General features: G+C 56.1%; 60 protein-coding genes and 1 riboswitch (2 of these 61 only partly in view). Of the genes, 35 read left to right on the top strand and 25 right to left on the bottom strand.

The window, feature by feature from the left end:
• The 7 genes from obgE to VEI50_10635 form a co-directional block, all read left to right on the top strand.
• Nucleotides 1-916: the 3' portion of a GTPase ObgE gene (gene obgE / locus VEI50_10665; GenBank protein HXX75580.1), read on the top strand. The gene continues 110 nt to the left of window position 1, outside the view; the window shows 916 of its 1026 coding nt (coding positions 111-1026); its start codon lies beyond the left edge, outside the window; its stop codon occupies nucleotides 914-916.
• Nucleotides 898-2019: a glutamate 5-kinase gene (gene proB / locus VEI50_10660; GenBank protein ID HXX75579.1), complete on the top strand. Its 1122-nt coding sequence runs from the start codon at nucleotides 898-900 to the stop codon at nucleotides 2017-2019. The genes obgE and proB overlap by 19 nt, the downstream gene beginning before the upstream one ends.
• A 9-nt stretch (nucleotides 2020-2028) precedes the next feature.
• Nucleotides 2029-2745 carry a nicotinate-nucleotide adenylyltransferase gene (nadD, locus tag VEI50_10655; GenBank protein ID HXX75578.1) on the top strand — a complete coding sequence of 239 codons (717 nt, stop codon included), beginning with the start codon at nucleotides 2029-2031 and terminating at the stop codon, nucleotides 2743-2745.
• Nucleotides 2732-3178 (top strand): ribosome silencing factor, encoded by a 447-nt coding sequence (gene rsfS, locus VEI50_10650; protein ID HXX75577.1) that lies wholly within the window; start codon nucleotides 2732-2734, stop codon nucleotides 3176-3178. Before nadD ends, rsfS begins: the two co-directional genes overlap by 14 nt.
• 4 nt (nucleotides 3179-3182) lie before the next feature.
• A complete protein-coding gene (locus VEI50_10645; protein ID HXX75576.1) occupies nucleotides 3183-4583 on the top strand; it encodes a tetratricopeptide repeat protein in 1401 nt (466 codons plus the stop codon).
• Between the two features lie 70 nt (nucleotides 4584-4653).
• Nucleotides 4654-5649 (top strand): biotin synthase BioB, encoded by a 996-nt coding sequence (gene bioB / locus VEI50_10640; protein HXX75575.1) that lies wholly within the window; start codon nucleotides 4654-4656, stop codon nucleotides 5647-5649.
• Nucleotides 5650-5729: 80 nt separating this feature from the next.
• Complete coding sequence (locus VEI50_10635) at nucleotides 5730-6233, top strand: hypothetical protein (GenBank protein ID HXX75574.1); 504 nt, start codon at nucleotides 5730-5732, stop codon at nucleotides 6231-6233.
• A 7-nt stretch (nucleotides 6234-6240) separates the two neighbouring features.
• On the opposite strand, the gene VEI50_10630 is transcribed toward VEI50_10635, so the two are convergent.
• The gene (locus VEI50_10630) at nucleotides 6241-8859 is read right to left on the bottom strand and encodes an FtsX-like permease family protein (GenBank protein HXX75573.1); all 2619 of its coding nucleotides are present in this window, start codon (nucleotides 8857-8859) and stop codon (nucleotides 6241-6243) included.
• A gap of 171 nt (nucleotides 8860-9030) precedes the next feature.
• On the opposite strand from VEI50_10630, the gene VEI50_10625 reads away from it, so the two are divergent.
• Complete coding sequence (locus VEI50_10625) at nucleotides 9031-9303, top strand: response regulator transcription factor (protein ID HXX75572.1); 273 nt, start codon at nucleotides 9031-9033, stop codon at nucleotides 9301-9303.
• A 2-nt stretch (nucleotides 9304-9305) separates the two neighbouring features.
• Here VEI50_10625 and VEI50_10620 read toward each other — a convergent pair whose 3' ends face one another.
• Both VEI50_10620 and VEI50_10615 read right to left on the bottom strand, forming a co-directional pair.
• Nucleotides 9306-10232, bottom strand: coding sequence for a dihydroorotate oxidase (locus tag VEI50_10620; GenBank protein ID HXX75571.1), 927 nt, complete (start codon nucleotides 10230-10232; stop codon nucleotides 9306-9308).
• A complete protein-coding gene (locus tag VEI50_10615) occupies nucleotides 10232-10930 on the bottom strand; it encodes an ABC transporter ATP-binding protein (GenBank protein HXX75570.1) in 699 nt (232 codons plus the stop codon). Before VEI50_10615 ends, VEI50_10620 begins: the two co-directional genes overlap by 1 nt.
• 113 nt (nucleotides 10931-11043) lie before the next feature.
• Here VEI50_10615 and VEI50_10610 point away from each other — a divergent pair, with 113 nt between their 5' ends.
• The 5 genes from VEI50_10610 to VEI50_10590 all read left to right on the top strand — a co-directional run bounded on the left by VEI50_10610 (nucleotide 11044) and on the right by VEI50_10590 (nucleotide 13566).
• Nucleotides 11044-11865: a ComF family protein gene (locus tag VEI50_10610; protein ID HXX75569.1), complete on the top strand. Its 822-nt coding sequence runs from the start codon at nucleotides 11044-11046 to the stop codon at nucleotides 11863-11865.
• Between the two features lie 3 nt (nucleotides 11866-11868).
• Nucleotides 11869-12213, top strand: coding sequence for a zinc ribbon domain-containing protein (locus tag VEI50_10605; protein HXX75568.1), 345 nt, complete (start codon nucleotides 11869-11871; stop codon nucleotides 12211-12213).
• 112 nt (nucleotides 12214-12325) lie between these two features.
• Nucleotides 12326-12523 carry a helix-turn-helix domain-containing protein gene (locus VEI50_10600; protein ID HXX75567.1) on the top strand — a complete coding sequence of 66 codons (198 nt, stop codon included), beginning with the start codon at nucleotides 12326-12328 and terminating at the stop codon, nucleotides 12521-12523.
• A 16-nt stretch (nucleotides 12524-12539) separates the two neighbouring features.
• Nucleotides 12540-12980 (top strand): division/cell wall cluster transcriptional repressor MraZ, encoded by a 441-nt coding sequence (gene mraZ / locus VEI50_10595; protein HXX75566.1) that lies wholly within the window; start codon nucleotides 12540-12542, stop codon nucleotides 12978-12980.
• A gap of 190 nt (nucleotides 12981-13170) precedes the next feature.
• Complete coding sequence (locus VEI50_10590) at nucleotides 13171-13566, top strand: RusA family crossover junction endodeoxyribonuclease (protein HXX75565.1); 396 nt, start codon at nucleotides 13171-13173, stop codon at nucleotides 13564-13566.
• A gap of 52 nt (nucleotides 13567-13618) precedes the next feature.
• On the opposite strand, the gene VEI50_10585 is transcribed toward VEI50_10590, so the two are convergent.
• The 4 genes from VEI50_10585 to VEI50_10570 form a co-directional block, all read right to left on the bottom strand.
• Nucleotides 13619-14854: an ABC transporter permease gene (locus VEI50_10585; GenBank protein HXX75564.1), complete on the bottom strand. Its 1236-nt coding sequence runs from the start codon at nucleotides 14852-14854 to the stop codon at nucleotides 13619-13621.
• Nucleotides 14855-14861: 7 nt separating this feature from the next.
• Entirely contained in the window at nucleotides 14862-15575 is a 714-nt protein-coding gene (locus tag VEI50_10580; protein HXX75563.1) for an ABC transporter ATP-binding protein, read from the bottom strand.
• Between the two features lie 149 nt (nucleotides 15576-15724).
• Nucleotides 15725-16990 (bottom strand): efflux RND transporter periplasmic adaptor subunit, encoded by a 1266-nt coding sequence (locus VEI50_10575; protein HXX75562.1) that lies wholly within the window; start codon nucleotides 16988-16990, stop codon nucleotides 15725-15727.
• Between the two features lie 159 nt (nucleotides 16991-17149).
• A complete protein-coding gene (locus VEI50_10570; GenBank protein HXX75561.1) occupies nucleotides 17150-17848 on the bottom strand; it encodes a helix-hairpin-helix domain-containing protein in 699 nt (232 codons plus the stop codon).
• A 274-nt stretch (nucleotides 17849-18122) separates the two neighbouring features.
• Here VEI50_10570 and VEI50_10565 point away from each other — a divergent pair, with 274 nt between their 5' ends.
• Nucleotides 18123-19004, top strand: coding sequence for an undecaprenyl-diphosphate phosphatase (locus VEI50_10565; GenBank protein HXX75560.1), 882 nt, complete (start codon nucleotides 18123-18125; stop codon nucleotides 19002-19004).
• A gap of 14 nt (nucleotides 19005-19018) precedes the next feature.
• Nucleotides 19019-19288 (top strand): DUF2024 family protein, encoded by a 270-nt coding sequence (locus VEI50_10560; GenBank protein HXX75559.1) that lies wholly within the window; start codon nucleotides 19019-19021, stop codon nucleotides 19286-19288.
• Nucleotides 19289-19487: 199 nt separating this feature from the next.
• On the opposite strand, the gene lspA is transcribed toward VEI50_10560, so the two are convergent.
• The 3 genes from lspA to nadA form a co-directional block, all read right to left on the bottom strand.
• On the bottom strand, nucleotides 19488-20018 hold the full coding sequence (gene lspA, locus VEI50_10555; protein ID HXX75558.1) for a signal peptidase II: 531 nt from the start codon (nucleotides 20016-20018) through the stop codon (nucleotides 19488-19490).
• Nucleotides 20015-22822, bottom strand: coding sequence for an isoleucine--tRNA ligase (ileS, locus tag VEI50_10550; protein ID HXX75557.1), 2808 nt, complete (start codon nucleotides 22820-22822; stop codon nucleotides 20015-20017). The genes lspA and ileS overlap by 4 nt, the downstream gene beginning before the upstream one ends.
• A 154-nt stretch (nucleotides 22823-22976) precedes the next feature.
• Nucleotides 22977-24080 carry a quinolinate synthase NadA gene (gene nadA / locus VEI50_10545; protein ID HXX75556.1) on the bottom strand — a complete coding sequence of 368 codons (1104 nt, stop codon included), beginning with the start codon at nucleotides 24078-24080 and terminating at the stop codon, nucleotides 22977-22979.
• A 167-nt stretch (nucleotides 24081-24247) separates the two neighbouring features.
• Nucleotides 24248-24402: riboswitch (TPP riboswitch) on the top strand.
• Nucleotides 24403-24495: 93 nt separating this feature from the next.
• On the opposite strand from nadA, the gene thiC reads away from it, so the two are divergent.
• The 5 genes from thiC to VEI50_10520 all read left to right on the top strand — a co-directional run bounded on the left by thiC (nucleotide 24496) and on the right by VEI50_10520 (nucleotide 29566).
• Nucleotides 24496-26397: a phosphomethylpyrimidine synthase ThiC gene (thiC, locus tag VEI50_10540; protein HXX75555.1), complete on the top strand. Its 1902-nt coding sequence runs from the start codon at nucleotides 24496-24498 to the stop codon at nucleotides 26395-26397.
• A gap of 77 nt (nucleotides 26398-26474) precedes the next feature.
• On the top strand, nucleotides 26475-27275 hold the full coding sequence (locus VEI50_10535) for a sulfide-dependent adenosine diphosphate thiazole synthase (protein ID HXX75554.1): 801 nt from the start codon (nucleotides 26475-26477) through the stop codon (nucleotides 27273-27275).
• Nucleotides 27276-27353: 78 nt separating this feature from the next.
• Entirely contained in the window at nucleotides 27354-27869 is a 516-nt protein-coding gene (locus VEI50_10530) for a tetratricopeptide repeat protein (protein ID HXX75553.1), read from the top strand.
• 129 nt (nucleotides 27870-27998) lie between these two features.
• Entirely contained in the window at nucleotides 27999-28418 is a 420-nt protein-coding gene (locus tag VEI50_10525) for a histidine kinase (GenBank protein HXX75552.1), read from the top strand.
• Between the two features lie 56 nt (nucleotides 28419-28474).
• Nucleotides 28475-29566: an aminomethyltransferase family protein gene (locus tag VEI50_10520; GenBank protein ID HXX75551.1), complete on the top strand. Its 1092-nt coding sequence runs from the start codon at nucleotides 28475-28477 to the stop codon at nucleotides 29564-29566.
• A gap of 5 nt (nucleotides 29567-29571) precedes the next feature.
• On the opposite strand, the gene VEI50_10515 is transcribed toward VEI50_10520, so the two are convergent.
• From VEI50_10515 to VEI50_10505, 3 genes are all read right to left on the bottom strand, one after another.
• The gene (locus VEI50_10515) at nucleotides 29572-30054 is read right to left on the bottom strand and encodes a hypothetical protein (protein HXX75550.1); all 483 of its coding nucleotides are present in this window, start codon (nucleotides 30052-30054) and stop codon (nucleotides 29572-29574) included.
• Between the two features lie 12 nt (nucleotides 30055-30066).
• The gene (locus VEI50_10510) at nucleotides 30067-30351 is read right to left on the bottom strand and encodes a hypothetical protein (protein HXX75549.1); all 285 of its coding nucleotides are present in this window, start codon (nucleotides 30349-30351) and stop codon (nucleotides 30067-30069) included.
• Between the two features lie 139 nt (nucleotides 30352-30490).
• On the bottom strand, nucleotides 30491-31951 hold the full coding sequence (locus VEI50_10505) for an alkaline phosphatase D family protein (protein HXX75548.1): 1461 nt from the start codon (nucleotides 31949-31951) through the stop codon (nucleotides 30491-30493).
• A 143-nt stretch (nucleotides 31952-32094) separates the two neighbouring features.
• On the opposite strand from VEI50_10505, the gene VEI50_10500 reads away from it, so the two are divergent.
• Complete coding sequence (locus VEI50_10500) at nucleotides 32095-32334, top strand: hypothetical protein (protein ID HXX75547.1); 240 nt, start codon at nucleotides 32095-32097, stop codon at nucleotides 32332-32334.
• A 64-nt stretch (nucleotides 32335-32398) separates the two neighbouring features.
• Here the strand turns inward: VEI50_10500 and VEI50_10495 are convergent, their stop codons facing one another.
• The 6 genes from VEI50_10495 to VEI50_10470 form a co-directional block, all read right to left on the bottom strand.
• Nucleotides 32399-32968 (bottom strand): hypothetical protein, encoded by a 570-nt coding sequence (locus VEI50_10495; protein ID HXX75546.1) that lies wholly within the window; start codon nucleotides 32966-32968, stop codon nucleotides 32399-32401.
• Between the two features lie 24 nt (nucleotides 32969-32992).
• A complete protein-coding gene (locus VEI50_10490; protein HXX75545.1) occupies nucleotides 32993-33919 on the bottom strand; it encodes a cobalamin-binding protein in 927 nt (308 codons plus the stop codon).
• A gap of 74 nt (nucleotides 33920-33993) precedes the next feature.
• A complete protein-coding gene (locus VEI50_10485) occupies nucleotides 33994-34758 on the bottom strand; it encodes a hypothetical protein (GenBank protein HXX75544.1) in 765 nt (254 codons plus the stop codon).
• 197 nt (nucleotides 34759-34955) lie between these two features.
• Nucleotides 34956-35351 (bottom strand): nuclear transport factor 2 family protein, encoded by a 396-nt coding sequence (locus tag VEI50_10480; protein ID HXX75543.1) that lies wholly within the window; start codon nucleotides 35349-35351, stop codon nucleotides 34956-34958.
• Between the two features lie 69 nt (nucleotides 35352-35420).
• Complete coding sequence (locus tag VEI50_10475) at nucleotides 35421-36329, bottom strand: DMT family transporter (protein ID HXX75542.1); 909 nt, start codon at nucleotides 36327-36329, stop codon at nucleotides 35421-35423.
• Complete coding sequence (locus VEI50_10470; GenBank protein HXX75541.1) at nucleotides 36326-36979, bottom strand: class I SAM-dependent methyltransferase; 654 nt, start codon at nucleotides 36977-36979, stop codon at nucleotides 36326-36328. The genes VEI50_10475 and VEI50_10470 overlap by 4 nt, the downstream gene beginning before the upstream one ends.
• Before the next feature lie 156 nt (nucleotides 36980-37135).
• Between VEI50_10470 and VEI50_10465 the strand changes: the two genes are divergently transcribed.
• Entirely contained in the window at nucleotides 37136-38668 is a 1533-nt protein-coding gene (locus VEI50_10465) for a carboxypeptidase M32 (protein HXX75540.1), read from the top strand.
• A gap of 103 nt (nucleotides 38669-38771) precedes the next feature.
• Here VEI50_10465 and VEI50_10460 read toward each other — a convergent pair whose 3' ends face one another.
• On the bottom strand, nucleotides 38772-39335 hold the full coding sequence (locus VEI50_10460) for a hypothetical protein (GenBank protein HXX75539.1): 564 nt from the start codon (nucleotides 39333-39335) through the stop codon (nucleotides 38772-38774).
• A 161-nt stretch (nucleotides 39336-39496) separates the two neighbouring features.
• On the opposite strand from VEI50_10460, the gene VEI50_10455 reads away from it, so the two are divergent.
• From VEI50_10455 to VEI50_10430, 6 genes are all read left to right on the top strand, one after another.
• Nucleotides 39497-39934 carry a Fur family transcriptional regulator gene (locus VEI50_10455; protein ID HXX75538.1) on the top strand — a complete coding sequence of 146 codons (438 nt, stop codon included), beginning with the start codon at nucleotides 39497-39499 and terminating at the stop codon, nucleotides 39932-39934.
• 69 nt (nucleotides 39935-40003) lie between these two features.
• Complete coding sequence (locus VEI50_10450; GenBank protein HXX75537.1) at nucleotides 40004-41059, top strand: extracellular solute-binding protein; 1056 nt, start codon at nucleotides 40004-40006, stop codon at nucleotides 41057-41059.
• Nucleotides 41060-41074: 15 nt separating this feature from the next.
• On the top strand, nucleotides 41075-42658 hold the full coding sequence (locus tag VEI50_10445; GenBank protein HXX75536.1) for an iron ABC transporter permease: 1584 nt from the start codon (nucleotides 41075-41077) through the stop codon (nucleotides 42656-42658).
• A gap of 17 nt (nucleotides 42659-42675) precedes the next feature.
• The gene (locus VEI50_10440; protein HXX75535.1) at nucleotides 42676-43800 is read left to right on the top strand and encodes an ABC transporter ATP-binding protein; all 1125 of its coding nucleotides are present in this window, start codon (nucleotides 42676-42678) and stop codon (nucleotides 43798-43800) included.
• A 149-nt stretch (nucleotides 43801-43949) separates the two neighbouring features.
• The gene (gene exbB / locus VEI50_10435) at nucleotides 43950-44381 is read left to right on the top strand and encodes a TonB-system energizer ExbB (protein ID HXX75534.1); all 432 of its coding nucleotides are present in this window, start codon (nucleotides 43950-43952) and stop codon (nucleotides 44379-44381) included.
• Nucleotides 44365-44739, top strand: a complete 375-nt coding sequence (locus tag VEI50_10430) for a biopolymer transporter ExbD (GenBank protein HXX75533.1) — start codon at nucleotides 44365-44367, stop codon at nucleotides 44737-44739. The genes exbB and VEI50_10430 overlap by 17 nt, the downstream gene beginning before the upstream one ends.
• A 225-nt stretch (nucleotides 44740-44964) precedes the next feature.
• On the opposite strand, the gene VEI50_10425 is transcribed toward VEI50_10430, so the two are convergent.
• Complete coding sequence (locus tag VEI50_10425) at nucleotides 44965-45222, bottom strand: hypothetical protein (GenBank protein HXX75532.1); 258 nt, start codon at nucleotides 45220-45222, stop codon at nucleotides 44965-44967.
• 164 nt (nucleotides 45223-45386) lie between these two features.
• Between VEI50_10425 and VEI50_10420 the strand changes: the two genes are divergently transcribed.
• Nucleotides 45387-45818 carry an energy transducer TonB gene (locus tag VEI50_10420; protein HXX75531.1) on the top strand — a complete coding sequence of 144 codons (432 nt, stop codon included), beginning with the start codon at nucleotides 45387-45389 and terminating at the stop codon, nucleotides 45816-45818.
• Nucleotides 45819-45915: 97 nt separating this feature from the next.
• Here the strand turns inward: VEI50_10420 and VEI50_10415 are convergent, their stop codons facing one another.
• Both VEI50_10415 and VEI50_10410 read right to left on the bottom strand, forming a co-directional pair.
• Nucleotides 45916-46947 (bottom strand): FAD:protein FMN transferase, encoded by a 1032-nt coding sequence (locus VEI50_10415; protein ID HXX75530.1) that lies wholly within the window; start codon nucleotides 46945-46947, stop codon nucleotides 45916-45918.
• 8 nt (nucleotides 46948-46955) lie between these two features.
• Entirely contained in the window at nucleotides 46956-47579 is a 624-nt protein-coding gene (locus VEI50_10410; GenBank protein HXX75529.1) for a hypothetical protein, read from the bottom strand.
• A 446-nt stretch (nucleotides 47580-48025) separates the two neighbouring features.
• Here VEI50_10410 and VEI50_10405 point away from each other — a divergent pair, with 446 nt between their 5' ends.
• The 6 genes from VEI50_10405 to VEI50_10380 all read left to right on the top strand — a co-directional run bounded on the left by VEI50_10405 (nucleotide 48026) and on the right by VEI50_10380 (nucleotide 53855).
• Nucleotides 48026-49522, top strand: a complete 1497-nt coding sequence (locus tag VEI50_10405; protein HXX75528.1) for a TonB-dependent receptor — start codon at nucleotides 48026-48028, stop codon at nucleotides 49520-49522.
• 186 nt (nucleotides 49523-49708) lie between these two features.
• On the top strand, nucleotides 49709-50050 hold the full coding sequence (locus VEI50_10400) for a hypothetical protein (GenBank protein HXX75527.1): 342 nt from the start codon (nucleotides 49709-49711) through the stop codon (nucleotides 50048-50050).
• Complete coding sequence (locus tag VEI50_10395; GenBank protein ID HXX75526.1) at nucleotides 50047-50724, top strand: FMN-binding protein; 678 nt, start codon at nucleotides 50047-50049, stop codon at nucleotides 50722-50724. Before VEI50_10400 ends, VEI50_10395 begins: the two co-directional genes overlap by 4 nt.
• Before the next feature lie 23 nt (nucleotides 50725-50747).
• Nucleotides 50748-51266, top strand: coding sequence for a hypothetical protein (locus VEI50_10390; GenBank protein ID HXX75525.1), 519 nt, complete (start codon nucleotides 50748-50750; stop codon nucleotides 51264-51266).
• A gap of 106 nt (nucleotides 51267-51372) precedes the next feature.
• The gene (locus VEI50_10385) at nucleotides 51373-52113 is read left to right on the top strand and encodes an HD domain-containing phosphohydrolase (protein HXX75524.1); all 741 of its coding nucleotides are present in this window, start codon (nucleotides 51373-51375) and stop codon (nucleotides 52111-52113) included.
• Entirely contained in the window at nucleotides 52110-53855 is a 1746-nt protein-coding gene (locus tag VEI50_10380) for a hypothetical protein (GenBank protein ID HXX75523.1), read from the top strand. The genes VEI50_10385 and VEI50_10380 overlap by 4 nt, the downstream gene beginning before the upstream one ends.
• A gap of 281 nt (nucleotides 53856-54136) precedes the next feature.
• Here the strand turns inward: VEI50_10380 and bfr are convergent, their stop codons facing one another.
• Both bfr and topA read right to left on the bottom strand, forming a co-directional pair.
• Nucleotides 54137-54616 (bottom strand): bacterioferritin, encoded by a 480-nt coding sequence (gene bfr, locus VEI50_10375; protein ID HXX75522.1) that lies wholly within the window; start codon nucleotides 54614-54616, stop codon nucleotides 54137-54139.
• Nucleotides 54617-54866: 250 nt separating this feature from the next.
• On the bottom strand, nucleotides 54867-56872 hold the 3' portion of the coding sequence (gene topA, locus VEI50_10370; protein ID HXX75521.1) for a type I DNA topoisomerase. It continues 334 nt past the right edge of the window; only the last 2006 of its 2340 coding nucleotides appear in the window; its start codon lies beyond the right edge, outside the window; the stop codon is at nucleotides 54867-54869.

Raw genomic sequence — 56872 nt, 5'->3', positions numbered from 1 at the left:
TGGGGGCCATGGAGGAGATGTCGTGTTGATGGCTTCAGCCAGATTGACGACGCTCCTGGACCTGCGCTACCAACAGCAGTATGAAGCTCAGGATGGTGAACCGGGCGGCGGCTCGAACTGCTCCGGGAGGAGAGGGGAAAACATCGCCCTCGCAGTCCCGATCGGCACGGTGGTGTATGACGATAGCACAAACGAGGCGGTCGCGGATTTGGTCGCACCCGGTGATGCTTTCGTGGGAGCACACGGCGGACGAGGCGGCCGTGGGAACAGCCATTTTGCAACCTCGACGAATCGCGTCCCCACCCATTTTGAAACGGGAACGGATGGAGAAGAACGCTGGCTCCGACTCGAGCTGAAACTGCTTGCCGATGTGGGGCTCGTCGGTTTTCCCAACGCCGGCAAGTCCACTTTGATCGCTGCGATTTCTGCGGCGCGCCCGAAGATCGCCGACTATCCGTTCACGACGTTGACCCCGAACCTCGGCGTAGTCCGCTGGGGGAATGATCGCTCATTTGTCGTGGCGGATATTCCAGGCCTTATCGAGGGGGCTCATGAAGGCAAAGGTCTGGGATTTCAATTTCTCCGCCACATCGAACGCACTTCCTTTCTGCTTCACCTGATCGATGTCTCGGAATGGGCTCCCGATGATCCCGTCACGAGCTTCGAGGTCATGCGCAAGGAACTCCTTGCCTATGACGAAACACTGGCCGAGCGCCCGTTCGCCGTGGTGGGGACCAAGATCGACATCACGGGTGATGGCACACGTCTCCATCAATTGCAGACCTTCTGCAAACGCCATCGGTACAAGTATTTCCCCATCTCAGCCGCGACAAGAGATGGGCTGACGGAATTAGTGACATACGTTGGACAACAGGTCGAGAGCCTGAGAAATGCCCCATGCGAGACGAACTCCTGAGCCACGCCAAGCGGATCGTCATCAAACTCGGGAGCAGCCTCGTAGCCTCTCGAGAGTCAGGACTACGCCCTGACCAAATCGACCGACTTGCCGATGATATCGCGACCCTTCGGAGTGGAGGGCGAGAGATTCTCCTCGTCTCATCCGGTGCCATTGTCTCCGGCATCAAGAAGCTGGGCTTGAAGGAGTATCCGAAGAGTCTTCCCGTGAAACAGGCCGCAGCAGCTGTTGGACAAAGCCGGCTGATGTGGGCCTACGAAAAATCCTTCGAGCGATGCGGAGTCAAAGTGGCGCAGATTCTGCTCACTCATCATGATCTGACCGACCGGCGCCGTTTTCTGAATGCCCGGCACACGTTGACAGCGCTGATCGGCTTCGGCGTCATTCCTATCATCAATGAAAACGACACCGTGGCGGTGGACGAAATTCGGGTAGGTGATAACGATACGCTGGCGGCTGACGTCGCCCACTTAGTGGACGCCGATCTGCTCGTCATTTTGTCCGATGTGGAGGGATTCTTTACGGACGATCCTCGCAAAAATCCGGCGGCGACATTGATCTCGGTGGTCCCGGAGATTACCAGCGACATCGAGCAGCGAGCGGGAATGTCGAGCACGTTCGAAGGCACTGGCGGAATGGCCACAAAGATCCGAGCCGCAAAAAAAGTCGGTGAGTACGGTGTTGCCACTCTGATCCTCAACGGAGAGAAACCGGGGCTCCTGCCCATGGCCTTGTCCGGTGGAGCAGGCGGTACACTCTTTTCCGCAAAAGAACGTCGCCTGACCAGTCGCAAACATTGGATCGCGTTTACCTTGCGCGCCCGTGGACACCTCACTCTTGACGAAGGAGCGGTCGAAGCCCTAACCCGTCGGGGAAAGAGCCTTTTGGCATCCGGCATTCTCGGTGTTACTGGCTCCTTCGACGCCGGCGATCCAGTCAGTTGTACTGATCGCGATGGCAAGGAGTTTGCTAAAGGGTTGGTGAATTTCTCCTCCGATACGCTCGCGCAAATCAAAGGGCTGAAGACGGCTGAGATTCACTCGCGGATCGGTCCCCAAGAGTATGAGGAAGTGATCCACCGCGATAATCTTGTGATTCTCTAGTGCTGAGCGATGATTTCTGATGATTCTGAACCTCCCTCCGTCGCGCCCGGCACTGAACTCTTGGGTCTCACACGTGTTGGGCTACTGGGAGGCAGCTTCAACCCCGTCCACAACGGCCATTTGGCCATTGCGCGACAGACGCAGGACCTGCTCGGCTTCGACCAAATTCTCTTCATTCCCACCGGAGATCCTCCACATAAGCCTGTAGGGACATTGGCTTCGGCCAAGGACCGATATGAAATGGTCCGTCTGGCTATTGCCTCCGATCCCACCTTCGCTGTCTCAACCGTAGAAATCAATCGTCCCGGCAAGTCCTACACGCTCGACACCATTCGAGCATTGCGACAGCAATACGGCCCAGGGACGAGCCTGTTTTTCCTTATCGGTCTCGACGCGTTCTTGGACTTTCCGAGTTGGAGGGAACCAGCAACACTCCTGACCCTCTGTTCGTTCGTGGTGATTTCACGACCAGGCATCTCCTTCCAATCTTTGACACGCATAACCCTGCTTCCAGCGATTCCGAAAGAACCGCTCGGTGACTTGGATGAAGGGCGGAGGTCGAGGCTCGACGTCCCGCTCCCACATCAACAGCTCATCTGTGTCCATCTTCCTCCAACCCCTGTCTCTGCTTCGGATATCAGGAACAGAGTACGACAGAGCCAGCCGGTGACGAATCTGTTGCCGCCATCCGTAGAATCTTATATAATTCAGCATCATCTTTACTGAGGGGACACCGATCGCACGAACATCGAAGGCCACTGCCCTCGCCGTCGCAAGGGCAATGCTCGACAAAAAGGCCACGGATGTCGTTGTCCTCCATGTTGCGAAACTGACCTCTGTCACCGACTACTTGGTCCTGGGTTCAGCGGAATCTGACCGGCAGACTCGTGCCATTGCCGATCATGTGGATGGTATCTTGTCCTCATCCGGTTCCGCTCCGTTGAGCATTGAAGGGACCGCCTCTTCACCGTGGGTTCTGATCGATTTCGGCGATGTCGTCGCTCACATTTTTCGTCACGATATTCGCCAGCATTACTCGTTGGAACGGCTGTGGGCCGACGCCAAGCGTGTTCGTGTGCCGGACGAATCGGTCTCACGGCCGATGACGACACCATGGGTTCGACAAGTACGGAAAACGCGCGCGACGAAGCAGGTCTGATGACATGCTGCGACTTCTCGTCACTATTTTCCTGATCAGCACAGGCATCTTTGTCTACAGCTATTTCCGAGAACTTAATCCCGGAACCCTTACGATTCGGACAGGGCCGTCAATTCAATTCGAACTCAGCCCTGTGACCTTGGTCGTCTTTTCCATGGCCGTCGGAGCCGTCCTTGTGGCGTTCGCCGTCGGCATGCGTCAAACCGTGCATGTGATCGGGAATTGGCGTAACACAAGAATACTTCGGCGCAGAGAAAAACTTGACGCCCTCCATCGCGAGGGAACTCACGCCTTTATGTCAAAACGTACAGCCGATGCCATCGGGTTGTTCGAGAAAGCGCTGGCCATGGACCCGAATCGGACCGACTCGCTGCTTTGGCTCGGCAATATTTATCGTTCAGAGAACAACTTCGCCGAGGCGATCCGCTTGCACCAGCACGCCAATCGAATCGACGACCGGAATATCGAGGTCCTGCTGGAATTGGCGAAGGATTTGGAAGGCGCCAAACGTTATGAGGATGCGCTCCAAGCCTATTACCGAATCCTCAAGATCGAGCCGGACAACCTGACGGCTCTGATTCGAAAGCGCGATCTTCTCATCAGATTGGAGAAATGGAGCGACGCGCTTGAGATCCAGCACCGACTGGTGAAGGCGCCTCTACCCGAATCGGAGCGACGAACCGAAACTCATCTCCTGACCGGGTGCATGTACGAAGTCGGACGCCAGTTGCTCGAACGAGGACATCCGGACAAGGCCCGGCGCTATTTCCGCGGCGCCATCAAAAAGGATCGCACCTTTCTTCCGGCGTACATCGGGCTCGGCGAGATCCTAATCCGCGAAGGTAAAACGAAGGACGCAGTCGAAATTCTCAAGAAGGTCTATGCCAAAACCCGCAGCATCATCATCCTGCATCGGCTCGAAGAGTTTTTTCTCGAGCAGGGTGAGCCCAGTGAAATAATCCGGATCTACCAAGAGGCCCTTCAGCAGGATCCTCATAACACCGCCTTGCAATTCTACCTGGGCAAACTCTACTACCGGCTCGAAATGATCGACGAAGCGTTCGATCTACTCTCAACGATTGAGGGTCCGCAGGATCAGATGATGGACTACCATAAAATCATGGCCAACCTGTTCTTGCGAAAGCAGCACATGGAACAGGCCGTCATCGAACTGAAAAAAGCCCTCCATTTCAAGAAGCGCGTCGTCGTCCCCTACGTGTGCACCGCGTGCCAGCAGGAATCGGTCGAATGGGCCGGCCGGTGCCGGCGCTGCGGGAACTGGAATACCTTCGTCTCGCTGCCCGGACCTGAGAGCGCCCAAGCGACCGGGGGGCCAGACGACCGTCCAACACCGGTGCGCACAGTCCCCTACCAAGGCATTGCTTCTCCCTTCGAAACCGTGTAGGTTCCCCACGTCCCGTCCGTTATCCAAGAATCGCAGTTCCGTCATTCCATAGCGTGCGAAGGAGCCGTTGATGGTCGACTATCAACAGTTAGCAAACAAAGCCCTCCTCGACGAACGGCTCAGTCGTTCGGAATGTCAGGCCGTTTTGGATACGCCGGACGACGAATTGCTCACGCTTCTCCAGGCCGCTTTCACCGTCCGTTCCCGCTACTTTGGGAAGACCGTTCGTCTTCAAATGTTGATGAACGCGAAGAGCGGGGCTTGCCAGGAAGACTGCCACTACTGTTCGCAGTCGGCTGTCTCCACCGCACCCATCGAACGCTACAATCTATTGCCCCAGGAACAGATGATCGCAGGAGCGCGACAGGCTGCCGCCTCGAAGGCCCAGCGGTATTGCATTGTCATCAGCGGCAGGAGTCCTTTAGACCGCGAGATCGATGAAATCGCCGGAGCCGTGCGATCCATCAAGCAAGACCTTCCCATTCAGATTTGTTGTTCTCTCGGTCTCATGAATGAAGCTCAGGCCAGGCGGCTGAAGGCCGCCGGTGTGGATCGCGTGAACCACAACCTGAACACCAGCGAAGCCTATCACGCTTCAATTTGCACGACACATACGTTTCAGGATCGGCTCAGCACGATCCGAAACGCCCGAGCCGCTGGTCTCGAAATCTGCTCTGGCGGCATCGTCGGGATGGGCGAGAAAGATGAGGATCTCATTGACCTGGCAATGGCCCTGCGGGACGTGAGGCCCGATTCGATTCCGGTGAATACCCTTCATCCTGTCGCGGGGACACCCTTGGAACATTGCCGTCATCTTACTCCGCAACGATGCCTTAAAGTTCTATGCTTGTTCCGGTTCCTCCACCCACGAACTGAAATCCGCATCGCCGGCGGACGGGAGCATAATCTCCGCAGCCTTCAGCCGCTGGCGCTCTACCCGGCTGACTCCGTTTTTGTGAATGGCTACCTGACGACGCCCGGCCAGCCGGCTCCAGAAGTCTGGAGCATGATTGAGGACTTGGGTTTTGCAATCGAGGTCGATTACCGGCATCCGGTGGCGGGCTGAAACATCCCCGGGATTTTCTTCTGTCTGATGCGAAGTGCTTCGTACCTTCGAAGGGTATTCACCTCCTAGGAGAAGTTCCGTTGCGACGCACCATCCAGCGAATGTTCACATGCCTGGCTCTCGTCGGATTCTCGCTGCTACACCTGAACCTTGGCCATCCTCGCGCCGCTGGAAAGGACCCGTTGAGACACGATGAACTCCTTGCTCAATGCGTCGATCGACTTGAAAAGTGGTTTGCGCTTATCACGATCAAATCGCAGGAACTTGACCTGGATCACGCCAGAATCGCTCTCGTAGGGCCTACCGTTCATATTCCTCTCAAGACTGCCCATGATCATGTGAAGGCCATACGGTGGCGCTCAGAGGATGTCTCACAAGCAATCAGCGCGATCCGGTTTCTTCGGGAAGGGAAGATCGGCGCTGTTGGTGTGCTGCCTTTCGCTCACGATCCCGCTAACTTGTATGAGATGCGCACAAATCTTTTAGATGAACTCAAGGGATGCGATCAAAAGGAGCAGATCCAGGCGGTTCTCGGGCAATGCACGGAATGCAACGTGCGGGAATGGTTGGACATCAAGCCGTAAGGTTTTGTTATTCCTCTCGTAGCCCCTCCACGACTGGTTGATGAGCAGCCCAGTGGGCTGGCCAGTACCCTGCTATGAGTGCCGCTCCAAGCGCTAAGAGGACGGCCTGTGCCAGAACGTCGATCGGGACTGTCATCTGAATCGTCCAGCCAAAGGATTGTCTATTGATGACCTTGATGAGCACGACCGCCAGCAGCACTCCCCCTATTACCCCGAGCACCGCTCCAAGCAGGCCGAGATATGCCGCTTCCCACAGCACCAATTGTTTGACCTGAGCGGGACTTGCGCCGATCGCTTGCAATGTGGCTAACTCCCGCCGCCGTTCCAACACCGCGGTGACCAGCGTATTCACGATCCCCAACACGGCAATCAAGACCGCGATGGCTTCGAGCACATACGTCAGCACGAAGGTTCGGTCGAAGATGTCGAGAATCTCGCGACGCAACTCGGCGTTGCTGATAACAAGCGGCGAGAAGCTCTCTCGTTCGTCCACCGCCAGTCGTTGTGTAAGCGACCGGCGAATCGCATCCCCATCGGCCCCTGTGCGCAAATAGATCGGGAAGACGGTCACGCGGTCGTCATGCCAGAGGGTCTGATACAGAGCCCGATCCATGACCATCTTTCCACCATCAGTCGCGTAATCATAGAACCTTGCCACGATCGGCACGTTCTTGACGCCAGAAGGCGTCGTGACGGCAACGGACAATCCCTCCCGGACACCGAGTCGGTTGGCGAGCACCTCCGACACCAAGACCCCGCCAGTCTCGGCGGCACGTCGTAGCACAGTAGCTGAATCGCCCTCGATCACGAGATAGCGACTGCGCTCGGCATGAAGCCGAAGGTCTCTCGAGATGAGTGCAACCGACTGGCCCTGCACATCCACGTGCACATCGCGATAGGTATCGACTGCCGCTACCCCGTCGATCGATGCCAGCTTGGCAGCCCAGGCTCCCGGTAGTGCCCGGGATGCCTGACCCGCATGTCGACCGTGCAACCAAGCCGGCGGAGCCACGACCATATCCGCGATCACGGTTTCACTGACCCAGATTTGCACTGTCTGGCGAAAGCTCCGTACCATCACCACAACACCAATCATGATCGCCAACCCGACCATCAAGGCCGAGACTGTTACACCATTGCGGCCGGGGTGACGCGCCGCATGGTCGATGGCGATCAGCCTCAGGCTGCCCCCAAGCCCAAGTAAGACTGCTTGGTTACGTCGACGACGAAATCCAAGCGCTTGAATACAGACCGGTGCAGCGCAGGCGAGCCCCGCCAACAGACACAACGTCGCGAGATATCCAAATACCGGAAGTCCGCCAACAGGATTCAGCAACGACAAGACCCCCGCGAAACAAGCGAGGATGACGGCGGTCCATGCGAATCGTGAGAGCCGCAATTGCTGCGTCACTTCGTAATCCCCCGGAGCCAAGGCTCGAACCGTAATGGTCCGGCTCGCATCCAGGCTCGGTCCCCACGCCCCGATCATCGAAACGATCATACCCAGGAGAATCCCCTGGGTGAGCGACCACCATTGGTGGTGATCGAAGACCAGCGCTGAAGTGCTCGGTGAGACCGGCGCATAGAGATCCGAGATCGTCCGGCTGACCAGAGAAATCAGACTCCGGCTCAGCAGGACCCCACAGATTCCTCCGGTGACTCCGCCAACCATCCCTAGAAATCCGGCCTCGGCGAGAAATAGTGAAGCGACTCGTCGTTCCGTCATGCCGAGCGCGCGGTAGATCCCGATCTCACGCCGTCGTCGAGCCACCATAAAGGCCGTCGTGTTGTAAATGAGGAAGGTGCCCACGAGCAGCCCCACCCAACTCAACACGCGCACGTTGAGCTGGAACGACCGTACCATCTGTTCGACCTGCTTCGTTCGTTGGGTCGGTCGTTGGACGATCAGGTGTGGGGACAACACGGCTCGCAAGGCAGCTTGAACGTCTTCGACGGGGCGGTCCTGTGTTGTAATCACATCGATTCGGTCCAACTGCCCGATCGATCCGAACAGTACCTGCGCAGCAGCGATATCCATAAGCATTGCCCGATCCCAGACGGAAGAGCGAGTTGTTTCGCCGTGAAGCAGCCCCCCCACTTGCAACCGCACGAGCCGGCCGCCAGCCATCACTTCGAACGGGCTTCCGACGGTAAGGTGCCAGTCTTCAGCCAGTTTTGGTCCGAGATAGGCCGTATTGGAAGCCAGCAGTTGCTCTAACGCCTCTTGATTTCCCGCTGTGTGAAGCCGAAAGCCGCGCGTACCGACCTCTGCAATCAAGTCCAACCCAAACAGCTGCGCCGCTTCACCCCGACGCGCCCCCTGCACCATCACGACACTGTCCTCGATCACCGGGACGGCAGTCACCACTCCTGGAACTGCCCGCACCGTTGTGATCACTGTTTCATCGACTCCGAGATCTCCCCCAAGCACTTCCAACGTCGCCGGCCCAGCGACCGCGGTGACCGCCTCTTCGAACGAACGAAGGACGTCGACGTTCGCCGTCGTGATGGCCACTGACGCCATAACTCCCAACGACACTCCCACGAGGCTGAGCACGACCCGAAAGGGGCGCTGCGCGAAATGGGTACGGAACAGTATCCAAAAAAGACTGGTTGAAAGGATCATAAGATACCGGAAATCAGCATCGATGGCGGGAAGCGAGCAAACATCCGCACGACACGGAGCAAACTAATTTCGCCTTAATACGTGGCCCTGCACAAATTAGTAGTTTCGTTTACAGAGTTACCCACCTTTGCTAGACTGCCTTCCAGCCATTGAATTCGGAGGAACAGCCCTGTGGGAGCCAGTGCCGCCGCCCAACACAAACACCAGCCCATGCCAGAAGACGCTGCGATCGAACAGCTGACACCCCGTCAACGGGACATTCTCCGCCTTGTTGCACTCGGCCATACCAACCGCGAGATCGCAACTTTGCTGGAGATCAGCGTTCGAACGGTCGAAGTTCACCGCTTCAACCTGATGCGACGGTTGGAAGTCCGCAACGTGGCGCAATTGCTCAGACGAGCCCTGCAGATGGGCTTGCTTTCGAAGAACTTCGGGGCCAAATAGTTTTAAAGCTCCCTCAACTTCCCGCGACAGTCCGCTGGTGCCCGATATCCCCTTTTGGTGAGTTGAGCAGTCAACTCCATTTCAAGGCGGCCAAACACCTCGATCCCTTCCTCTACCAGCACTGTTCCAATCTGAACGGCAGACGCCCCGCACAAGAAATGTTCGAACGCATCCACTCCATCCATAACGCCGCCAGTACCGATGATCGGCATGCGTCCCTCGAAAATCCTCCAAAAGGCCCGGACATTTGCGAGCGCGACCGGTTTAATCATGGCCCCGCCGAGTCCACCGAACCCGCCTTTGGGTTTGATCACTGCCGCTTCGCGCTCCGGATCGACGACGAGACCGTTCCCGACGGAGTTGATCAGATTCAGGAAATCAACGCTACACCGACCGATCACATCTCCCATTATCTTGTGATGTGCGGGATCAAAGTAGGGCGGGAGCTTGACGCCCATCGGGACGGTAATGATTTTCCGCAGACGCTTGAGGAGCCGTTCGGAAGCCTCGGCATCGTAACCGATCTGCGGTTTGCCAGGAATGTTCGGGCAGGAAAGGTTTACCTCGATCAGATCAGGCCCGCTCGCATTGATCACCTGGGCAATCGTCGGGAAGTCTTCTTCGCAGAGTCCTGCCACGCTGGCTATCACGGGTTTCCCACACCGCTTGAGTTCAGGAATTAATGCGGCATAGGCTTTGTACCCAAGATTGGGGAGCCCCATGGAATTGATCGATCCACCGGGAAACCCGTAATAGCGCGGAGAAGGATTCCCCTCCCTGGCCTCGGCGGTCATCGATTTCGTCACGATCGCACCGGCACGTGATCGACCCAAGGCCAAAAGTTCGTCTCGCGTCACGCACAAGGCACCCGACGCATTCATGAAGCAGCTGGGGAATTTCACACCGGCGATCGTTGTCGACAGATCCATCAGGCTTCCACCGGCACAGGTCGTTGGGATGTTTTGGTGATAAGGCGCCCGTCCCGCATCGTCCAGGTGTAATCGGCGGCCTCCGCGGCGGCGGCACTGTGGGTGACAAGTAGCACGGTCAGTCGAAAGTGCGTCACTAAGGTGCGTAGCAACGTGACAATTTCCCCTCCATGCTGAGAATCCAAATTCCCGGTCGGCTCGTCCGCGAGAATCACGCGGGGGCGATGGACCATAGCTCTGGCGACCGCCACCCGCTGCTGCTCGCCACCCGAGAGTTCACCGGGACGATGGTTCTGGCGATGAGTCATGCCGACCAGTTCCAGTACCTCATCAACCCGTGTCCGCACTGCCGCGCCACGTTCTCCGCGCAAGAGGAGGGGGAACGCCACATTTTCTGCCGCGGTCAGCCCGGGGACGAGGTGGAACGCCTGAAAAACGAGGCCCAGCCACTCACGCCGCACGTGAGTCCATTCGTTGCTCGAAAACCGGTCGGTTGGCCTGCCATTGAGGATGATCGCTCCGGAGGTCGGATGATCCAACCCTGCGACCAGATTCAGCAATGTGCTTTTCCCACACCCGCTGGGACCGATGAAAGCACAGAAGTCACCCGCGGAGACTTCAACCGTCACACGATCCAATGCCGTGACCGTCACCCCGCCACGGTCGAAGGTTTTTGACACCTGATCAAGCTTGACCATATCGAACTGTCCTCGTATATCACAACCATTTACGGAGCCACAACCTTGACAGCACCGACGTCTTCTCTTAGAAGATTCCCTCGACCGCATCATCCGCTTGGGAGTCGTTCATCATGGATTATGTCGGTATGGCAGGCCGAATATTCGGGCTCTACCGCGAAGCTCTACGATTCCTGTTACCGGTCGAATGCGCCGCCTGTGGACGTCCACTCAGCACCGACCCAATTCCTTTCTTTTGTCAAGCTTGCTGGTACCGCATTGCCCCGTTTCGCCAGCCCTCTTGTGCGCGTTGTGATCAACCGTTCGTCTCGGAATCCGCAACCTCTTATACGCCGGATCGCCACTGCCAAGATTGTGAGAAGCACCCTCCGGCGTACGAACGGGCCTGGACGCTATACCCTTATGTTCCGCCGCTGCAACATGCCATTCGCCTATTTAAATATCGAGGGAAAGTCGCGCTGGCTCGGCCACTGGCTGATCTGATGATTGCAGCTTTGCCGAAGAATCTCGACTTTGACATCATGCTCCCCGTGCCGTTGCACCAAGGCAGGCTCCGCGCTCGCGAATTCAATCAATCGCTGTTACTGGCTGATCACATCGCGCGGCACCTGACCTGGCGGGTTTCCGCTGACAATCTGGTGCGTATGGTCGCGACAGAGCCTCAAACCACACTGTCTCGTCGGGCCCGTTTGCGAAATCTGCGCAAGACATTTGCTGTCCGCGAGCCTCGCGGAATCATCGATCAACGCATTCTCCTGATCGACGATGTCTATACGACGGGAACAACCGTCAACGAATGTGCCAAGGCACTCAAAAAAGTAGGAGTCGCCTCGGTGACAGTCCTGACGTTAGCCCGGACGGTCGATGCCAGCCTGGTTCCCGATCATATTTTCGCTGAACACGCGCCGTCTTCGTTAACGGCTTTCGGAGTGTGAGACATGCCGATTTACGAATATCGCTGCCTCGCCTGCCAGAAACGGAACACGATTCTGGTCCTGAGCCTCGCGAAGCAATCAGCACTGTCTTGCAAACACTGTGGCAGCGTTAAACTCGAACGTCTGATGTCCAGGTTTGCGGCGCCGAAGTCCGAGGAAGCCCGCATCGAGGCGCTTGCCGATCCCAGCAATCTCGGTGATCTTGACGAAAGCGACCCACAAAGCATGGAACGGTTCATGCGAAAGATGGGACGAGAAATGGGCGAAGACTTCGGCGACGATTTGTCAAGAGGTATGGAGCCTGATCAAACCGATCTGTCGGAATCAGGTGATACTGACAGTCTCTGACAGAGATTGTCATCTATTTTCACTTGACAGATCCGCTGTTTTCCCCTACCCTCCGCACAAAGCGCGGGGAGTCTTGTGAGGCCCATGAGCAATTTACAACTGTGGTTCTACCATGGCCAAAGAGCCCAAGAGCGAAATCATGACGGCGGAAGAGACGTGCCGCTATTTGAAGATCACCCAGCGGACACTCTACCGCTACTTGCGCAGCCGCCAGATTCCTGCCTTCAAGCTCGGGAAAGAATGGCGATTTGTGCGCTCGGATCTGGAACAATGGATTCGCGATCGAATCAGGAGCCCGCTCGCCTCGTGAAGGAGACGACCCACTGATGTTCGCCGGTGAATACCTCTGCAAAGTCGATGAGAAGGGCCGGTTCATCGTCCCATCACCCATTCGCGAGCAAGTCGAGTCGGATGGACAGGCGGTGGTCTTTCTCAAAGGGCCCGAAGAATCGATTCTCATTTACTCGATGAAGGAGTGGGAGAAGGTTCTCGAACGAACGAAGACCACGCTGGACGAGGACCAGAGTCGACTCTTCATGCACTTTGTCGTATCCGAAGCCGGCACGTCAGAAATCGACAAGGCCGGCCGCATACTGATACCCGGACGGCTCAGGAAACTCGTCCCGCTGGACGAAGACCAGGAGATTATCCTCGTCGGCCTGTACCATCGCATGGAGATCTGGAACCCGAGCGAATGGCGCCGCTACATCGCACGCTCCGAAGATCGATACGAGCAAAACATGGCCAAGATTCTCAATCTCCTCTGACCTGTCGCGCATGCCCACCTTTCGGCAACCGATCCGAATTTCTGCATCAAGACTTCCCGCCTCCCTCGTTTCCCTTCAGAATCCACGATCGAGACCCGCGCGCGCGCGCGCGAAGTTCGTGCAGAAATCCTCCAGATCAATCTCCTTCTCCCCTCAGAGTACGGCCTCACTGACCAATCCCCATGCCGTCATGCTGACATTACCAGTGCCTCCTAGCGTGAATCACCAATATGCCACCGTCAATGGACGCCGGCTGCTTTCCTCCGCAGGTCGTGCCTACAAAGCCCATGTGGGACAATTGGTCTGGCTGGCCTTGACGCAATCAACACTCCGATCTAGTTTGCTGTCGCGGCTCAAGTCGGAATCGCTGGCGCTCTCGATTCGATTCTATTTCACCTCGGCACTGCGTCGGGATGTCGATGGCGGGCTCAAGATCGCACAGGATGCGCTCTGCGAAGGGCTGGGGATTAACGACAACCGCATCGTCGAAACTCATCTCTATAAAAATGTCGATAAAGCCAATCCGCGCATCGAAGTCCTGCTCTCGACGATGCGCAACACATCACATAGTCTCGTGACCGAGTAGAGCGATCCTGCCGCGCTGCCATTCTGCGGATGGCCCGGGAGAGGGAGATGTATTATTCGTAGCGTAAGGCTTCGATGGGGTTCAGCCGAGCAGCTTTATTGGCAGGGTAAAGGCCGAAGAAGAGCCCGACAACGAGAGAGAAGAAAAACGCGGTCGTCACCACATTGACGGAAATAATCGTCGGCCAGCCCGCCACCACCGTTGTGAGCTTAGCACCGACGATCCCAACCAGGATACCAACGATCCCGCCCACCAGGCTCAGGGTCATCGCTTCAATCAGAAATTGCATCACGATGTGCCGGCGTTTCGCGCCCACTGCCATTCGAACACCGATCTCCTTGGTTCGCTCCGTCACCGACACCAATAGGATATTCATGATACCAATGCCGCCGACCAGCAGGGAGACTGAGGCGATTGCAAACAACATCATCGTCAATGTTTGACTCGTGCCTTCCTGCACCTTCCCAATATCGACTTGTGTCCGGACCGTGAAATCGTCGCCCTGGTCCAGCTGGAGCCGATGCCGGGCTCGGATCACCTCTCGAATCTGCTCGACAGCCTCCGGCAGGTCTTCGGTTCGGTCCGTCGATGCGAACAGCGACCCCACGGAGCCGATGAACCATGTCCCAAAGACCTTGCGCTCCGCCGTACTGAAGGGAATGAAAATCACATCATCTTGATCCGATCCCTGCGCGGACTGGCCCTTGGGAGCAAGCACACCAATAATCCGGAACGGCACGTTTTTGATTCGGATGACTGCCCCAACCGGCTCCTCACCCGGATCGAAGAGGTTCTCTGCGACCGTCTGGCCGATCAGCGCGACACGTGCCGCACTGTCCAAGTCTGCCTGCGTGAAGGGCCCGCCACTGGTGAAGGACCAATCGCGGATGGTCAGATAGCTCGGTGAAACCCCGTTGATCGTCCCGTTCCAATTCCGATTCCCATTCACGATTTGCATCACATCACGTTTGGCCCAGCCCGTGTCGACCAGCAACGGAATCCGTTTCTTCAATTCGATCGCATCAGATACCGTCAGGGTCACTGCGCTCCCCTGGGCCCCTCGAACCCCACTCGCTGTCGTTGCGCCGGGCCACATGATGATCACGTTGGTCCCCATCGTCGCAATCTGCGCCTGGACCGCACGCTTGGCCCCTTCTCCGATGCTCACCATCGCAATCACCGCAGCAACCCCGATGACGATACCGAGCATCGTCAGTCCGGCGCGCAAGCGATTGCGCCCAAGGATCCTGATCGCGGTGACCACGGTGAGCCATACGAACGCCGGCATCTATGCCTCAAACGACACTCGAAGGGGGACGCGCTTTCGTCATCCGGTCGCTCAACACCTGTCCGTCCTTGATCGTAACTTCTCGCGAGGCATAAGCGGCGATTTCCGGTTCATGTGTGACCAGGATGATCGTCAGACCTTCCTCCCGATTCAGTTTGTCCAAAATTCCCATGATTTCCTGACTCGACTGCGTATCCAGGTTTCCGGTCGGCTCATCAGCAAGGAGTATGGAAGGTGAAGTCACCAACGCTCGCGCGATTGCGACTCGTTGTTGCTGTCCACCAGACAACTGTGTCGGATAATGGTGTTCTCTCCCCCGCAGCCCGACCCGCTCTAAGGCCGCCGCGGCCTGTCCTCGCTGTTCCTTGAGCGACAGCTTGCGATAGAACAACGGAAGCTGGGCATTCTCAAGCGCACTCGTCCGAGGAATCAGATTGAAGCTCTGAAACACAAATCCGATCTGCCGATTTCGAATGTCGGCCAACTGATCGGGTCGTAGATGACTCACGTCGGCTCCGTTCAACCAATAGTGCCCTCTCGTCGGTTGGTCGAGGCAGCCGATGATGTTCATGAGCGTCGATTTGCCGGACCCGGATGACCCCATGATCGCGACGAACTCTTCCTGGTCGATCATGAGACTCAGACCGCGCAGTGCGTGAACTTCGACGTCTCCGACGGAATAAATCTTCCAGATGTTGTCGCACGCGATCAGGGGAGGCATCGTTACTTCACCGTCAGAACTCTCTCGACTATTAGTTCATACGAGGTCTGCAGGCTGGGATGGTGTAGCCATCCCCCGATCCGGCGATGTTTCATCTGGCTGTGAAAGTCGGTGAGTACGGGCCGGAATGATCCGCTTCCATGGTTCCGTTACATGCCCCGGTCACGAGACCGTCGCTGCCCTCCACTCCCGAACCCTGGAGGTAAATCGCTTGCTTTTCGTTCCCCTCGAAGCTGCTCGATCCCGACGATGACTTCATCCCCTTCAGATAAGGAGCCTGAGACAAGTTCTGTTGCAGTTCCATCGGAAATCCCGGTCTGCACCTGAATGGATTCCAGCTCTCCGTCTGGTCCCTGTTTCCAGACCGAGCGATTCGTCGATAGAAGACTCCCACTAGGTGACGAACCAGGCTGGTTCGAGGAGGTTCGTACTGGTTTGCCTTCATGACCGACCTGGTCAGCTCGCGGGGGTACGAACCGCAATGCCGCATTCGGTATCTTGAGCACGTCTTCCTTCTGGGCGACCACGATCGAAACGTTCGCCGTCATTCCCGGCTTCAGCCTCAGATCTTGATTATCAACCTTGACCACGACGTTGTACGTCACGACGTTTTGCACGTTAATGGGAGCCAGCCGAACTTGTCGAATGGTCCCGAAAAACCGTTGGCCCGGATAGGCATCAACCGTGAACGTAGCTTCTTTGCCTTCCGTCATCCCACCGATGTCCGATTCGCTGACATTCGTATCAACCTGCATCTTTGTCAGGTCCAACGCGATTAGAAAGAGATTTGGCGTCGCAAAACTCGCTGCGACAGTCTGGCCGACTTCGACATTTCTGGCAACCACGATGCCATTGACCGGTGAACGAATAACCGTATACTTGAGGTCCAATTCCGCCGCATTCAGCGCCGCTTCGGCGTGCTTCACCTGCGCCACGACGAGGTTGACCTGCGCCTCAGCGCCCTGAAAATTCGTCAAGGCAATGTCCACGTCATTTTCTGAGACAAACTGTTGGGCTACGAGTGACTTAGCCCGGTCCAGTTCGCGTTTGCGCTGCGAGAGGTCCGTCCTCGCTCGAGCCGCATTCGCCTTAACCATTTCCAGATTACTGGCGGCCTGATCCCTGCGAGCCTTGAACGGCTCCGGATCGATCACAGCCACGACATCGCCCGCCTTCACCACAGAATTGAAATCGGCGTGTAGACTCTTGACCATTCCCGACACCTGAGTGCCGACTTGAACTGAGACGACAGGATTGATCATGCCAGTGGCCGTCACTAATGACACGACTGTTCCCCGTTCGATTGAGGCGAATCGATAACGAATAGGGGCTTTCCGTTCCCCGTTGAAGAAAACATAGCCTCCGATGACCAATCCGATCGTCAGGACGCCGACAATAAGCACCAGCCGCCGCATATCTCAGGCCTCTCGCCAACCACGTAAACCGCGTGCATTGTACCAAGAACTGAAGGCGGAATCATTCAACGCCGATCGCACTTGGCCGCCCCAAAAACAGACAGGCCGCCCGCCACTCGGCGGACGGCCTGTCTCACTCATTCGTTCATCGATCGTTCGTTAGGGATTGACGCTGATCCGATCTTTGATCATGTCGAAGGTCTCTTTCGGCACAACATTCTTCGCCACCAATTCGCCCTTGACCCGGTATGGGCGGTTGGCAACGATACGATCCGCCATATCTTTTGATAGCCCCAGAGCGAGGACCATATCACTCGCGGTCGCTCGATTGAGGTTCACGGAAGACGACGCAGCTGCAGGTGCGTTCATTGCTGAGGGAGCGACCATCGGCGGCGATGGTGGATTGGCTGTCGTCGGAGGCAACGTCCCTGTGACAGGCTGGGAACGCTCTTTGAGTTCCTTCTGATAGCGCGCCACCAAGGACTTCAGCGTTTCGTTGTGTCGCTTGACGTCTTCATACTCGGCGCGAACCGCACGATTCTGAGCGGCCAACTGCTTGACCCTGTCTTCCAGTTCCTTGGTTCGGGTTTCAATGCCACTGCGTTCCTTGTCTCGTCCATGCTGTATGCGTTCCAACTCATCATGGGCGGCTTGCGCATCATTGCTGAACTTGACGTTGAGTTCTTTCAGCGTCTTGACCTGCTGTTCCAAAGCACTTTTCTGCGCCCGAGTGGTGGCCAATTCAGTCTTAGCCACATCAGCTTCACTCAGGGCTTCTTGGTACTTCCGGTCGCTGACGCACCCCACCGCTGCAACTGCGCCGACTACAGCGACCGCCGCCATCCACACACGTGCCATGCGAACCTCCCTCCCACCATTCGTGGCCTCTCAAGATTCCAATGTATCTCTCAGTATTGATGAACGCAATCAAGAATGCTGCTACCGGTAATAATACTGTTGTGTGTATGCCAAGCGCTCGGATTTGTCAATACATTTAAGGGCTTGGTTGCATGCGATCGCCATATGCACAATGCCACCGAAAGAATTTTTCTGGTTTGCTTGACGGACCGGTTCCTGTCTGTGAATATGCGCGAGTCATGCCAACCATAAGAGCTTTTGCCTTCTGGAACACATGATGAACGAGTGGGGCCCAGGGCTTGCGACCATCCTCGGCATTGTGGAAGGGTTGACGGAATTTCTTCCGGTTTCCTCCACCGGCCATCTCATCCTCGCTGGACATGCGCTCGGCTTCGACGGCGAGATCGCCGCCAGCGCCGAGATTTCGATCCAGCTGGGCGCCATCCTTGCTGTCATCGCCTACGAACGACGGAAACTGGCATCCATGTTTGGACAGGCCTTGAGGGAGCAACAAGATGCCTCTGCGATGTTCCGCAATCGCGGGACAACGTCATGGTCGGCTCTTGTACAGAAGTCGTGGTCGATTCACCGCAATCTCTGGTTCATTCTCGGCCTCGGACTTGCCTTTTTGCCGGCGGCAGCAATCGGATTTTTCACCCACGCTTGGATCAAGGGCCATTTGTTTACAGCTCAAACCGTGGCAATCTCCTCTATTATCGGTGGATTCATCATTCTCGCTGTCGAGGCGCGCCACAATCAGGCTCGGGTCCTGCAGCTTGAACAGGTGAACTTGGCCTCGGCGTTTTGGATCGGCGTGGCCCAATGCGCCTCATTGATCCCGGGCATGTCCCGTTCCGGCTCGACGATTGTTGGTGGTCTTTTGGTGGGACTCGATCGCAAGATCGCGACCGAATATTCATTCTTGTTGGCCCTACCCACCCTGATCGTCGCGACATGTTATCAAATGTGGAAATCGCGGGATCTTTTCCGACAGGAGGACTATCTGGCGCTCGTCATCGGGATGGTAGTCTCGTTCGTCGTTGCGTGGGTCATCATCGCGGCATTCCTCTCATTCGTCAAACACCATACGCTTCGACCCTTCGCGTACTATCGCATCGTGATGGGTATCGTGGTGTTCTACATTTTCGGATTGTAGAGGAAGAGCGGATCATGGCCGATGCTCGCTCCGATACCGTTCACGTGTACGACACCTGGGTGAAAGGGAAGAAGGGACTTTTGCATTTCGATGTGATGACCACTGACGAAGCAACGGCGCTAACGCTGGCCAAGCAATACCTGGCAAGTATCGGGGAGGCCGACGTTCCGGTGACACTCAAGGAGTGCCAATTCTGCCACAGCGAGCCGCTTGTGATGTTTTCAGCCGAACAGCAACGACAATTCCGTGAGCAAGGTGGGTTTATCGTGAGCTTGCCGGCCTAGGAGGTTGCTGACAAACTATGGTGATACTCGAGATAAGGAAACGCGAGCGATCACATACCGAGCCCGCAAACCCCTCAGGCTGATCACAATGGCCGTCCAGCAAGGCCGCAGCGAGCGAAGAGGCGACGCGTACTCTGTGCCCTACGTTGAGCCTCTGACCGCTGAGAGAACGCCGCTGGCGGACTTTTTCAACAGCCTGCTAGCTATTGGCCGACGACGGACTCTCAGACGAGACTTGCCGCGCCTCTTTCTTTTCAAACGCGAAGTGAACGATGAGGAAAACCACTCCCACGCTGATCGCCGAATCGGCAACGTTGAAGGCCGGCCAGTGATAGGCATCGATATAGACATCCAGAAAGTCGATTACCTCGCCGTACTGTAGCCGATCCACCAAATTTCCGATCGCGCCCCCCAGAATCCCCGCGATACTCAATTGCCCGGTCCAATCACGTGCGGGAAGCCGCACCAGGATCGTTCCCAGTAAGGCCAGGGCAAACAGTGATGTGACTCCAAAAAACAACGTGCGAAACGCATTGCTGCTCCCAGCGAGCAAGCCGAACGCCGCTCCAGGATTCCGGATGTACGTGAGGCTGAACAAATTGGGAATGATGGGAATCGATTCATGCAACCGCATGTTCTGCATAATCGAAAGCTTCGTCAGCTGATCGACGACGATAACCGTACCGGCCACCAGCGCAAGAAGGAGATAGCGGAAGGTCGGTTTTGTCACCGAATAGCCTCCACGCAACGATCGCAGAGGGTCGGATGGGTGGCATCCTTGCCGACGGCCTCGCGATAATTCCAGCAGCGCTCGCACTTGGCGAATAGGGATTTGGTTACTGTGACGGCTAAATCTTGTTCCGTCCGGGACTGCTGGGTCAGGGTAACTTGTGACACAATAAAGACGGTGCTCAAATCCGCGGCCATGGGTTTGAGAAACTCGTAGGTCTTTGCATCTGCGAGCAGGGTCACATGGGCCTCAAGTGACGAGCCAATCAGCTTTTCCCGTCGACTCGTTTCAAGGACACCCTGCACACGTTCTCGCACCGACAAGAGTTTCTCCCAGCGTTGCGCTAACTGACCATCGGCCCACGTACGATCTGCTTCAGGGAAGGCGGAAAGGTGAACGCTCATATTGTTTCCCTCGGGCTGGGGATGCAACGCACGCCAGATTTCATCGGCCGTAAAGCTCAACACCGGCGCCATCAGTTTTGTCAATGCGGTCACAATTTCCAAGAACACGGTCTGGGATCCGCGTCGCAACGGCGAATCTGCGCGGAAGGTATAAAGCCGGTCTTTCAAGATGTCCAGGTAGACTGCGCTCAGGTCGACCGAGCAGAAATTATTCAGTGCGTGGAAGATCGTATGGAACTCGAAGGTCTCATACGACTGCTTTACTCGTGGAATGAGCTCAGCCAATCGTGTCAGCGCCCAGCGGTCCAGCTCAGGTAGCTGCTCATAGGCGACCCGATGGGTCGTCGGGTCGAAGTCATAAAGATTGCTCAAGAGAAACCGGCAGGTGTTCCGAATCTTGCGGTAGGCTTCGATGAGGTGATTGAGAATTTCTGGTGAGATCCGGAGGTCATCGCGATAATCCTGCGCCGCCACCCACAGGCGCAAGATTTCCGCTCCGGATTGTTTGATCACATCCTGCGGCGCGACCACGTTCCCCGCCGACTTCGACATCTTCTTCCCCTGCCCATCGAGGACAAATCCATGGGTCAAGACCGCTCGATAGGGAGCACGTCGATCCGTCACTACTCCAGCCAGCAAGGCACTGTGAAACCACCCGCGATGCTGGTCGGACCCTTCAAGGTACAAATCGGCCGGCCACCATTTCCTCTCCTTGAGGACCGCCGCATAGCTGACCCCTGACTCAAACCACACATCCAGGATATCTCGCTCCTTTTCAAAGTCGGTCTTCCCACACTTCGGACATGTGGTGCCGGTCGGCAAGAGGCCTGACGCCGATCGTTCGAACCAGACGTCGGCTCCGTGCTTCTCAACCAAAGTTGCGATGTGTTCGATAACTCGAACATCGGCAAGCACGTGGCGACAGGCAATACAGGTGAAGCCGGGGATCGGCACTCCCCAGACACGCTGACGTGATAAACACCAATCCGGCCTGTTGGCGATCATGCCGTTGATGCGATCCTTGCCCCATGGAGGAATCCATTGTACGCGATCGATTTCAGCGAGCGCGGCCTTGCGAAGTTCGTTGATGTCCATCGACACGAACCATTGTTCGGTCGCTCGAAAGATGACCGGACTTTTGCATCGCCAACAGTGAGGATAAGAATGACTCAGCGTGTCGTGACCGAGGAGGCGCCCGTTCTGTTTCAGACGTTCTACGATTCCGGGATTCGCCTTGAACACGTGTTGCCCGGAAAACTCGGCAACCACTTCCGTGAACCGGCCTGCATCATCCACTGGCGCGAGAATCTCCAACCGTTCTCCCACTGATGCCTTGGCGTTGTGTTCCAACACCAGGAGGTAGTCCTCCATCCCGTGGCCTGGTGCAATGTGCACACAACCGGTGCCTTGATCGAGCGTGACGAAATCGCCGAGGAGCACTGGTGAGAGACCGGTCGTCAACGGGCGCTGTGTCTCGAGACCTTCGAACCCTTCGCGACCTTTCTTCACGGCAAGGACCTTCACCTGCTCCAGCTTGCAGGCTTTGGCCACGCTATCTAGGAGATTGTGGGCGATGACCAGTACTTCGTTCCCGACCTGAGCGAATGCATAATCGATGTCCGTATGGAGACAGACAGCCTGGTTGGCCGGGAGGGTCCAGGGCGTCGTCGTCCAGATCACAATCGACGTCGAACGTACTGCGGCAGGAATCGTGAGCCCGGAAAATCTTGAGTTCAGTGACGCTGGTGATCCGGCCACGGGGAACTTCACATAGATCGACGGCGATGTGTGATCTTCATACTCGACCTCTGCTTCGGCCAGAGCCGTCTGATCCTGCGTACACCACAGCACCGGCTTGAGTCCTTTGTAGACACCCCCTCGTTCGACAAATTGTCCGAACGCGCGAATGATCGCCGCCTCATAGGCCGGATTCATCGTGAGATAGGGATGCTGCCAGTCGCCCAGAACCCCCAACCGCTGAAATTCCTCGCGCTGAATCTTGTAGAACTTCTCTGCGTACTCGCGACAGAGACGTCGAATCGCCATGGCATCCAGCGTTTTCTTTTTCTCACCGAGATCTTTCAGGACCTGGTGCTCGATCGGTAATCCATGGCAATCCCATCCCGGCACGTAGGGAACCTGATAGCCGGCCATGGTCTTAGATTTCACAATGATGTCTTTGAGGATTTTGTTCAGCGCATGGCCGATGTGGATACGGCCGTTGGCATAGGGCGGACCATCATGGAGCAGATAGCGCTCCCGTCCCTTGCCCGCCTCCTGGATCTGCTCGTAGAGTCGTTGCTGGTTCCACGTGGCGAGCAATTCCGGCTCCCGCTGCGGGAGATTCGCCTTCATCGGAAAGTCGGTCTGGGGTAGATTGAGCGTTGCTTTGTAGTCCATGCTTTTGCCGGCCATAAAGCTGTCAGCCTTCAGCGATCAGCACGTCATCGGATGGTAATGGGAGGCTTCAGGCGTACCTGAATTGGAATATACCGGAATGAAGGTTGAGGGCACCAGCCCTTTCGCGAGCTTAGACGCCGACGGCTGGCACCGACTAACTAATCGCCATCATGCGGTCCAGCGCGATCTTTGCCCACCGTTTCTCATCGTCAGGAACGACGATGTGGTTCACGACGTGGCCTTCGGCGAGATTCTCCATCGCCCAGCAGAGATGCGCGGCATCGATACGAAACATCGTGGCGCATTGACAGACGGTCGAGGACAGAAAGAACACTTTCTTGTCGGCCAAGTCACGCTTCAGACGGTTGACGAGATTGAGTTCGGTTCCGACCGCCCAGGTCGTCCCGGCCGGAGCAGCGGACACGGTCTTGATAATAAACTCCGTCGAGCCAACCAAGTCGGCTTTATTGACCACGTCTTCGTGACATTCCGGATGCACAATCACTTTTCCGTCCGGATATTGCTTGCGGAAATTGTCCACGTGCACCGGCTGAAACATCTGATGCACGCTGCAATGGCCCTTCCACAGGATGAGCTTGGCTCGTTGGATCGCCTCACGGGTATTTCCGCCATGGGGCTGATAGGGATCCCAGATAATCATCTGCTCCCGCGGGATCCCCATCTTATTCGCAGTATTGCGACCGAGATGCTCATCGGGAAAGAAAAGAATCTTGTCTCGGCGGGCCCAGGACCATTCGATTACGGCCTTGGCGTTCGACGAGGTACAGGTGATTCCACCATGTTCGCCGCAAAAGGCTTTGAGCACCGCGGCGGAATTCACATAGACTGCCGGCATCACCGTCTCTTCGACAGGAAGAATACGCCCCAACGAATCCCAACATTGATCGACCTGCTCAATCGCGGCCATGTCCGCCATGGAGCATCCGGCTGCCATGTCCGGGAGAATCACCGTCTGCTTGGTGCGGCTCAGAATATCCGCCGTTTCCGCCATGAAATGGACCCCACAAAAGACGATATAGGGTCGTTCCGACCGCTCAGCAGCGAGCTTCGACAGCAGTAACGAGTCTCCACGAAAATCCGCATGCTCGATTACTTCATCCCGTTGATAATTATGGCCAAGAATCATGACCTGGTCCCCGAGCGAGCGTTTTGCTTCCGCTGTTCGGGCAAAGAGCTCCTCTGCGGACAGCTGCTGATAGTCCGTAATCGGTCTCGGAAGAGTCGATACTGCGTTCACGCGATCCTCCAGGGAAGTCCTGTGAAGGGTCATTCTACGATAGGGACCTGCCACAATCAACGCAGCGGCCTCCGCAAGGAAGTCCTAGCCCACGATGGTCCAACCGGCGCGATTCTGGTAGGCCTAATAACCCGTTGACTTCCCACCAGTCCAAGACTACGATTCTCTTCCATAGCTAGGGGTGCCAGACGGCTGAGAGTCCGATAGATCGGATGACCCTTAGGATCCTTCCGGGAAGACAGCTGGCGATGAGGCCAATCCCGGAGAGTCCTTGAAACCTGACCTGGGTAATACCAGCGTAGGGAAGCGGGAACAACGAGAACGACGTTGCCCTCTCAGCCGCACCTCTTGATCGAGGGTGCGGCTTTTTTATTGGAGCCGCTTCACAGCAGACCACAATGCGAAAGGATTTCCCATGAGTGAGCAGGCAACCACAAATGGCAGCGGGAAGAAAACGACAGCGGTCACCTTAACGACCGATCCCTTTCCCGCCTCGCAGAAGGTCTACATCAATGGTATACGGCCAGGCGTCCACGTGCCGATGCGTGAAATCCGTTTGACGCCGACCAAGTCCATGAACGGAGGCGTACCGAGCCAGAACGAACCGGTCACGGTCTATGACACATCAGGCCCTTACACCGATCCTTCCGTCACAATCGACCTGCGAACCGGGCTGAGGCCGCTCCGTCGTCAATGGGTCCTCAGCCGGCAGGATGTTGAGCAATTGCCCGATGTGTCGTCACAGTACGGCCGACTACGCGCAACGGACCCCAAACTGGCCGACCTTCGCTTTCAACATATTCGCAAGCCGCTTCGCGCCAAACCCGGCCGGAACGTCACACAACTCCACTACGCCCGCAAGGGCATCGTCACGCCGGAAATGGAATTTATCGCCATCCGTGAAAACCAGTCACGCGAAGTCGCACACGAGCTGGTTGCCCGGAACGGAAGCGGTGGCGGAGTCGCCCAGCACCCCGGTCAATCCTGGGGCGCGAGCATCCCCTCCACCATCACCCCGGAGTTTGTTCGTGATGAAGTCGCGCGCGGTCGCGCCATTGTCCCGGCCAACATCAATCACCCAGAAAGCGAGCCGATGATCATCGGCCGGAATTTTCTCGTGAAGATCAACGCCAACATCGGCAACTCGGCAGTGGCCTCGTCGATCGAGGAAGAAGTCGAGAAGATGATCTGGTCCATTCGCTGGGGCGCCGACACTGTCATGGATCTCTCAACCGGCAAAAACATTCACGAGACGCGCGAATGGATCATTCGCAATGCGCCGGTGCCGATCGGCACCGTCCCCATCTATCAGGCGCTCGAAAAGGTCGGCGGCAAGGCAGAAGACCTGACATGGGACATTTATCGTGACACGTTGATCGAACAGGCCGAACAAGGCGTCGATTATTTTACGATCCACGCAGGCGTGCGTCTCGCCTATGTGCCCCTGACCGCCGGACGGATGACCGGCATCGTGTCCCGCGGCGGATCCATCCACGCCAAGTGGTGTCTGGCCCATCATGAAGAGAACTTCGCCTATACTCACTTCGAAGAGATTTGCGAGATCATGAAGGCCTACGACGTGTCGTTCAGCCTCGGCGACGGATTACGTCCCGGTTCGATTGCAGACGCCAACGATGAAGCCCAGTTCGCCGAATTGGAGACGCTGGGAGAACTGACCAAGCTTGCCTGGAATCATGATGTACAGGTAATGATCGAAGGTCCGGGACATGTGCCCATGCACATGATCCAGGTCAACATGGAGAAGCAACTCAAGGCGTGCCACGAAGCGCCGTTCTACACGCTCGGCCCGCTCACGACCGATATCGCGCCCGGGTACGACCATATTACGTCGGGAATCGGTGCGGCGATGATCGGCTGGTACGGCTGTGCGATGCTCTGCTACGTCACACCGAAAGAACATCTTGGATTGCCCGATCGCGAGGACGTGAAAGCCGGTGTGATCGCCTACAAGATCGCCGCTCACGCCGCCGACTTAGCCAAGGGACATCCGGGCGCACAGATTCGCGACAACGCGCTCTCGAAAGCCCGCTTCGAATTCCGCTGGGAGGACCAGTTTAATTTGTCGCTCGATCCCGATACGGCCAAACAATTCCATGACGAAACCCTGCCGGACAACGCTGCCAAGGTCTCCCACTTCTGCTCGATGTGTGGACCGCATTTTTGTTCAATGAAGATTACGCAAGACGTGCGTGACTATGCCGCCAGTAAGCAGGTGAGTGAACAGCAGGCCATTCAGATTGGGATGAAAGAGAAGGCAGAAGAGTTCAAGAAAACGGGAGCGGAGATTTATCGATGAGAATAAGCTGTCAGCGGTTAGCCTTCAGCCGTTAGCTGAGAGCTGATTGCTGAAAGCTTTTTAGCTAGGGAGCGGATATGCCCAAGCCCAAACCAGCACCATTACGCGAACGAGACATTACCAGACAGATCGCACGGGAATACTACAAAGAATTCGATCAGCTGATTGAGAGCGACGTCATCATTGTGGGCGCCGGACCGTCCGGTCTGATTTGTGCGCATGATCTGGCCGATATGGGCTTCCGCACGGTGGTCGTGGAACAGAGCCTCGCCTTGGGTGGCGGCTTCTGGCACGGCGGCTATTTGATGAATAAGGCCACCATCTGTGCTCCGGCACACAAGATCCTCGAAGAGATCGGCGTCCCCTGCAAAAAGGTCAAAGACTGCGACGGCATGTATGTCGTCGATCCACCGCATGCGACCGGCGCGCTCGTGGCAGCAGCCTATCGGGGTGGAGCCAAGATCATGAATCTGACCAGAGTGGTCGATCTAATCCTTCGAAGAGACGGCGTGCTCGAAGGTGTGGTCGTCAACAATACAACGGCTGAGATGGCGGGACATGATATCATTCACGTCGATCCGATCGCGCTCGAGAGCAAAATCGTCGTGGACGCGACCGGCCATGATGCCGTCGTCGTGAACTTGTTGCACAAGCGGAATCTCTACACACCGGTACCAGGGAACGGGGCAATGTGGGTCTCCCGCTCAGAAGAGGATGTCATGGACCACACGGGCGAGGTCTATCCCAATTGCTTTGTCGTCGGCCTGGCCGTCGCTGCAGTCTATGGCACACCGCGGATGGGCCCGGCCTTCGGCTCGATGCTACTCTCCGGCCGCTACGGTGCGGAGTTGATTAAGAAGAAACTGAAGAACGAATAGCTGATTGCTGTCAGCAATCAGCCGTCAGCCTGAATAAATGCTGATCGCTGAGGGCTGATAGCTTCTCCGCCGATTACCATGGACGTACAAGATTTCCTGATACAGGGTGAAGGTCGCGAAGAAGACAAGCGCGAAGCATGGATGCTTTTCCAGCAAGCTTACGAGCATCAGATGAAAGGCGATCTGGAGGAGGCAGTCAGCCTCTATCGGCAATCGCTCGCGACCCATCCGACTGCGGAGGCGTACACGTTTCTCGGCTGGACGTACAGTTTCATGGGCCGGCTCGACGAAGCGATCGAAGAATGCCAGCGTGCAATCGCCTGCGATCCTGATTTCGGGAATCCCTACAACGACATCGGCGCCTATCTCATCGAGAAGGGGCAGCTCGACGAGGCGATTCCATGGTTTCAGAAAGCGATGCAGGCCAAACGCTATGAGAGCCCGGCCTTCCCCCATCTCAATGTGGGACGGGTCTACGAGCGCAAGGGCCGCTGGACCGAAGCCATCGATGCCTACAAACAGGCCCTCGTCTTGAACCCCGATTACGTCTTGGCGAAGAAGGCGCTCGGACGGCTGATCAGTTCATTGAACTGAAAGGATCTGTTTGGTTTATCTGGGTTGTTTGGTTTCTTTGGTTGAAGGAACAGAATCCGACCGAGACCGAAAAGACAATCCCTCGTAAACGAACCGAGCTACCTCAACCAGACAAACGGAACCAACCAGATGAACCAAACAAACCAGATAAACGAGAGAAACCAGAAAACCATTCTTGTCGCCGTCACCGATATTTTCTTCTATACGAAGGTGCGGGATGCTCTGCTGCCGAGAGGGTATCGGCTGGAAAAAGTTCGGGCCCAGCAAGACCTTGCTGAGAAGGCCTCCTCCATGAACCCCGACGCCGTGATCCTCAATATGAACGACGAGCCGCTGGATGCATTTCAAGCCCTCGAAACCCTTAAGGCCGACGTTCGTTTGAGAGCGATTCCCGTGCTGGCCTTTGCCAACCACGAAGAAGTGGAGACCTGGAACCGGGCCAAAGCCCTCGGCGTCAGCAAGATCGTGTCTCGGAATGAATTCTCGTCACGCACCAGGGATCTCGTGGAAGAAGTGGTCAATGGCGCGAGGCAAGGGGCGAGAGGCTAGAGGTGAAGTCCCTTTCCCCCTTGCCACTCGCCTCGCGCCCCTAGCCTTAAACAGCCATGAAACAATCCCGATTGCACGACCACCATGTGAAGCTCGGGGCCACGTTTGAAGAAGTGGCCGGATGGGACATGCCGGCCCATTACGGCGATTGGCTCGCCGAATACCGGGCTGTCCGCCACGCTGTCGGGCTCGCTGATCTGTCGCACCGCGGCAAGATACGCGTCACCGGCGACGACCGCGTGAAATGGCTGCAGAGTATCATCAGCAACGACATTCTGCCGTTGCATCCGGGGCAGGGTCGCTACTCCAGCTTCCTCACGCACAAAGGAAAAATGCTGGGCTATTTTCGAGTGTACATGCAGTCTGACGCTGTGTGGCTGGAAGATGTCGGGGAAGTCGGCGAGGCGACTTTTCAAGCGCTCCGCAAGTTTTTGCTCTACGGCACCAAGGCCAAGATGGAGAATGCGGCCGAGTCGTGGGGACTGTTGCTCGTGAGCGGACCGAAAGCCTGCGCAACTGTCAGCGCCGCCTTCGGCGTGGAGATGAGCGATCTCAAGCCCGTGAATTTCGTGACGGCGCAGATTGGCGGACAGACGGCCCTTGTCAGTCGAACCGAAGAGACAGGAGAGGATGACATTGAAATCCTCCTTCCAGCCGATGCCGTCGTGACTGCCTGGGAACGGCTGATGGAGGCGGGAGCCGCACAAGGCATCAACCCTGTCGGCAGCCAGGCGAGAGAAGCCTTGCGGATAGAGGCTGGCCTACCAAAAGCTGGACCGGATTTGAATGAAGAAATCGTTCCGCCCGAAGCGAATCTCGAAGAGAAGGCCTTCAGCCTCACGAAGGGCTGTTACCCGGGGCAGGAAGTCGTCGCACGGATGGACACATACGGTAACGTCAGGCGGCATCTGGTGGGATTGGTCGTCGAGGGAGCGACGATCCCTTCCAAAGGCGCCAAGCTATTCAGCGGGGACCGGGAAGTGGGTTGGATCAGCAGTGCAACCCAATCCCCGCAACTGGGTGCACCGATTGCGTTCGGCTTTCCACTCCGAGACTTTTCTGCTCCGGCGACTTCTCTCACCATCGAAATCGATGGCAGACGCATCGGAGCTACCGTGCAGCCCCTTCCACTTTACCGCGGAAAATAACTGCCCTATTTCTCTGGATTGCGGACCGCTGACACCGCACGGGCAAACGCGAGCAGGCTTATCCGCTCCTCGTCGCCGAGCGCCAACAAGAGATGCGTCTCTTCAGCGTGCATGAGCCGTAAGCTGAGGAATGGCTCCTCGCGGCGCTTTTCACGATTGTCCCACATCGCATCGATCAGCTGAACCTTATCCAACTGACCGACCGACACGACGTCGTAGCGAAAATAGGAATCACCAATGACCATATCGAAGACGACGTTGCCGGCTGTCAACAGCACCAGATTGAACCTTCCCTGATCTTCGTACCCTTCAGGCAAGAATTTGTTGATGTGGCAGAGCGCCACCTTGCGGTCGCCGAGCGCAGCGCAAATTTTTTCCTTGAGCGCCTGATAATCGATCTGCAGCGCCTTCTCATCAGGCCCTGTCGCGGCTACAGCCGCGGCTTCTACTTTCTTGAAAATTTCGTCCGCCGACATCAACCCCGCCATAACGTAGTCCCCCTATTTCGTCGTACAACACGACATACGGTGCGAGAGGTGTTCCGACACCCTTCGCGCCTTGAGCGCCCGGACCACGCCGACTATGCCGAGCCCCGCCCAGGCAAACTCCAACAGAATGAATCCCATCCGTTCATCTGCAATCGCCACGATCCCCAGCAGCAACGAACCCACGATGTTAAATGCAAGATAACCCGTGTCGAGTTCTCGCCATACGCCGCTCTGAATCAGACCGTAGGCGAGAAGCACCATGAGCGCGCCCGTCACAGACACAATTTGTAACATCATTTGCACAACGACTCCCTCAAGGATTCGGAAGTGAACAAGTACGGTAACCGCCGACCAGCCAAGATTGCAAGAGGATTGTGACGAAAGATGCGGCTTATTCGCAGATAATTAAAAAGGCCGCCGTGTTCCGGTAGGACTGTTACTGCGCCGTCAATCGGTGGGTGAATCGCGTGTGACCGGCCTCATCAATGACCGTCGCTTCCAACGACGAACGCGTCACACGGAGGAGTCCGAAGTTAAAGTAGCCGCCTTCGTTGATCATATTGAAAGGATGTAGGCCTGGACTCGGTGGAGTCAGCCGGCCCGGACTAGCTGAGAGCGGACCAACGATGAATTCATAGAAGTCGGGGCGACCGTCATTGTCGGGATCATAGGCGTTTGCCTGGACATAGTGGACATCGCCGCCGATGAAGACCACGTTCTTTAGTTTCTGGCCGACGATGACATCTACGATCACTTGCCGTTCTCGCTCAAAGCCTGTGCCATCGGCTCCCCCGGCCCACCCGTCATTGCCCGGTGCAGCCTCACCACCTGGTTTGGGAACGGAAAGCGGCACACCGGTCGCAATGATTTTCCATGTTGCTGTGGAGGTGCGCAAGCCGTCGAGCAGCCACTGGAGCTGTGTCGCGCCGAGCATGGTTTTGTTCGGACCATCAGCATCGGCATTGCGACTGCGATACTGACGGACATCCAGAATGAACAGCTCAAGGTCCGCTCCAACCCGTACTTTTTGATACAGTCGATGGGGATCCTGCGGGTCGATTCGAATCGGCCAATAGTCCCGCAACGCCTGCCGTCCAACCGGCATCAGGCTCTCGAACGGGCCGGAAAAGTTATTTCGCACCTCATGGTCGTCCCACACCACATACACCGGCACCGACCCGAGAAAGCGGCGCAACGAGTCGGCGCCTCGCTGGTAGCGATGACGCGCTCGATATTCGTCCAACGTGGACGCTGTGAAATTCGCCCCTGGCTCATTCGGCGGTGAGGAACAGACACCGTCGCTGTAGATCGTATCCCCGAGAAAGAGAAAGAAGTCGGGTTTCTGTGCCAGCAGTACGTCGAAGATCGGATACCCGACTGCTCCACGACGGCAATGGGATTGCCCTCCGAGATCGCCGCTCCACGCAAACGTGACCGGCGTTGACGTCTTCGCATCGGGGAGCGTCGTAAACTCACCTTTCACGTCGACCCGTGCTTCGGTATGTTTCCCCTCGTCTCCCTTCGGACCCACAAGGATGTAAAAACGATAGGACGTAGCCGGCATAAGCCCCTTGAACGGAATCGTAAGTGTAAAATCTGTCTCGGGACCGGTCACGAATAGAGGGGTTCTTGCGACGTGCGCGATGCCTGTTCCCTGCTTCGAGACGGATTCCCAAGCCGCGACCGACGCCCATTCCACTTGAACTCTCATCGGCCCATCAGTTCGAAGCCAGAGCAGCGCCGACTCGCTTGTGACATCGCCTATGGCAATTCCCTGCTGCAACGATTTTGAGGTCACAACGGAAGGTGCGGCAAACGGACTCCCGGGAGGAAGGCCATCGCGGGAGGGCGACGTGCAGCTGAGAATCGAAAGAAGCACGGCCGGCAGCCATGGCATGTGAGAGATCTGAGACATAATGGATGAGGACTTACCGGAACAAGGTCGGATCGTCAAGGTAAGATCTGCCATGCATGTGCGAGGCTGGTTGAAAATTTCATGCTCCGTCCTGCATACTACTCTTCGGTCGAGCAAGGAGACTGATGAGCGAACTCGCCTGCATGATCGAAGGTTGCCAAGCCAAGGCGTATGCTCCGGCGGGCACCCAAAGTGTGTGCAAAGAGCACTTCCTCAGTTTTCTGACGTGGCGTCGTCGTAAAGGGCCGCAGATGTTCACCAAGTACGCCGCGATGACGATGGACGAACGAAACGCTATCGTGACCGAGTGGCAGAAAACCGTGGCAGTCGTGGACGCGTCGGCCCCTTCCGTTCCGAAGGCTTAATCGTTCGCTTTCCCCACCCACAAGATTCCCGCTGTATCGTTGAATGATTCTCGATCAGCCAGCCTCATGGCGCTGCTTGCTTCTTGAGATCGAAGTGTAGCGATTTGGTCCCGGCGCCGTTCACAAAATTATGTCCCTTCCCGACAAGAGATAATTTCCCGCCGGCAAAGCGCTCGGCCTCTTTGCACCCCATTTTCCCGAATTCTACGGTGTACGAGAGTGATGCCGACACGGGCACCTTGTTTTCATGGTCGGGAATGCGCGAGGTGTTCTGCTGTTCGAGTTTGACGGGCTTCTTTTCGATCTGGCCGCCGAGTTCGCAGGCATACTGGCCCTCCCCGCCAAGGCTGACGTCTTTCACACCACTCTGGAGATCCTCCACTGCGATCGTGACGATCACCTGCTCGTTGGATTCCACCGCGACAGTCTGCCCGTCTTGGGCAATTTCTCGCCGTTCCTTGGTCTGAAGGTTGTAGATTTCCCAGACGAGGGTCGGGGGTGACGCATCCGAACTGGGAATCGGAACCATCGGCACCTGCTTCAGACACCCTACCAAGGAGAGACCGAGAACCAACAGGACTCCCTGAAGTGTGCGTCGTATAACCAAAGAACGTACCGCTTGACTATCTTCCATCACACCCTCCTTCTTTCCCATGACTCAATTGGAGCCGACACAAGCTCTGTTGACGGCGATGGGAGTCGGCAGCCCGCTCGGCAACGGATGCATCGAAGGATGAAGAATGTGCGCCAACATTTCAAGACTGTCGACGAGGCGAGGCCCGGGACGGCTGAAATACTGCGAACCATCCGTGACGAACAGGCGACCAGACCGAACGGCAGGCAGTTCCTGCCAACCAGAAATCGATTGAACCAGTGAAAGGTCGTGCAGCGTACGCTCTACGTTCAAGCCGCAACAAGCGACAAAGACAACTTCCGGCTGCCAGGCGACGACCTCTTCCCATCGGAGTGTCCGTGAAGGCCGCCCTTCCTGACCCAGCCCTTCAATCCCGCCGGCCAACCGGACCAATTCGGGGCTCCAATGACCGCACGAAAACGGGGGATCGAGCCACTCCAGCAACGCCACGCGAGGACGATGGGTCAGCGTGGCTGATCGCGCGGTGACTGCATCAACGCGCGCCGTGAGCGACTGAATCGCAGCCTCCGCAGAGACGCCAGCCGCAACGGCTACTTGGCGCATCGCTTCGAAGACATCCGATAGAGACTGCGGTTCAAGGTTGATCACACGAGGGCTGCCGGGCAATTGCGCGAGGGCTTCCTGCACCTCATCCTGAGCTACGGCACACACATCACAGAGCGATTGCGTCACAATCAGGTTGGGTCGTAATTCTTTCAACAACGGCAGACTGAGCCTATACAAAGCCCGCGTTTTTCTTAATTGCTCTCGCACCAAGCGATCGACCTCACCGCTCGTTGCCTCCTTCGGAATCAGCGTGTGCGTAACCTTCGGCAGCTGCAACACCGCCGGAGGATAATCGCACTCATGCGTTACTCCGACAAGCTGATCTTCCAATCCGAGCGTGCAAATCATTTCCGTCGCACTCGGCAACAACGACACGATTCTCATTACGTCCCTCTGCTATAGTTCAAGAAATACTCGACCCGCGCCATGTCATGTCCAGCTCAAAACTATTCCCGTCACTACTCTCTATAATCTTGAACAATCTCCACATAGTGCAAGGTAGAATCATGACTGAATTTCACATGGACCTCACCCTTCGCCACCATGTGGTCGAAGTTGTAGCGAATCAGCTCGTAGGCATGGCGGCCTGTGCGAGGGAGAGCAGGGCCACTGTACCTATCTCCCGGCGGGTGCATGATGGAGCCAGGGTCAAGGACACTTTTCCACGCCTTCCCAAAGACGGCTTCGACATTGTCAAACGTGATTAGACTCGTTTCAACGGCGAAGTGGAGGTGGCTATTGACCGGATGATTGCGCAGCACGGTCCTCCTGAAGGAGAGCTGCAAAGCTTCCATGACTGATCCAATACGAGTCGTGATAGGCGCTGCGATCGCGCCAAACTGCAAGACAGCACCGGACGGGTTTTCGCCATGGCTTCCGCCATAATTCAATGTCACTTTCTGCCCGCCAAAAAACTGCTTCAAGTTGTCCTCGGTGTAGAAATCTTCGCGCAGTAACAGATCATAATCCACCACGACCTTCAGGTTTTGCAAGACTTCCAGCGGCGGCGGCGGTTTCCTCACTGAGTGATACAGCTCCTCGACCGCAGGTTTTCGCTCCTCAGGAGTCGGTGGAGCTGGCGCTGACTGCATCTCCGGCGTCGGCACCTGCGCGTCAGCCGCTTGCACGGGGACATGACCCGTTGCGACGACTGCTACGACAAATGGCGTCAAGAGCACCCTGAATAGATTCCATTGTTCAAGACAAAATAAAGTGACAGACACCGATCTTCTCCCAATGTGAGTAGCGGCCTGAGTATTCTCATCGTGCGCGCGTCCACTGGGCATATCTTTTCCTCTACCTCACCATGGCTAGGCCTGGATGTGTTTCAATTGCGCGCATTGAGCGAGCACCGCCCGCGATATAACCATCCAATAATTCCCGTGTGCGCGCTCAGCGAGCACGGAAACACATTCAGGTCCTAGCGCATTACCGCCGACCCGTGATGATGAATCATCAACCACTCATCCCCGATCCGCTCGAAGAGGTTTGTTGCTAGGACCTTCGCCTGCTGAGGCTCATCTGCCGATTGTTGGCTGGTGATGTTCTCGACGCAGATGACCCAGGCCATATCGCCCGCCACTTGGACCATGACCTCGGTCAGCTCGAATTTCATCGAGAAGGTATTGTTGAAGATCAGCACCCAGGAATCGCGTACGGCAGGCCAGTCGGCGCGGATGGTCCAGCCGGGATGCACGCAGGTGACATATTCGAGATGTGCCCAGACCTCATCCATCTTGGCAATGTCCAGGCTTTCGAACGCTTCATAAAACCGTTGGTTGGCTTTGGTGACTTCTTCAATGCGCCGCTCGATCATGCAACGTCCTCAAAAGGAGCCGTATCATACTGGAATCCATAGAACAGATCGAGGAGAGAAAAGACAGGCCTATGATGGCGAGAGTTTCGAAGTCTGCCTATGCACCACCCAGACGCCGGCTAAAATCAGCGTGATGCCGATGACCTCGACCGGACCAACCGATTCGCGCAGGATCAGCGCCGAGAGCCCGACTGCGGCCACAGGGGTCAAATTCCCCAACACCGAAGCGCGCGAGGGGCCGACACCTTTGACTCCGAATAACCACGCCTGCTGCGCGACAGCCGTGGCAAACACGACGAGATAGCCGAGCGCGAACCAATCCGGTACCGTCACCGAGGCTGCACCCGCCTCCAGCATTTTCCGATCGGTCCAGAGCAATGGAAGTTGTAGAACCGTTGCGACGAGTAGCGTCGTCCAGTTGACCGTGAGCGCCGGGACCCGTTCCATGATCGAACGGCTGCCGATGCTGTACAATGCCCAACTCACGACGCCGAGAAACACCAACGACCCGCCCAGCAGCGGCTGATCGCCTGCTGCACTGAGGCCTGCCGCCAAGACCAACCCGACTCCCGCATAGGACAGAACAGCTCCCATCCACACGGTGCGCAGCGGAACGTCATGAATCAGAATCGCGGACAACAACGACGTCACCACCGGACTTGATCCGATGATAACTCCCGCCACCGCCCCACTCACATATCGGAGACCGATGAGAATCAGGAGGTGATTCCCGAGGACGCACAACCCCAACCAGCAGAGAGTCCGCACAGCCGTCTTCGACAGTTTCGCGAACGTGCCGTCCTGCCACCACCACGTTGTAAGGAGAATGAGCAAGCCACCGGTGTCGCGAAAGATGGAGGCCTCGACAGCCGAGAAGGACCCGAGCGCCATCTTCTGCGCCACGATCGAGCCGCCCCACAGCACGGCCGCGGTGATCACCGCGCCGTAAGCCCCCATGTCCGTGGGTTTGCTCATCATGAGGTGTTCACGTTTCGTCGAATCATCAACACTCCGTCTCGAATCGTGAGCAACACCGCTGTGACACGGGAATCAGCAGCCACGATACGGTTGAGTTCCTGAATGGCCGCCGTCCGCTCGTCCGGTGGCGGCTGGCGTAACACCTCACCATCCCAGAGCACGTTGTCGACGAGGATGACTCCGTTGGGCGACATGAGGTCAAGGGCTCGCCTGTAGTAATTGACATAGTTGGTCTTGTCCGCATCGATAAAGATCAGATCGAACGGACCGGTGAGGGACCGCATCGTGTCCAAAGCTGGCCCCATCCGAATTTCAATCTTTTTGCCGTGCGGCGATCGCGCAAAGTAGTCGCGGGCGAGGGTCGCTGACTCGTCGTCGATCTCACAGGTGAGGACGGTTCCGCCCTCCGGCAGCGCTTCGGCGAAACAGAGCGCGCTATAGCCGGTGAACATGCCGATTTCAAGGATCCGTTTCGCCCCGACGATCTGTGTTATCACTTTCAAGAACGCGCCTTCCAGCGGCCCGACCATCATCTGCGGAAGTTCCATACGTTTGGTCGTTTCCTCGCGCAACGCTCGACAGAGATCGGACTCCGGCATCGAATGCGCTTGGGCGTAGGCCTCGATCTCAACCGGTACTAATTCTTTCATCTCATCGATCCCGTTACAGGTTTGAAAATCACTGACGCCCTTTCGTACACTGAAGCGGCGAGATCATACATCATTCGAACGGTTCCTGGCACGAGGCGCGAGACCGGTGCGGTCTTCGCCCCATGCCCCTCGGGATGGCCTAAACGGAGGCGGCGCGTGAAGACACTGACAACACTGGAACCCTTGACGGCCAAATTACTTGAAATCCAGCGGATCAACAGCGCCGCCTCGGTCCTCTCTTGGGATCAGGAAACGTATATGCCTGCCGGCGGTGGGAACGCCCGCGCCGACCAAATCGCGACGCTCCAAGGAATCGCGCACCAGAAGTTTGTGTCTTCCGACATCGAGACTCTTCTTGCCGGCTGGATCGATCCAAGTACGGGCCAGGCCGTCGATCAACCTGGAGATGCGTGGGACGAACCTTCACGCGCAATGCTGCGCGAAGTGTGGCGGGACTTCAGTCGGGCTAAAAAACTGCCGTCCGATTTCGTCATCAAGTTGAGCCGGGAATGTTCGCTCGCCCAGCAAGTCTGGGCGGAGGCGAAGGAGCAAAACTCGTTTCAACTGTTTCTTCCCAACCTCCAGCTCGTCCTCGCCCTCAAACGCGAAGAAACTCACTATCTGGGGTACAAAGACTCGCCCTATGACGCGTTGCTAGACGTCTATGAGCCGGGTGCGACCATCGCGATGCTGCGCCCCCTGTTCGCTCAAGTGAAGGCCCGCCTCGTCCCCTTGTTGCAGAAAATCACCAAGAGCACGGCTCACGTGGATGACAAGATCCTGTTCCACACCTACGATCAGGCGCGGCAACTCGAATTCGGCCGGCTGGTCTTGATCGCGATGGGCTATGATTTTGAGCGAGGCCGTCTGGATCTGTCCGCCCATCCCTTCACGACCTCGTTCCATCCCACGGATGTTCGCGTGACGACGCGAGTGCATGAACAGGAGTTGCAATCCTGCTTGTTCAGTTGCATCCATGAGGGTGGCCACGGGCTCTATGACCAGGGGCTCGATCCCCGCTACTACGGCACGCCGCTCGGCGATTCGGTGTCACTCGGGATTCACGAGAGCCAATCCCGCATGTGGGAAAACTGTGTGGGCCGATCGCGCGCATTTTGGCGCTTCTTCTATCCGATCCTCCAGCAGGAATTTCACCATCAACTGCGCAGCGTGGACATGGAACAGTTCTACGCTGCGATTAATCTGGTCAAACCCTCGCTGATCCGGGTGGAGGCGGATGAACTCACCTACAATCTACACATCATGCTGCGGTTCGAGATCGAGCAGGACTTGATTGAGGGCCGCGCGCAAGCGGAAGAGTTGCCCGGCATCTGGAATGCAAAAATGAAGGACTATCTCGGCATCGTTCCGGTCGGCGATGCCGACGGGGTCTTGCAGGACGTGCACTGGTCATTGGGAGCTTTCGGCTATTTCCCCACCTACACCCTCGGCAATCTCTACGCTGTGCAGTTCTACGAGCAGGCACGGCTGGAAATTCCGCATCTGGATAATGAGATCGCAGCCGGTCAACTCCTCGTTCTTCGCCGGTGGCTGGAACAAAAGATCCACAGATGGGGCCGAACGTTCACACCGGACCATCTGGCTCAGCGCGTGACAGGCAAGAGCCTGAGCCCCGACCCATTTCTCTCCTATGTCGAACGGAAATACGGCGAACTGTACCGACTGTAGGTACAGGGCACGAGGCCAGGGGCAAGGAGCTGGCGGTCGTGGAAGCGCTCGGTGAATTTCTCACTCGCCTCTTGCCCCGCACCACTTGCCTCCTCGTAAGAGGCTAGTACCCCATTGCCGCGTTCAGTTTGGCGAGCAGGGGTGGAGAAAGCGTGAACTCTGCCTGGACGTCGATGCGGGGCGGAACCAAGAGCGTCGTATGGAAGACGATATCGCGGATGGGGATTTTCAATTCCGGCTGGGCCGGCGTACTGAGTTCCACTGATTCCACGGATGCCATAATGGCGCTACTGTCCTGCGGTCCATAGGTTGCCACCACCGCTTGAAGGATCTCCGTCATCTTTTGATTCGGTTCGTTTTCTTCGATCCCCTTGTGCAGGAGAGGGAGCACTTCCTCACGGGCCTGGTCGGACAGGGTAAAGTTTTCCACCCGTTCCTTGCGGCGTAGCGAAGTTAGATCGTTGTCCAAATCCTTGCTGAATGCCCCATACGCAAAGCGAAAGAATTCGAAGTGAAAGCCTCTTAATCCTTTTCCGAACATCTGGAGCTCGCAGAGAAAGCACAGCTGTTGCAGTTTCACATCGTTGAGCAGGCCGTGCGGCTCTGCTAAATCCAGCACGTACAGTAGGAGCGCACGATCGATGGTAATCTGATCAGGCTTGCGCATTTGGAAGCACTATCCTATATCAGCTGGCTCGTGGGAGAGGGGACTATAGACAGCACGGGCGAAGGCCGTCAAATCTTTCTCCGCCCGTCCTCTCTATGGCGACCTCGCCTCTTGACCAGCCGCCGAGATTGGTTTTTAATGACGACCCCCAGAGGTTGATCATGGCGTCGAGTAAAAATGCGAAAGAGATGGAGGCCCTCAAAAACCACCTGGCCAAACATCAGTTGAAGCTCACGCGCCAGCGTGAGTTGATCCTCAGTGCCTTCCTTCGCCAGGAACATATCACAGCGGAGGCCATGTACCATCAGCTGGCGAAGAGTGACCCCCATCTCGGCTTAGCCACGATCTACCGTACTCTTAACCTCTTTTGCGATGCAGGTCTGGCTCAAGCCCGCCATTTCGGGTCTCAGACTCAATATGACAACGTCTCGCACAAGGGACACCACGACCACTTGATCTGTACCGGATGTGGCAAGATCGTGGAGTTCGAAAACTGCGAGATCGAACGCCTCCAAGAAGAAGTCGCAGCCAAGAACGGCTTCACCATCCAAACACACCGCCTCGAGCTGTACGGCCTCTGTTCCCGCTGCCGTCATTGACGGCAATCACCCTTTTCTAGTATCATTTTGAGAGGGCTTATCAATTTCAATTACACAGGACGTACCGCTATGCTTGACGTGCGCACCGCATTTCTGACCAAAAGGATTTTCTGGTCCTTGCTTCTCTTGTTCACGAGCCTGCTGGTCACTGGACCTGGCGTGACTCCCTCCGCAAGCTCCGCAACTGATAAGTTGACCATTTACTCCGGCCGTGCGGAACGGCTGATTAAACCGGTGCTCGACGCCTTCACCGCAAAGACCGGAATCCAGGTGGCATTGCTTTCATCTGGAACAACAGAGTTGTTGAACCGGCTCAAGGCGGAAGGAGACCGTACACCGGCGGATCTTTTCATTACCAACGATGCCGGCAGTTTGGAACTGGCACGCACGGCGGGCCTTCTCCATCCGCTGAATATGCGGGAGATCGATCGCGCCATTCCCTCGCAGTACCGCGCGCCGGACAACAGCTGGGTCGGTCTGTCCGGACGCTTTTGGATCATCGTCTACAATACGAATCAGGTGAAGCCGGATCAGTTACGATCCTTGCTGGACCTCGCCGATCCCAAATGGAAAGACAAGATCGCAATTCCCAATTCTGGCAGTGAATACTTGCAGGCCGGAGTGTCGGTGATTCGGGCGACCTATGGAGACGAGCGGACCAAGCAATTCCTCATCGGCCTTCGGGACAATGGCGGCACGCAGGTCTACCAGAAGAGTTCGCAGATCGTGGAAGCCGTCGCAAAAGGCCAGGTCTCGCTCGGTATTGTGAATCATTATTATGTGTATCGTCACCTGGCAACACAACCCGGCGCACCGATTACCGTATTCATGCCGGATCAACAGGAAGGCGGCATGGGCTCGATCATGAATGTGGCTGGTGTCGGGATTATCAAGCAGACGAAACATCTCGATAGTGCGAAACTGTTGGTGGAATTTCTCGTCGCCCAAGCGGGCCAGAAGCTGTTCGCCGATCTCGACAAGGAATATCCGCTCCACGCTGACGTCAAGGCCGATCCTGCCCTCATCGAGCGAAAAAGCTTCCGGGCAGCGCAGGTTCCTCTCACACGACTGGCTGAATTGCGTGAACCAACCCTGACGCTGATCGAACAAGTGGGGCTCCGATAGGTCCAAGGAACCCACGTGATCACCATCCGCCAGCAATTGTCGTCTCCCCTGCAACTCATGGCGTTGGCAAGTGCTGGGTTGATCCTCCTTCCTCTCGGCTATGTGACAGGACTGGCGCTCTCAGCGGATCCTGCCGTCTGGAGCCGCTTGTGGGCCACCAGAATTCCTGAACTCTTCTTCAACACCGTCACCTTGGCCGCCAGTGTGGCGGTCATCACGCTGGTCCTTGGAGTATCCACCGCCTGGGTTGTCACGCGATTCGAGTTTCCTGGCCGTCGATTCTGGGAAGGCTCGCTCGTGTTGCCCTTAGCCATGCCCACCTACGTCCTGGCCTATGTCTACTCGTACCTGCTCGGATTTGGGGGACCGATCGAACACTTCTGGCAGTTTGTGGCAGGGCCGCAGGCCAGACTGTTTTCACCGCACGGTTACCTCGGCGCGACGATTGTAATGGCACTGGACACCTTCCCCTTTGTCTATCTTCTCACTCGAAGTGCGCTCTTGAACCTGAACGTTTCCTTCGAAGAAGTGTCCAGAGCGAGCGGCGTGTCCCGCTTCTGGACTCTTTGGCGTGTGACATTGCCTCTCATGCGTCCTTCGATCGTCGCCGGACTGGCACTGGTGATCCTCTATGTCGTATCGGATTTCGGTGCAGTCTCCCTCCTCCGCTATCAAACGCTCACCTACGCCGTGTTCCAGCAAATGACCGGACGGTCTGACAACAGCGCGGCTAGCATTCTGAGCCTCTTGCTGGTCGGACTGGCTCTGCTCTTTCTCGTCGCAGAGCGGTGGTTTCGGCACCGCAGCCGGTTTTATCAAACGACCGGCCGCTATCGCTTGCCACAGCGACATCAGTGCGGCTTGATGGGAACAGGCTTCGCCACCGGCTATCTGGGCTTGATCCTCGGCTCTGCATTCGTGATTCCAGCCTATCTCTTGGTGAATTGGAGTTTCTCGACGGAAGCCCAGGCCACGCTCGACAGCCGATTCATGGGGTTCGTCTCGAATAGCGCTCTGCTCGCCGCTTGTGCCGCGACGGGCGGCGTATTGATCGGTCTCCCTCTCGCATATCTGGCAAGCCGGCGTCCCACTTGGCTGAATCTTGGATGTCTGCAAGCCGCCTACGCCGGTTATGTGCTTCCTGGTCCTGCTGTTGCATTGGCGGTCTTGGTTTTATCCACCAAACTGATGCATGTCTTGTATGGATCCGTGCTCATCCTCATTGTGGCCTACGTCATTCATTTTCTCCCGGCCGGATTGCAATCGCTTGAACCGGCGCTCCAACAGGTCACCCCGAACCTGGAAGAAGTGTCACGCACGCTCGGCCTGGGTGTCCAGGAGACCTGGCGGCGCGTCACGCTCCCGTTAGTGCGAAATGGATTTATCGTGGCCTGGGTGTTGATGTTCCTGCAAACCATGAAAGAATTGCCGGCCACACTCTTGTTACGGCCGGTAGGGTTCGACACGCTGGCGATTCGAGTCTGGCTTGAAGCGAGCGAAGAATACTATCAATTAGCCGCGCCTCCGGCGTTGTTAATCGTGTTCTTGAGTCTCCCCGCTCTGCTCTTGCTGGTATCGAAAGATTGGCGAGCGGCATAACGGAAAGGGCATCCCTGGTGACCAAAGACTCCTCCCTGACGCCTCATCCGATCGAGGAGATCAGAGCACAAGGCGATTTGTATAGGCCGGCCTCTTCTGTCCTTGAGCTACGGCATGTGACCTGTGCTTATGGAACTGATCGTCCGGCTGTTCACGCGGTTTCGTTTGTGGCCCGTGAAGGAGAGATTCTGTGTTTGCTGGGCCCGTCGGGATGCGGCAAAACGACGATCCTTAGGGCGATCGCAGGGCTTGAGCCGGTCCAATCCGGCCAGATCTTTTTATCAGGAGAGTTGGTGTCCTCGTCGGATATGCTGGTGGCCACGGAATATCGACATGTCGGGATGGTCTTTCAAGAGTATGCGCTCTTCCCCCACCTACGTGTCCAAGACAATATTGCCTTCGGCCTTCGGAAGCTGCCGCGCCGCCAACGTAAGGCGCGGGTGCAAGAGATGCTTCAGCTGGTCGGACTCGAAGGTTTCGATCGACGCTACCCACACGAGCTGTCTGGTGGCCAGCAGCAGCGCGTCGCATTGGCTCGCGCTCTCGTCCAACATCCCGTCGTTCTGCTGCTGGACGAACCCTTCAGCAACTTGGACCCGGACATGGCCAGCCGCATGCGTCAGGAACTGCATGATCTCTTGAGACGGACCAAGACCACCACGATCCTTGTGACTCACGACCACGACGAGGCATTTGCCATGGCAGATCGGATCGCGGTTTTGAATCAAGGTACCGTCGAGCAGTTTGACACGCCGGAAGTGATCTATCACCTGCCGGCGACGCCCTTCGTTGCAGACTTTGTCGGCCAAGCGGACTTCATTCCTGGAACGGTTTCCAACGGGATGGTCCACACCGAGCTCGGTGAATTCTCGAATACGCTGGAATGTGAGGATGGTACGGCTGTCGTCGTCATGATTCGCCCGGATGATATTCACCTTGTCCCCACGAAGGACGCGTCCTCGCGCGTCATTTCCCGCCAATTCCATGGATCGGAAAATCTCTACGCGGTCAGCCTTCCCTCAGGGCAGGTCGTTCACAGCAGTCAAGGCTCTACGAGCGTCTATGAGGAAGGGACGGCGGTTGAACTTCGTGTGCTCGCGTCGCATTCGGTGCTTTTTAGGCAATCGAACGTTCCCTCCTGAGAACCGGCTCGCGGCCTATTCGGACCTCCCTCCTCCAAACTGGAGCATTGACAGCCCTTTTGCCATTCTGGCAGCATGAATCGGCCTATGCGACGGTCCCTCTCCCGCCGGCCCGTCATGTCCCTCCCAAGGAGTAGAAGGAGCTGTTGATGGAAGCGTTAAAGAACGCGGTCGATTACGGAATTATCGGTCTTTTGGTGGCCTTGAGTGTCTGGTGCGTCGCCGTTGCGGTTGAGCGCTGGCTGTTCTATCGCCGCATTGATCTGGCCCAATACCCGAATTCTCAGCTGTTGGAAATCGCCTTGACGCGTCGATTGGTCGTAATCGGCACCGTCGCGGCCAACGCCCCGTACATCGGCCTGCTCGGCACCGTGCTGGGCATCATGCTCACCTTTCACACCATGGGCACGTCCGGCACCATGGCGGTCAATACCATTATGATTGGATTGAGCCTCGCGCTGAAAGCGACAGCCGTGGGCCTCCTCGTCGCCATTCCCTGCGTCGTATTGAACAATGTCTTGCGTCGAAGAATCTCGGAGCTTCTCACTCAGTACAAGGTGCAGCATGGATCGCGAGGTTAACCAGATTAACGTCATCCCCTTGGTGGATGTGATGCTGGTCCTGTTGGTTATCGTTCTCACGACCGCCACATTCATCAGCACAGGCCAGATACCGGTCAATCTCGCCAAGGCCAAGGAAGTCGGCGATCGCAAGGACGTGCCGATCGTCATTACACTGACCTCGGAAGGGAAACTGTATTTGAACGACCAGCCGCTTGCCGAGGGGGAACTCTCTGCAGCCCTCATCACACAGTCTCGCGAGTCAGCCGTGGTCGTTCGGGCCGACAAGGTCACACTCCTGGAACGATTCGTCGCACTGGTGGATGAAGTCCGTAATCTCGGTTTCAGGCAGGTCAGCCTGGAGGTGATCAGGCTGTGACGATGACAGAAATGCATTGCGGTGATGCCCACGCCGGCTGCTATGCAGTTGGGTGGGTGGCTTCTATGCTCCTGCACGGAAGCTTAGTCGTCGGAGCGGTTTTTTTTGTTCAACACGTTCATTTGGCTCCGCAAGTGGATGTCTTCAAATGGGACGTGACGCTGGTGTCGTCTGTCTCTTCATCGATGCCGTCTTCCCCGCCAGCATCTCCAGCTGAAAGCCCTCCTACAACCCAACCGAGTACACCGGAGACCATACATCAGAAGCACCCAACTCCCCCCGCGTCGGAGCCGATACAGTCCGAATCCCGCAAGTCCAGGCCACCGATGACAGCTGCGACGGCCATTCCCGTATCACCACTGTTACTTGAATCGCACACGGTGAATCCAGTTCCACAAACCATAATGCCGACACCGCCGGAAGCAGTAAAACCTGCAGACCCTGTTTCACCTGTATCAGCTCCGGCACCAATTGTGCCTTCATCGTCTGTTGATTCGATCAACCATACGCCGACTCCCGTTGAATCTGTCGACCCTTCACATCAGATTGCTCACAGCGAAACTGCACGGGCCTTACCTGAGAAAGAATCGGATTCTCGGGCACTTGCTACGCCAACACATCCGGAGCCACCGACACCCATCCTTCCGATGGCGACCGCATCGCCAGAGACGGTGCCATCCACTACACCACACGCGACACCATCACCGTCAGAACCATCTGTTCAAGCCGCTTCATCTGCCGCACAAGTTGCTGCGCTCGCGCCGGTCGGAGCGAACAGCCCCGCCCGTGCCGATTACGGGTGGTTATCAGAGGTAATCCTGCGTCGTGTGGAAGAGTTGAAACATTACCCCGCTGAGGCGCGCGCGGATCACGCGGAAGGAAAGGTTGTGGTGAAGGCGGTGATCAACGAGGATGGAGGGGTCGAGAACGTTGAGGTATTTCAGAGTTCGGGCTCCGCGACGCTTGATAAAGCCGCCGTCGATCTGATGCGACGCGCAGCTCCCTTTTCGCTGCCACACTCGTTGGAGAAGCCGCGTGTGACAGTCAAGATTCCGATGAACTATCGACTCGATCGGTAAGTCGAAATGGCTGATACGGCGTGGTGAAGAAGCTCCTCGCTTCGTCGCAGGTTGTCTTCTATGTGTTGTTATCTGGACCCCTCTTCGACTCGCCACGTTAGGGCAAACGAATCCTGTTCTTCAAGCCGGACGAGACCAACATCCGGCCTTCAGCATCGACGATGATGGCCTCGACATCAACCAGGTGCTCGACGAGTTCCATACCACGCTCAGGTCCCATGACAAAGATCCCGGTATCGAGCCCGTCAGCCCAGACACCTTCACGGGCAATCACTGTGACGCTCTGACAGCCGCGAGCCGGTTGGAGCGTCCGTGGATCCAGGATATGGTGGTAGCGTATACCGTTCCGCTCAAAGGAACGTTCATAATCCCCCGCCGTCGAGATTGCTTCATCCTGTAATTCGATCCAGGCTAGGATCGCTCCTTCATTGCGTGGATGTTGAATGCCGACGGGGAATCCATGTCCATCTGGCAGTTGCCCGAACGTTTTGATATCGCCAGATAGGGCGACTACCCCGGCCGTTGCTCCCGCCTTCCGCATTACTTCAACGGCACGGTCTGCCGCATAACCCTTCCCGATCCCTCCGATATCAATTCGCATACCGGCCCGATCCAGTGAGACGGTCTGTTTCGATACATCGACATGTATGCCTTGGAGATCCACGAGGGGAATGAGTTGCTGCAGTTCGACTTCGGTCGGAACATGTTGACGCTCCGTCACACTCCACGCCTCGACCGCGGGTCCAATCGCGATGTCGAACCCTCCATCCGTCAGTTCGGCAGCTTGAAGCGAATATTGCACGACCGCCAGCGTCTCAGGACTGACTGGCACGGCTGCGGATCCAGCGGCGGCGTTGACGCGGGACAGTTCGCTGGTCGGAATCCAGGTACTTAGCAGTCCCTCCAAACGACGAATTTCGGCAAAAGCTGAATTGGCCGCAGCCTGTGCGATGCGCTCATCTTCAGCCACGGCGGTGATCGTGACCAACGTGCCCATGTGCGTCTGAGCACGTTTGATGACCGCGGGATTTGAAGGATGGGGTACACTACTACAGCCTGACACTCCCGTCAGCGCTGCAAGCAAGATCGCGAAAAGGTAGTTGGAAACGGAGGAACGTACCTGCCGCATCGAGATCTTTACCAGTAATGCCGCTGGAAATATCGCGGATAGCGAGGGTAGGGCATAACTTCATATAACCGTGCTTCGCTAGCGGCCGGATCTGGTAACACTGACATAACGGGCTGGACTTCATGAGCCGGGTATTTCTCTTTGATGATCTGCTCAGCCTGCGCCCTGTCCTCGTCGTCCAGAACCATAGACAGGACGACCATCCGTCCATATCGCGGAGAATCGACCCCAAACCGCCACGTTCCTAGATATGTGATGGTCCCCTCCTCCAGCGCAAATGAGGCAGAAAGTTGGGCTATCGATAGGAAGGGTCCTTCGCTGATCTGGATTCGATTCAGCACATACTTTCCAGGGGGGAGAGACAGAGTAAACTGCTCATCGTCAGACTGCACATCCACGCGAAATCGCTCGTGTGTTTGCTGGTTTTCCAACTCAAATGTGCGAAGCGCCGGCTCGTAAATTCTTTTTCTCTCACCGGTCAACAATGTGGTGACTCGACCAACTGCAAGTGCTGCCGAACCGTCTACTGACTCGGCGGTTGAAGGCAATTCAGTCACACATCCGGTCAGAATGAGAAGCAGCATCCCTGCCCATCTCTCTCGCCAGCCCAAGTAAGCCAAAGTCTCGCGCATGAACCCATTATAGAGAATCAGTTGATCTGATGCACCCTCTTCTGAGCTGGAGAGAGCTGGCATTAAACGCTTGACACTGATCGTGCAAATAGGATATTAATAATCGTTCTCAATTTCATTTAGTACTGATTGCTCGCATGCCCACGGCCAAAGTGGAATCGACTGCTTGCTCACCAGCCGGCGAAACCCGCTGCGAGTGCGGCCAACTTATCGCCAAGATGGGACAACGGGGATTGGAGTTGAAGTGCAAGCGGTGCAAACGAATCGTGATGATTCCATTCTCCTCTATCGAAGGATGGACGTCTCTTTCAAGCACAGAATAGCCATGACAAGGAGGTGCCATAACAAGAACAAATTTCCTCGTGCTGTGTGCGTCTTGAACTGGCAGACCAGAGACCAACGAGTCCCGAGTCAGACCAACCACCTTCTCAATCTGGAGGTTCACCATGAGGATCCGGTCAATCCTCGGGGCTCTCGTCATCGCCAGCTTGCCGGTGATCCCGGCCTGGGCGGAAATGACCCCGGAGGAAATTAAGAAGATGGTCGATGAAGCAGTGAAGCAACGTCTGGAAGAACAACAACGCCGTGAAGGAGGAATGGAGCGCCGGGAAGAAGCGCCGCCTGGCGCACAATACCCTGTTCCCGTTGGCCCCATGACGGACGTCAAGGTAGAGAGACCGGGGGAAGAAAGAGTGCCTCTCTCGTTCGGCTCAACCGGTTCAGGACGCTTGGTCTACGCCAAGCCGTTTGTGGCAGCACCAAAGGCCATCGTCGGCGGATATTTCGACATTCAGTACCGATCCCAGAGCAAGGGCAGCATCGAAAACGACTACGGAGGCACTTCGAATGGGTTCGATCAGCAGCGATTTATTCCGTTCATCTATGCGGACGTCACTGAGCACGTGAAGTTTGCATCGGAAATGGAAATTGAGCACGGCATTCGAGAAGAAACCGGAAGCCCCAATGAAGTCAGTTTGGAGTTTGGTTTCATGGACTATCTCATCAATGAAAAAGTCAATCTGCGAGCTGGGATTATTTTGCTTCCTATCGGCAAGTTCAACTTACTACACGATTCGCCCTTGAACGACTTAACCGATCGTCCACTCGTCAGCCAATACGTTATTCCGTCGACAATATCTGAAACCGGAGCAGGGATCTATGGCACGTTCTATCCGGGCAGAACGAGCAAGCTAGACTATGAGTTGTACGTGACAACGGGACCCTGCTCGTACAATAACGATGGAACTCCCAGGATCAATGAGGCAGGCGGGACGATGGATTCCAGACAGCGGACTTGCCCTTCAACCGATGGCTTAGACATCAATAACGGCAAGGCCTGGGTTGGACGCTTGGCCTATAGTCCGATGCTCGGCGTCGAAGTAGGTGGATCAAGCTATTATGGCAATGGTGCCCCCAACGGTAGTTACAATTCTCTTAGCATTTCGGCGATAGACTGGACCTTCCAACGAGGCCCGTTTGAACTCATCGGTGAAGCAGCCTGGGCCTATGCGCGAGGGAACTCTCGTTCCATCAGCTCTAGTACCGGTTTTCCAGTAGGGGCCTTGTTGACTGCCCAACCAGGCAACAGCGGACTGGGTATCCCGCCTCAGCGCATGAATGGGTATTATATCCAGGGCAACTATCATTTCATGCCGGCGTTCTTGACCAAGTTGTCACCGAAGCGGTTTGGCGAGGGATCAACGCTTACCGCCGTGATCCGCTATGACAGGGTCAACACCGACTTGGATAATTTCAACGGTACAGGCGGGTTCGGCAATCTGCAGCAAATTTCCTTTGGTCTCAACTATCGACCGATTGAAGATGCCGTCTTCAAGATCAGCTATCAATATCAGCCGATGGCGTTCAATCCCAACGCAAACAGCGGACTAGGCGCGCGAATCCATGACAACGCACTCGTGATTTCAGCCGCGACGTATTTCTAAACTGTTTGTCTGCAACCCTCCCTTTCAGACGGGACGGTTGCAGCAGCATCCATAAGGAGCGTGCCGTCCGTGCGAATCGGTAGTGTTGTCCTCATAGCTTCTCTCTCTTGGAGTGGCTGTGCATCAGTGAGCGGGAGCAAAGATCAATTTTACGTGTGTTCGTATGACGTCGCCTGGGATGCTGCCGTGCTATCTGTCAAGGATCGACCGGTACAGGTGGCGGACAAGGATAAAGGGGTCATAGAAACCAATTGGGTAGAGGTAGAAGGTGCGGAACGCACCTACGGAATATTCGATCGTGAGGGGTTCGGCAATCGGGAACGAACTCGCATGTCGATAGCGGTAAAACGGCTGAATGATGTCGTGTCGTTCAGTGTACTTGAAACTCGCCAACGGTGGCACTTAAAGGGCGGCGTCGGCCAACAATCAACCAGGTGGTGGCCTATCGACCCATCCGAAGAGGCAGAAGCATCCGTCACAGATCGAATCAGAAAGACAATAAATGAGAAGGGCTGTGTCACCACATGACCTCTCAAAGCTGCCTCCTCCTAATCCTATCCACCGTCCTGCTGGTTCCCTCTTTCGCCAAAGCGGAACGCATCTGGGATGCCGATCTCAACCGCTTTCTGACGGAGATGGAAATGAGACGTGCCGATGTCTACATGACCGAAGAAGAATGTATCAAGATCATGTTTCCGAAATCAGAGCGAGTCCGCAAAGACGTGATCACGCTGAGTCCTGACAAGAAAAAAGAAATTGAAGAGCGTATCGGCTGGAAATTCCCGGAAGAGTCCTTTGAAGTGTACATCGGCGAAACCGGCACACAGGTTGATGGCTACGCCTTGGTCCAGAATACTATCGGCAAGCATAAGCCGATGACGTATATGGTCGGTGTCGACAACGAAGGACGGGTTTCGGACGTGGAGTTGCTGGTGTTCCGAGAGGCACGGGGCAGCGAAGTGCGAACTAAACGCTTCAATGTGCAGTATGAAGGGAAGACCGTTCTGGATCCCGTTCGGCTGAACAAGGACATCATCAATATCAGCGGCGCCACGATGTCGGTCCGTTCGATGACTGCAGGCATCAAACGGGTGCTTGTTCTCGTCGATGAGTTCTACATGAAGCCGGCCGGGATCGGCAGTGACACCGTTGCCGCACGGAGGTCGGAGAGAGGGTTCTTCGGTTTTCTTTTCGGAAATTGAACGTCGCCGATACCTTCTCGACCATGCGAAATTTCAATGCCAGGTTCCGCCTTCGAGATACGGATCGGCACATTCGGCTTTTGTATACCTTGTTCCTGCTCTTGATGTTCGTAGGCTTTTTCTTTTCCTTCTTTTGGGCGCACAGCATGACGGGACTTTCTCCACAAGGCATTGCCGATCATTATCGGGGATCCGACGCAACATTCGGTGAACCGATGTCGTTTAGAGAGTTGGCCGAAGTGACCCATTTTCACCTCTTTACGATGCCGGTCGTCTTTATGATTCTCGTGCACGTTCTGTATCTCACTTCGACCAGCCCCGGCATCAAGCAAGGCACGACGTGGGTGGCGTTCGGCGGCGTGATGTTGGACTTGGTCTCGCCCTGGCTGATCAGTTATATCTCTCCGCTCTTCGTATTCACCATGCTTACTGGGGATGTCTTCATGACGGTGGGGTTTCTTATCATGATGGCGATTCCCCTCTATGAGATGTGGATATTGAAGCAGCCGCTCCTGGCGGGAAAGCAAGGAGAAGAAGGATGAAATAGCGGACACGCTCTTTCAATCTCCGCGGCCAGAGGCCTCGTCGCCCAGAGCCCACGATCAATGCTCAATGATCGTGGGCTCTTTTGTTGTTAAAGGATTCGATATGTCACTCCATATCCCAACTGTGAGTCATCCTGTCATTCTGAAGATTCAGGGCCTGCTCCATAAAATCGATCGCCTACAGCTCCCAGCCTCGTCGCGTCGGGACGTGGAAAGTATTCTCGTCCGCCAGGTGACCAAGGAGATTGACCGCGCCCTTCCCTGGCAGGCAGGCCACGGCCGCCGCACAGCTGCAACCGCGATCATGATTGGACAGAATGTAGCTTTGACTTCTGACGAGTTGCACGCACTCAAACTCGCCGCCTTCCTCCATGATGTTGGACTCCTGATGCTCCCTCCTAGCCTGATGGCGGATCGGCGTCATGTCGACTTAGACTCTTATGTTGCAATTCAGAACCATCCCCGGCTCGGCGCCGGACTCCTGGAACCGTTCTCGTTTTTGAGAGAGGCCTCAACAATCATCGCACACCACCATGAACGGTGGGATGGAACAGGCTATCCCTATGGAATCCGGGGACAGTTCATCCCGCTTGGAGCCAGAATTCTCGCGATCGCTGACGCGTTTGACGCCATTCACGTGCCAAAGGTCAGCTCTTCTGAGATTCGAGAGCGTATAGCATACAGAATCCTCAGAATCGCTTCTGGCACTCAATTCGACCCGAGCCTCGTCGAAATCTGCGGTTTCTGTTTAGCACAGACAGCACATCACAAACGTCACACACTCCAGAATTCATTCGTCTCGGACTACGATATTACTTGCATCCATAACAAGGAGTCGCCATGAATTACTTACGCGCAGTGTATTTTCTCTCGGTCCCATTTTTTGCGTTGGTTGCATTGATCTATGCTCACGGTTGTTCGGGAGGAGGTTCTTCCGGCGGAGTTGCCGCCAGTGTCCAGGCCCCGCCAGATCCAGATACTGCAGCTAATGTCGGAGAACGGCTGTTCGTGGAAACGCGTTTCGCTCAGGCCTTTAGTGCATACCTGGCTAACGGTGGTAATGTGAACAATGCAACTGTCGGTGATCCTGTCATGACTGTCTTGCAAACCACTACGCCGGGTGCGCCGATCGCTCCAGGTCCTTTCAGAGGCTTGTCGATGAATTGCCGCCAATGCCACCTCGTTGACGAGGTTTTAACCACTCCGGGTGGGGGAATGCGGACCTACGCCGACTTCGCCCGTCGAAGCCCGATCCCGGACAGAGGCGATGGGCTGACCCTCACCCCTCGCAATTCCCCTCCATTGGTGAACGCAACCCTGGACCGGCCTGACGGCATCCTCTTGCACTTTGACACCGAGTTCAATTCGATTGAAGACCTGATCACTGGAACCTATACCGGCCGCAACTTCGGCTGGCTCCCTGGTGAACAGGCACAAGCCATCGCGCATATCGCCAGCGTGGTGCGGGGCGATGATGGAACGGGTATCATTGCAGAGCAATTCGATGGATTGCCATATTCGATCCTCTTTGCCGGCACAAGCCGAAATATTCCTCTTGAGTTCAGATTGCCGCCGGAGTACCGCATCTCGATTGGAACAGCCACCGATCAGGAAATATTCACGGCGGTCGTGAATGTGGTCGCCGAGTACGTCAACAGCCTTCGTTTTGGGAATCCCACGGACACCGGCATCCCCATTCGTTCACCCTTTGACGTCTTCCTGGAGATCAATGGTTTGCCACAGCAACCGGATCCTAACGAGTCACCGTTGGACTATAGCCGCCGCCTTCGCACGCTTGTGAACGGACTGGCCAGCCCGCAATTCGTGACATCGAACCCCAATACCTCTAACGGCCAATTTCAGTTCCATCCGGGACAGAGTTTTACGTTTGGAGCACCAGAACTGGCCGGGCTGAAGATTTTCCTCACAGAGCCCGCAGCCATCCCGGCATCGGCGGGCGAAATAGCGGCGGGCAAGATTGGCAACTGTCTTGTCTGTCACGCCGTACCGGACTTTACCGATTTCAAGTTACACAATACTGGAGTCGCACAGAAAGAATTTGATGACCCTGCCACCGGTACAGGGCATGCGCCGGGCGCATTTGCCGCGCTCTCGATTCCCACCCTGGCCACGAGAACGCCGAACGACCTGCCGGCCACGGAGCAGCATCCCAGCGCAAGCGGAAGGTTTCGGTCCATCCCTTCGTCTGGAACCACGCTGACCGACTTGGGAGTCTGGAATATCTTCGCCAATCCGGACATGCCGAACCCTCAGGCAAAAATTCGCGCAATTCTATGCAATGATCAAGTTCCATGCCCTCTCTCTGACGCGACACTTTTGGACCAAGCGATTGCCCGATTCAAGACGCCGGGTCTGCGAGATCTCGGGCATTCTCAGCCCTATATGCACACTGGCCAGTTCGATACCTTGGACAGCATTATTGGATTTTATATTGGATCTTCAAACCAGGCCCGTGCCGGAACTCTCAGAAACGGAGACGCGCAGCTGCAAGGCATCGCCCTCACAGCTGCGGACGTCGCTTCACTGGTTGCATTTCTCAAATCACTTAATGAGGATTACCAATGACGTGCTGGTCAAGCGCCGTTTGCACAGCTGTCATGCCGGTGCCCGACACATTGGCCGCGGAGTGGGAAGATTGTTCTCTCCCACTCCCGTTGCGGGGGCCCTCTCTTCCTCCTGAGGCCCCCGCACCCACTTTCACGAATAGGGGATGAAATCAAACGCGGCAGCGCATCCTTGGGTGGTGATCTTCTAACTCAACCGGCAACGGGAGAGAGGAGATGTTCAGCTGCAGTGAGCACAATCGCCGAGCGGAACCGTGATGATCCCTCTCGCCCAATATGCGCCTATGAGCCTTCTTTCTTGATTTGTTCTGCGAGGTAGTTTTCCAATCCGATTTGATCGATCGTTTCCATCTGGGTTTCAATCCAGTCAATGTGCGCATCCACATCCTCGGCCATGTCTTCAAGCATGTGGCGAGTCGTAAAGTCACCGACCTTGGTGGCGTGCACGACTCCGTCGCTTAACAAGACCAACATCTCTTGCTCCGCCTTCAGATCCAATTTGAACTGTTCCGGTACCGTCTCACCGACTTGAACCGTATTCAACCGCTGAACGTTGGGCACGCCTTCCAGATAGAGAATGTGCTCAATCAACTCCTCTGCATCTTTCATTTCATCCATGCTGCGCTCACGGACTTTGTGATGGAGACGTTCATAGCCCCAGTTCTCACACATCTTGGCATGCACGAAATACTGATTGATCGCGGTCAGATCCGCTGTGAGAATCTTGTTCAGCATATTCACGATACCTTCTTTTGCCTTCATGATTGTCCTCCCTTCAGCGGTTAGTCGTGCGTGCGATCGGACGTTCTATCGGTATCACAATTGCATTATCGATGCGACTTAAACCTTCGTCAACTTGGTGGACGCCGTCCTTTTGATTCCGTCTCTCAGAGTCAGATGACATGAATTCTCAATCTCGCCCGACTCGGCGAGTCCCGCAGCACAGAAAAAGCACGAAGCGCTCTTCAATTGACATGAAATTGATGTCGAAGGAAGAAGGTGAGAGAGGAGCTTATCCGGCTTCGCGGTAGCCGCAGTCTTCATTACGGCATTGAACGCTCCGCCCGGTCTGCTTACTGATTTTCTCCACGAGGAACGGGGCCTGACAGGTTGGACAGGTTTTGTTTACCGGGCGATCCCACAGCGCATATTCGCATTCCGGATACCGGCTGCATGCATAAAACGAACGACCTTTACGGGTGCGCTTTTGGACGAGATCGCCACCACAACCGGGTTGTGGACACTTCACGCCCAAGGCCAGCGGCTTAGTCGTCTTACATTCCGGATAAGCAGAACACGCGATGAATTTTCCGAATCGCCCAGTCTTGACGACCATTGGACTCCCGCATTTCTCGCATGTTTGATCGGTCGTAAATTCCTGTTTTGGCACCACTTTGATCGTGCCGTCCGGAAGCTTTTCGAAGTTTTGCGTATTCTTACACGGAGGATCATCTTTGTACCCCGGACAGGCAAGAAACCTCCCGTTGCGCCCCCACTTGATTTCCATCATACGACCACATTTTTCGCAGGGGATATTTGTCGGTGGCTCGACAGTATCTTTGGGACCCGGAATGGTCTTGGCTTTTTCCATATCGCGTGTAAACGGCTCGTAAAAATCACGGATAGCTGCCACCCACGGTTTGCTGCCTTCCTCGACTTCGTCCAACTCCTCTTCCATCTGTGACGTGAAATCGACATTAATAAGGTCCGGAAATCCCTTCATGAGAAAGTCGTTCACGGTCCGCCCGGTTTCCGTCGGAGCAAATCGACCCTCGATTTTCTCGACGTACTTGCGATCCTGAATCGTCGAGATGATTGAGGCATAGGTCGACGGGCGTCCGATGCCCTTCTCCTCCAACTCTTTGATCAATAATGCTTCGTTATATCGCGGCGGCGGCTGCGTAAAATGCTGTTTTGAGGTTAGACCTTGGACCGTCTCACCTTCCTGCGAAACCAATCGCAACTGCTCACCCTCATTGAGCACCGGTAACTGTCGTTCGCTGTCATCCTCGACTTCCTGCTCACCCTTCGGCTTTTGAGCGAAGAGTTCTCGATCGATGCCTTCTAGGTAGACAATCGTATGACCGGGAAATTTCACCACGGTTCCAGTCGACCGGAAGAGATACTTATCTTTCGTATTCATCGGGCTTGATTCGACCCGTGTGACGTCCAGAATGGCCGGGACCATTTGAGAGGCGATGAATCGATTCCAGATCAACTTGTAGAGATTATAGACATCCGGCTCGAGATATTGCCTGATTGATTCCGGATCGCGTGAGGCGGCCGTCGGGCGGATCGCCTCGTGGGCTTCTTGGGCAGCCTTCTGGGTCTTATAAATATTCGGCGTAGCAGGAAGATACTCCGCACCGAATCGATCCTGAATCATCTGTCGTGCATCAGTCATCGCTTCATTAGAAATCCGTGGTGAGTCGGTTCTCATATAGGTAATGAGCCCCGTCGCCCCCTCTGCACCGATTTCCACACCTTCATAGAGCTGCTGGGCCAATGTCATGGTCTTCTTCGGTGAGAAATGAAGCTTTCGCGCAGCCTCCTGCTGCAATCGGCTCGTAATGAACGGGGCCACGGGATTTCGCTTCTTTTCCCTTCGTTCGATCGACTCAACCGCGAAGGTTTTCCCCTGAATAGCCGTGACAACCTGTTGCGCGTCTTCGCTGGAGGCAATGGAGGCTTCTTCACCATTAATACTATGAAGCTTGGCTTCGAAGGCAGGCGGATTCGCTCCTGCGAGGAGCGCCGTCACCGACCAATATTCTTCCGCGCGGAAGGCTTCGCGTTCCTGTTCCCGCTCGCAGATCAACCGAACAGCAACCGACTGAACACGCCCCATGGATAAGCCACGACGTACCTTGTGCCAAAGCAACTGGCTCCCTTGATACCCCACGATCCGGTCGAGCACACGCCGCGCCTGCTGTGCATTCACGAGTTTCATATCGATCTGTCCCGGAGATTGCAGCGCGCGTTTGATCGCCGACTCAGTGATTTCGTTGAAAAGCACCC

This window comes from Nitrospiraceae bacterium, from assembly GCA_035623075.1.
GTDB lineage: Bacteria > Nitrospirota > Nitrospiria > Nitrospirales > Nitrospiraceae > DASPUC01.
This window is presented reverse-complemented; position numbering and strand designations above follow the sequence as displayed.

What these genes read in the sequence shown, in the direction of transcription:
- proB (HXX75579.1), top strand. Translation starts at nt 898, where the DNA reads ATGCGAGACGAACTCCTGAGCCACGCCAAGCGGATCGTCATCAAACTC.
- nadD (HXX75578.1), top strand. Translation starts at nt 2,029, where the DNA reads ATGATTTCTGATGATTCTGAACCTCCCTCCGTCGCGCCCGGCACTGAA.
- VEI50_10645 (HXX75576.1), top strand. Translation starts at nt 3,183, where the DNA reads ATGCTGCGACTTCTCGTCACTATTTTCCTGATCAGCACAGGCATCTTT.
- bioB (HXX75575.1), top strand. Translation starts at nt 4,654, where the DNA reads ATGGTCGACTATCAACAGTTAGCAAACAAAGCCCTCCTCGACGAACGG.
- VEI50_10630 (HXX75573.1), bottom strand. Translation starts at nt 8,859, where the DNA reads ATGATCCTTTCAACCAGTCTTTTTTGGATACTGTTCCGTACCCATTTC.
- VEI50_10620 (HXX75571.1), bottom strand. Translation starts at nt 10,232, where the DNA reads ATGGATCTGTCGACAACGATCGCCGGTGTGAAATTCCCCAGCTGCTTC.
- VEI50_10615 (HXX75570.1), bottom strand. Translation starts at nt 10,930, where the DNA reads ATGGTCAAGCTTGATCAGGTGTCAAAAACCTTCGACCGTGGCGGGGTG.
- VEI50_10610 (HXX75569.1), top strand. Translation starts at nt 11,044, where the DNA reads ATGGATTATGTCGGTATGGCAGGCCGAATATTCGGGCTCTACCGCGAA.
- VEI50_10605 (HXX75568.1), top strand. Translation starts at nt 11,869, where the DNA reads ATGCCGATTTACGAATATCGCTGCCTCGCCTGCCAGAAACGGAACACG.
- VEI50_10600 (HXX75567.1), top strand. Translation starts at nt 12,326, where the DNA reads ATGGCCAAAGAGCCCAAGAGCGAAATCATGACGGCGGAAGAGACGTGC.
- mraZ (HXX75566.1), top strand. Translation starts at nt 12,540, where the DNA reads ATGTTCGCCGGTGAATACCTCTGCAAAGTCGATGAGAAGGGCCGGTTC.
- VEI50_10590 (HXX75565.1), top strand. Translation starts at nt 13,171, where the DNA reads ATGCTGACATTACCAGTGCCTCCTAGCGTGAATCACCAATATGCCACC.
- VEI50_10585 (HXX75564.1), bottom strand. Translation starts at nt 14,854, where the DNA reads ATGCCGGCGTTCGTATGGCTCACCGTGGTCACCGCGATCAGGATCCTT.
- VEI50_10580 (HXX75563.1), bottom strand. Translation starts at nt 15,575, where the DNA reads ATGCCTCCCCTGATCGCGTGCGACAACATCTGGAAGATTTATTCCGTC.
- VEI50_10575 (HXX75562.1), bottom strand. Translation starts at nt 16,990, where the DNA reads ATGCGGCGGCTGGTGCTTATTGTCGGCGTCCTGACGATCGGATTGGTC.
- VEI50_10570 (HXX75561.1), bottom strand. Translation starts at nt 17,848, where the DNA reads ATGGCACGTGTGTGGATGGCGGCGGTCGCTGTAGTCGGCGCAGTTGCA.
- VEI50_10565 (HXX75560.1), top strand. Translation starts at nt 18,123, where the DNA reads ATGATGAACGAGTGGGGCCCAGGGCTTGCGACCATCCTCGGCATTGTG.
- VEI50_10560 (HXX75559.1), top strand. Translation starts at nt 19,019, where the DNA reads ATGGCCGATGCTCGCTCCGATACCGTTCACGTGTACGACACCTGGGTG.
- ileS (HXX75557.1), bottom strand. Translation starts at nt 22,822, where the DNA reads ATGGACTACAAAGCAACGCTCAATCTACCCCAGACCGACTTTCCGATG.
- thiC (HXX75555.1), top strand. Translation starts at nt 24,496, where the DNA reads ATGAGTGAGCAGGCAACCACAAATGGCAGCGGGAAGAAAACGACAGCG.
- VEI50_10535 (HXX75554.1), top strand. Translation starts at nt 26,475, where the DNA reads ATGCCCAAGCCCAAACCAGCACCATTACGCGAACGAGACATTACCAGA.
- VEI50_10530 (HXX75553.1), top strand. Translation starts at nt 27,354, where the DNA reads ATGGACGTACAAGATTTCCTGATACAGGGTGAAGGTCGCGAAGAAGAC.
- VEI50_10525 (HXX75552.1), top strand. Translation starts at nt 27,999, where the DNA reads ATGAACCAAACAAACCAGATAAACGAGAGAAACCAGAAAACCATTCTT.
- VEI50_10520 (HXX75551.1), top strand. Translation starts at nt 28,475, where the DNA reads ATGAAACAATCCCGATTGCACGACCACCATGTGAAGCTCGGGGCCACG.
- VEI50_10515 (HXX75550.1), bottom strand. Translation starts at nt 30,054, where the DNA reads ATGGCGGGGTTGATGTCGGCGGACGAAATTTTCAAGAAAGTAGAAGCC.
- VEI50_10510 (HXX75549.1), bottom strand. Translation starts at nt 30,351, where the DNA reads ATGATGTTACAAATTGTGTCTGTGACGGGCGCGCTCATGGTGCTTCTC.
- VEI50_10505 (HXX75548.1), bottom strand. Translation starts at nt 31,951, where the DNA reads ATGCCATGGCTGCCGGCCGTGCTTCTTTCGATTCTCAGCTGCACGTCG.
- VEI50_10500 (HXX75547.1), top strand. Translation starts at nt 32,095, where the DNA reads ATGAGCGAACTCGCCTGCATGATCGAAGGTTGCCAAGCCAAGGCGTAT.
- VEI50_10495 (HXX75546.1), bottom strand. Translation starts at nt 32,968, where the DNA reads ATGGAAGATAGTCAAGCGGTACGTTCTTTGGTTATACGACGCACACTT.
- VEI50_10490 (HXX75545.1), bottom strand. Translation starts at nt 33,919, where the DNA reads ATGAGAATCGTGTCGTTGTTGCCGAGTGCGACGGAAATGATTTGCACG.
- VEI50_10480 (HXX75543.1), bottom strand. Translation starts at nt 35,351, where the DNA reads ATGATCGAGCGGCGCATTGAAGAAGTCACCAAAGCCAACCAACGGTTT.
- VEI50_10475 (HXX75542.1), bottom strand. Translation starts at nt 36,329, where the DNA reads ATGATGAGCAAACCCACGGACATGGGGGCTTACGGCGCGGTGATCACC.
- VEI50_10470 (HXX75541.1), bottom strand. Translation starts at nt 36,979, where the DNA reads ATGAAAGAATTAGTACCGGTTGAGATCGAGGCCTACGCCCAAGCGCAT.
- VEI50_10460 (HXX75539.1), bottom strand. Translation starts at nt 39,335, where the DNA reads ATGCGCAAGCCTGATCAGATTACCATCGATCGTGCGCTCCTACTGTAC.
- VEI50_10455 (HXX75538.1), top strand. Translation starts at nt 39,497, where the DNA reads ATGGCGTCGAGTAAAAATGCGAAAGAGATGGAGGCCCTCAAAAACCAC.
- VEI50_10450 (HXX75537.1), top strand. Translation starts at nt 40,004, where the DNA reads ATGCTTGACGTGCGCACCGCATTTCTGACCAAAAGGATTTTCTGGTCC.
- exbB (HXX75534.1), top strand. Translation starts at nt 43,950, where the DNA reads ATGGAAGCGTTAAAGAACGCGGTCGATTACGGAATTATCGGTCTTTTG.
- VEI50_10430 (HXX75533.1), top strand. Translation starts at nt 44,365, where the DNA reads ATGGATCGCGAGGTTAACCAGATTAACGTCATCCCCTTGGTGGATGTG.
- VEI50_10425 (HXX75532.1), bottom strand. Translation starts at nt 45,222, where the DNA reads ATGAAGGCACAATTGGTGCCGGAGCTGATACAGGTGAAACAGGGTCTG.
- VEI50_10420 (HXX75531.1), top strand. Translation starts at nt 45,387, where the DNA reads ATGGCGACCGCATCGCCAGAGACGGTGCCATCCACTACACCACACGCG.
- VEI50_10415 (HXX75530.1), bottom strand. Translation starts at nt 46,947, where the DNA reads ATGCGGCAGGTACGTTCCTCCGTTTCCAACTACCTTTTCGCGATCTTG.
- VEI50_10410 (HXX75529.1), bottom strand. Translation starts at nt 47,579, where the DNA reads ATGCGCGAGACTTTGGCTTACTTGGGCTGGCGAGAGAGATGGGCAGGG.
- VEI50_10405 (HXX75528.1), top strand. Translation starts at nt 48,026, where the DNA reads ATGAGGATCCGGTCAATCCTCGGGGCTCTCGTCATCGCCAGCTTGCCG.
- VEI50_10395 (HXX75526.1), top strand. Translation starts at nt 50,047, where the DNA reads ATGACCTCTCAAAGCTGCCTCCTCCTAATCCTATCCACCGTCCTGCTG.
- VEI50_10390 (HXX75525.1), top strand. Translation starts at nt 50,748, where the DNA reads ATGCGAAATTTCAATGCCAGGTTCCGCCTTCGAGATACGGATCGGCAC.
- VEI50_10385 (HXX75524.1), top strand. Translation starts at nt 51,373, where the DNA reads ATGTCACTCCATATCCCAACTGTGAGTCATCCTGTCATTCTGAAGATT.
- VEI50_10380 (HXX75523.1), top strand. Translation starts at nt 52,110, where the DNA reads ATGAATTACTTACGCGCAGTGTATTTTCTCTCGGTCCCATTTTTTGCG.
- bfr (HXX75522.1), bottom strand. Translation starts at nt 54,616, where the DNA reads ATGAAGGCAAAAGAAGGTATCGTGAATATGCTGAACAAGATTCTCACA.